General features: G+C 48.5%; 30 protein-coding genes and 1 pseudogene (2 of these 31 cut by a window edge). 11 read left to right on the forward strand and 20 right to left on the reverse strand.

Annotated elements, in window-relative coordinates:
• On the forward strand, nt 1–681 hold the 3' portion of the coding sequence (tsaB, locus tag TBC1_RS01545) for a tRNA (adenosine(37)-N6)-threonylcarbamoyltransferase complex dimerization subunit type 1 TsaB (RefSeq protein ID WP_062037506.1). The gene continues 27 nt to the left of window position 1, outside the view; only the last 681 of its 708 coding nucleotides appear in the window; its start codon lies beyond the left edge, outside the window; its stop codon occupies nt 679–681.
• A gap of 151 nt (nt 682–832) precedes the next feature.
• Here tsaB and rpmA read toward each other — a convergent pair whose 3' ends face one another.
• From rpmA to TBC1_RS01560, 3 genes are all read right to left on the reverse strand, one after another.
• Nucleotides 833–1,099 (reverse strand): 50S ribosomal protein L27, encoded by a 267-nt coding sequence (gene rpmA / locus TBC1_RS17375; RefSeq protein WP_082189441.1) that lies wholly within the window; start codon nt 1,097–1,099, stop codon nt 833–835.
• A gap of 46 nt (nt 1,100–1,145) precedes the next feature.
• Nucleotides 1,146–1,457 carry a 50S ribosomal protein L21 gene (gene rplU / locus TBC1_RS01555; RefSeq protein WP_062037512.1) on the reverse strand — a complete coding sequence of 104 codons (312 nt, stop codon included), beginning with the start codon at nt 1,455–1,457 and terminating at the stop codon, nt 1,146–1,148.
• A 79-nt stretch (nt 1,458–1,536) separates the two neighbouring features.
• Nucleotides 1,537–2,472, reverse strand: a complete 936-nt coding sequence (locus tag TBC1_RS01560; RefSeq protein WP_062037515.1) for a DMT family transporter — start codon at nt 2,470–2,472, stop codon at nt 1,537–1,539.
• 440 nt (nt 2,473–2,912) lie between these two features.
• On the opposite strand from TBC1_RS01560, the gene TBC1_RS01565 reads away from it, so the two are divergent.
• Both TBC1_RS01565 and TBC1_RS01570 read left to right on the forward strand, forming a co-directional pair.
• Nucleotides 2,913–3,257: a DUF6984 family protein gene (locus TBC1_RS01565; RefSeq protein WP_062037518.1), complete on the forward strand. Its 345-nt coding sequence runs from the start codon at nt 2,913–2,915 to the stop codon at nt 3,255–3,257.
• A gap of 69 nt (nt 3,258–3,326) precedes the next feature.
• Complete coding sequence (locus tag TBC1_RS01570; RefSeq protein WP_062042640.1) at nt 3,327–4,739, forward strand: aldehyde dehydrogenase family protein; 1,413 nt, start codon at nt 3,327–3,329, stop codon at nt 4,737–4,739.
• 168 nt (nt 4,740–4,907) lie between these two features.
• On the opposite strand, the gene TBC1_RS01575 is transcribed toward TBC1_RS01570, so the two are convergent.
• The 10 genes and pseudogenes from TBC1_RS01575 to TBC1_RS01620 all read right to left on the reverse strand — a co-directional run bounded on the left by TBC1_RS01575 (nt 4,908) and on the right by TBC1_RS01620 (nt 33,587).
• Nucleotides 4,908–6,866 carry a S8 family peptidase gene (locus tag TBC1_RS01575; RefSeq protein ID WP_062037521.1) on the reverse strand — a complete coding sequence of 653 codons (1,959 nt, stop codon included), beginning with the start codon at nt 6,864–6,866 and terminating at the stop codon, nt 4,908–4,910.
• A 172-nt stretch (nt 6,867–7,038) separates the two neighbouring features.
• The gene (locus tag TBC1_RS01580; RefSeq protein WP_062037524.1) at nt 7,039–8,532 is read right to left on the reverse strand and encodes an alginate O-acetyltransferase AlgX-related protein; all 1,494 of its coding nucleotides are present in this window, start codon (nt 8,530–8,532) and stop codon (nt 7,039–7,041) included.
• A gap of 64 nt (nt 8,533–8,596) precedes the next feature.
• Nucleotides 8,597–12,202: pseudogene (locus TBC1_RS01585) on the reverse strand (T9SS type A sorting domain-containing protein); the annotation flags it as partial.
• A gap of 160 nt (nt 12,203–12,362) precedes the next feature.
• Nucleotides 12,363–15,812, reverse strand: a complete 3,450-nt coding sequence (locus tag TBC1_RS01590) for a C25 family cysteine peptidase (protein WP_062037529.1) — start codon at nt 15,810–15,812, stop codon at nt 12,363–12,365.
• 367 nt (nt 15,813–16,179) lie between these two features.
• A complete protein-coding gene (locus TBC1_RS01595) occupies nt 16,180–17,565 on the reverse strand; it encodes a sigma-54-dependent transcriptional regulator (protein WP_201781618.1) in 1,386 nt (461 codons plus the stop codon).
• An 18-nt stretch (nt 17,566–17,583) separates the two neighbouring features.
• Nucleotides 17,584–19,659: a response regulator gene (locus TBC1_RS01600; RefSeq protein ID WP_062037532.1), complete on the reverse strand. Its 2,076-nt coding sequence runs from the start codon at nt 19,657–19,659 to the stop codon at nt 17,584–17,586.
• A 266-nt stretch (nt 19,660–19,925) separates the two neighbouring features.
• The gene (locus tag TBC1_RS01605; RefSeq protein WP_062037535.1) at nt 19,926–23,636 is read right to left on the reverse strand and encodes a C25 family cysteine peptidase; all 3,711 of its coding nucleotides are present in this window, start codon (nt 23,634–23,636) and stop codon (nt 19,926–19,928) included.
• A 209-nt stretch (nt 23,637–23,845) separates the two neighbouring features.
• Nucleotides 23,846–27,769: a T9SS type A sorting domain-containing protein gene (locus TBC1_RS01610; RefSeq protein WP_137305361.1), complete on the reverse strand. Its 3,924-nt coding sequence runs from the start codon at nt 27,767–27,769 to the stop codon at nt 23,846–23,848.
• Nucleotides 27,770–27,807: 38 nt separating this feature from the next.
• Nucleotides 27,808–31,251 carry a C25 family cysteine peptidase gene (locus TBC1_RS01615; protein ID WP_172668799.1) on the reverse strand — a complete coding sequence of 1,148 codons (3,444 nt, stop codon included), beginning with the start codon at nt 31,249–31,251 and terminating at the stop codon, nt 27,808–27,810.
• A gap of 74 nt (nt 31,252–31,325) precedes the next feature.
• The gene (locus TBC1_RS01620) at nt 31,326–33,587 is read right to left on the reverse strand and encodes a M14 family zinc carboxypeptidase (protein ID WP_062037542.1); all 2,262 of its coding nucleotides are present in this window, start codon (nt 33,585–33,587) and stop codon (nt 31,326–31,328) included.
• A gap of 168 nt (nt 33,588–33,755) precedes the next feature.
• On the opposite strand from TBC1_RS01620, the gene TBC1_RS01625 reads away from it, so the two are divergent.
• Nucleotides 33,756–34,661 (forward strand): hypothetical protein, encoded by a 906-nt coding sequence (locus TBC1_RS01625; protein WP_062037545.1) that lies wholly within the window; start codon nt 33,756–33,758, stop codon nt 34,659–34,661.
• Nucleotides 34,662–34,719: 58 nt separating this feature from the next.
• Here the strand turns inward: TBC1_RS01625 and TBC1_RS01630 are convergent, their stop codons facing one another.
• The 4 genes from TBC1_RS01630 to TBC1_RS01645 form a co-directional block, all read right to left on the reverse strand.
• The gene (locus TBC1_RS01630; RefSeq protein WP_062037548.1) at nt 34,720–35,826 is read right to left on the reverse strand and encodes an ROK family protein; all 1,107 of its coding nucleotides are present in this window, start codon (nt 35,824–35,826) and stop codon (nt 34,720–34,722) included.
• Nucleotides 35,827–35,988: 162 nt separating this feature from the next.
• Nucleotides 35,989–36,543 carry a hypothetical protein gene (locus tag TBC1_RS01635; RefSeq protein WP_137305363.1) on the reverse strand — a complete coding sequence of 185 codons (555 nt, stop codon included), beginning with the start codon at nt 36,541–36,543 and terminating at the stop codon, nt 35,989–35,991.
• Between the two features lie 217 nt (nt 36,544–36,760).
• Nucleotides 36,761–37,651: a hypothetical protein gene (locus TBC1_RS01640; RefSeq protein ID WP_137305365.1), complete on the reverse strand. Its 891-nt coding sequence runs from the start codon at nt 37,649–37,651 to the stop codon at nt 36,761–36,763.
• A gap of 320 nt (nt 37,652–37,971) precedes the next feature.
• Nucleotides 37,972–40,287, reverse strand: coding sequence for a GH92 family glycosyl hydrolase (locus TBC1_RS01645; RefSeq protein WP_062037556.1), 2,316 nt, complete (start codon nt 40,285–40,287; stop codon nt 37,972–37,974).
• Nucleotides 40,288–40,574: 287 nt separating this feature from the next.
• Between TBC1_RS01645 and TBC1_RS01650 the strand changes: the two genes are divergently transcribed.
• The gene (locus TBC1_RS01650) at nt 40,575–42,032 is read left to right on the forward strand and encodes an NAD(P)/FAD-dependent oxidoreductase (RefSeq protein ID WP_062037559.1); all 1,458 of its coding nucleotides are present in this window, start codon (nt 40,575–40,577) and stop codon (nt 42,030–42,032) included.
• 29 nt (nt 42,033–42,061) lie between these two features.
• Nucleotides 42,062–42,220, forward strand: a complete 159-nt coding sequence (locus TBC1_RS17975; RefSeq protein ID WP_172668800.1) for a hypothetical protein — start codon at nt 42,062–42,064, stop codon at nt 42,218–42,220.
• 64 nt (nt 42,221–42,284) lie between these two features.
• On the opposite strand, the gene polA is transcribed toward TBC1_RS17975, so the two are convergent.
• Complete coding sequence (gene polA / locus TBC1_RS01655) at nt 42,285–45,065, reverse strand: DNA polymerase I (RefSeq protein ID WP_062037563.1); 2,781 nt, start codon at nt 45,063–45,065, stop codon at nt 42,285–42,287.
• A 322-nt stretch (nt 45,066–45,387) separates the two neighbouring features.
• On the opposite strand from polA, the gene TBC1_RS01660 reads away from it, so the two are divergent.
• From TBC1_RS01660 to mfd, 4 genes are all read left to right on the forward strand, one after another.
• Nucleotides 45,388–46,545, forward strand: a complete 1,158-nt coding sequence (locus tag TBC1_RS01660; RefSeq protein ID WP_062037566.1) for a methionine aminotransferase — start codon at nt 45,388–45,390, stop codon at nt 46,543–46,545.
• Nucleotides 46,546–46,586: 41 nt separating this feature from the next.
• Nucleotides 46,587–47,387: an amidohydrolase gene (locus TBC1_RS01665; protein WP_062037570.1), complete on the forward strand. Its 801-nt coding sequence runs from the start codon at nt 46,587–46,589 to the stop codon at nt 47,385–47,387.
• A gap of 87 nt (nt 47,388–47,474) precedes the next feature.
• On the forward strand, nt 47,475–48,707 hold the full coding sequence (locus TBC1_RS01670) for a DEAD/DEAH box helicase (protein ID WP_062037573.1): 1,233 nt from the start codon (nt 47,475–47,477) through the stop codon (nt 48,705–48,707).
• 237 nt (nt 48,708–48,944) lie between these two features.
• Nucleotides 48,945–52,349, forward strand: a complete 3,405-nt coding sequence (gene mfd, locus TBC1_RS01675; protein WP_201781619.1) for a transcription-repair coupling factor — start codon at nt 48,945–48,947, stop codon at nt 52,347–52,349.
• 50 nt (nt 52,350–52,399) lie between these two features.
• Here the strand turns inward: mfd and TBC1_RS01680 are convergent, their stop codons facing one another.
• Entirely contained in the window at nt 52,400–54,142 is a 1,743-nt protein-coding gene (locus TBC1_RS01680; protein WP_062037579.1) for a DUF5689 domain-containing protein, read from the reverse strand.
• Between the two features lie 30 nt (nt 54,143–54,172).
• Nucleotides 54,173–56,896: a TonB-dependent receptor gene (locus TBC1_RS01685; protein ID WP_062037582.1), complete on the reverse strand. Its 2,724-nt coding sequence runs from the start codon at nt 56,894–56,896 to the stop codon at nt 54,173–54,175.
• A 209-nt stretch (nt 56,897–57,105) separates the two neighbouring features.
• Between TBC1_RS01685 and TBC1_RS01690 the strand changes: the two genes are divergently transcribed.
• Nucleotides 57,106–57,671, forward strand: partial view of an endonuclease/exonuclease/phosphatase family protein gene (locus TBC1_RS01690; protein ID WP_062037585.1) — the 5' portion only. Its footprint extends 475 nt past the window's final position; 566 of the gene's 1,041 nt are visible here — the first part of the coding sequence; its start codon is at nt 57,106–57,108; its stop codon lies beyond the right edge, outside the window.

A 57,671-nucleotide genomic window follows, 5' to 3' on the forward strand; every position in this document is an offset into this window, starting at 1 on the left:
GCGACCCCCGTCTGCAGCCTGGCATTGTCTGACGGCCCGGATGTGCTGGGCATCAGGGAAACCGCTGAAAAGAACTCGCATTCGCAGGTGGTTACGGTTTTCATCGATGAGTTGCTGAGAGAATGCGGATTACGGCCCGGTGACCTGGATGCCGTTGCGGTAAGCAGAGGTCCCGGATCATACACCGGACTCCGCATCGGGGTTTCAACCGCCAAAGGCTTGTGCTATGCCCTGGATAAACCGCTGATTGCCGTGGATACACTGGAAGCCATGGCCTATGGCATGGCCCGAATGGCTGATGAAAACACTGCATTGCCTTTGTTGTTTGCACCAATGATCGACGCCAGGCGGATGGAAGTGTACACGGCCCTTTTCGATGCACAAGGGAAAAAAGTCAGGGAGATACAGGCCGAAATCATTGAAGCCGGAAGTTTTGCCGCTTTCCGCGAACAGCATGTCATCTGTCTTGCCGGTGATGGCGCCGGAAAGTGCCGGCAGGTGCTTCTGCACCCGAATGTGCATTACCTTGAGCAATTCAGTGTTTCGGCGCGGTACGTGGCTCCGCTGGCATATGAGAAGTTCAGGAAGGGTTTGTTTGAAGATACCGCCTATTTTGAACCCTACTACCTGAAAGATTTTGTGGCCGGTGTGCCTAAGGTGAAAGGATTGAGGGAGGAGTAGATATTACAATGATGATTCTATCGACGTAGTCACAGACTATGCCGGACATTTGAATGATATAATCACAGATAAGTCTTCCGGTGACAAAACAAAAACTCCTGCCTTTCGGACAGGAGTTGTTTTTTCCGGTATGTTAAATCTGGTTTACAGATTATTCTGCATCCTTGATGGGGAGAACGGAAACGTAGGATTTGTCGTTTTTCCTGCGGCGGAATTCAACGACACCATCTACGAGGGCAAACAGGGTGTGGTCCTTGCCCATGCCTACATTCAGGCCGGGATTGTGAACCGTGCCACGCTGGCGGATAATGATGTTACCGGCCTGTGCAGCCTGTCCACCATAAATCTTAACGCCGAGGCGTTTGCTGTGTGATTCCCTACCGTTCTGCGAACTACCGGCACCTTTTTTATGAGCCATATCTTTTCGTTTTTAGCGGTTATACAATGGTTTTGATACAGCCTTCTCAGGCGGTGATGGCATCGATCTGCAGCCTGGTAAGGTACTGCCTGTGACCGTTTGACTTCTGATAACCTTTTCTCCTCTTCTTTTTGAAGACGATTACCTTGTCGCCACGTAAATGCGAAAGGATTTTAGCCGTAACGACAGCGCCGGTAACCGTCGGCTGTCCGATGGTAACAGCTCCGTCGTTGTCGACCAACATTACGTTGTTCAGTTCAACGGTCGAGCCTTCTTCACCCTCAAGACGATGCACGAAGATCACCTGGTCTTTTACCACTTTGTGTTGCTGGCCGGCGATTTCTACGATTGCGTACATTGTGAATTGTTTAATAGGTTAAGGTTCCCCTGATTATCGGGGGTGCAAAAATAGGAATAATTTTCTAATTCCAAACGATTTAATCCGAAAATTTTACAACTCCTGCAATAAACCGTACAATCCGGTTATTGGTCAGGCTGCTGGTATTTACCAGCAGCACTCCCGAGATCACAAGCATTACCCATAATAGGAACCCCGGACGGAATTTTTCACCGTCAGCTATGCCCCAAATCAGCGCAATGACGGGAATAAAATAGGTGACCGACGAGGCAAACACCGCGCTGCTCATCTGAATCAGCCTGTTGAACAGCATCAGGGCCAGACCGGTCCCGGCAATGGCCAGTATGGCAATATAACCGAGTCCTTTCCAGGATTCAGGGTTACTTTCAATTCCTGAAGCAAAAGGGGTGAATCCGAACAGATAGATTGCCGCCATGGGGCCGACGGTAAAAAAAGATAAAGCCGTGATGGCTACAGGATCAACTCCCTGAAGATAAGCCTTCACTATATTTACATTGACTGCATAACAGATGGCGGCAATGATAATCAGGATGGCAAAACCCATATTGACAGTGAAATTGCCTGAGCCGCTAACACTTACCAGCCCGATGGCCCCTGCCAGTCCGATGATTACCCCTGTCACGTTGAACCATTTAGGCCTGTTTTTAAAGAAAACAATGCTTACAATTAAAGTGAAAAGCGGTGTAAGCGAGTTGAGGATACCTGCCAGCGAACTGTCAATCCCCCGCTGGGCTGCAGCGAACAGAAAAGCAGGAATCAGGCTGCCGACCATTCCTACTGCAATTAGAACCTTCCATTGGTCCAGCGGGATGCCTCTGAGCTTTTTTGCTGCAAATGGCAGCAGGAACAGCCATGTGATAACCACCCTCAGTGCACCGACTTCACCAGGGCTGAAACTTTCGAGTCCACGCTTGATCAGAATAAAGGAACTTCCCCAGACAAGGGCAAGTATTATTAGTATTAACCAGGGAAGCCAGGGCTTTCTTTCGGGCATAAATATTAGTCAATGATTGCAGGTTGTATTGAATCTTTTCTTCAGGATGCAGTATTAACTGTGTTGAGAGCAGAAAGTTGCAAAATTAGCTGTTTGTGATGAAGTAATTGTTCATCCGTCGCAAATTAGATCTGTGAATTTATAAGTTTGTAGTATCCATTAAATCAGGAGAATATATGTTAAAATAACAGGCAGTTCATTAGCCCGGGGAAATGAACATGATAAAATCCGGGGTTTCATGAACCAATTTCCTTTCTGGCATGATAGTTTAAAGATTTCCTGCTCACAGGGGTTGAATGTTTTTGCAGGCATATTGCAGGCAGAAAGAAGAACAAACCAAAGTTTGTTAAATTTGCTTTCCGGCCGCTTACATTGCCGGGGCTTGTTAAGGTGTGGGTTATCTGATTTTGGCGGGAAGAGTTCAATACAAAACGGGGAATATGTATAAAACCAGGAAAATAAGGGAGGAAGAGAAGGCTTTCATCCTCTTTCTGCTCGCTGAGTGCGGTGTTAATGAACAAACCTATCCCGTTGCCGGAGAAGTTTATGAGTATGAAGGCGGGATTATGGGCAGCATTAACTTGGCCGGCAGCGATCCTGATCAGTATGCCGGCGACCTTATACAGGTGGAATATACCGATTCGGATCAGGTTGAAGTAATTATCACCCTTACCCGTGATAAAAACAACCGTTTACTGGATCTTGACTTCTGGAAAGCAAACTTTTCAAAACTGATCCGTTATCCTACGCCCGGACAGGTGACCATTCTGAGGAAATTTCAGTAAAGCGGAAGCATTTTTTCCTGTCATTTGTCCGGTGACCTTGAATCTAACTTAAAGAATCAATACCTGATTATGGAAATATTTTCAGCAGGCCGGTTTATTAAGACCGGCAAAGAGCTCAGGGTAATGAATCCTTATAACGGCAGCCTGGTAAACACTACATACCTTGCCGGTGAAAAGGAGCTTGAAGATGCAATTACGGCTGCCCGGTCAGCACTGCTGCCCATGCGTGAACTGCCTTCATGGAAACGTTATGAAGTGCTGATGCACATCCGCAACCGGCTGACTGAGCAACGTGAAAAATTTGCACGCATGATCTGCGCTGAATCCGGCAAACCCCTGCGTTATGCCCTGGGCGAAACGGATCGTTCCATACAGACTTTTACCGTCGCCGCCGAAGAGGCAAAGCGGTTGCCGGGCGAATATCTCAGTCTGGACTGGACAAAACCGGGAGAATGTAAAGAGGGCATTGTCAGGTATTTTCCGGTTGGGATTATCGCTGGTATTGCGCCTTTCAATTTCCCCTTAAACCTGGCCGTGCATAAGCTGGCGCCTGCCATTGCCGCGGGTTGTCCGATCATACTTAAGCCATCTTCAACCACGCCGCTCAGCACCCTGATGCTGGCGGAGATCATTCATGAAACCGGCCTTCCTGAAGGCGCCGTTTCCATTCTTCCGATGGACCGCAGCACAGGAAACAGGCTGGTCACAGATCCGCGGATTGCATTGCTGTCATTTACCGGTTCACCCGAAGTGGGCTGGAAGATGAAAGCAGAAGCAGGAAAGAAAAAAGTGGTACTTGAATTGGGCGGCAATGCCGGTGTGATTGTCGGTAAAAGTGCCGATCTGTCGCTGGCCCTGAATAAATGCCTGAGCGGTGCGTTTTCATACTCAGGACAGGTTTGTATCCACACGCAGCGCATTTTTGTACAAAAGGAACTGGTTTACGAATTCAGTTATCGTTTTGCCACAATGGTAAATCAGATCAGGTCGGGCGATCCTGCCCTGCCGGAGACCGAGTTCAGCAGTATGATTGACGAGGGCAATGCCATACGGGTGGAACAGTGGGTAAACGAAGCGCTGACCGGGGGCGCCCGCCTTGTCTGCGGAGGCCGGAGGCAGGGAAACTGGTTTGCCCCCACAGTTTTAACCGGCACGCATGATGATATGCGGGTATGCAGCCAGGAAGTGTTCGGCCCGGTGGTTACCCTTGAACCTTTCGATAGCTTTTCCGAAGCTGCAGCGCGCATCAACAATACCCGCTTCGGCCTGCAGGCCGGCGTTTTCACCAACGATCTCAGCGAAATGGATGAAGCCTTTGCAAACCTTGAAGTCGGCGGAGTCATCATCAACGACGTGCCGACTTTCCGCGTTGATCACATGCCTTACGGCGGAATTAAGGATTCAGGGCTGGGCCGTGAAGGGGTGAAATATGCAATGATGGATATGCTGGAGCCAAGAATATTGGTGAAGGGGAGGAGATAAGTATCAGATACGCGGAATCATACCTTCAGTAATTTAAAAGACAAATATGAAATGGACTGAACAGTACCTTCCATATCCGTAAAGTATTCTGAATAAATTTCTTCCTGTCCTGAAAAATCACCGGCGCATTGGCAGAGGAATCCACAACAGGCCAATGGCCATAAACTACTATTTTATCACCACTTTGATTACTTCAGCTTTTTCGCTGGTTGTTAGTTTAAGCATATAAACGCCGGGTGAAAGCAAAGGGTTCCAGGTAAATGTATGAACGCCCGGATTCATGTTTGCACCCAGAAGGGTTTCCTTTTTCCTGCCGTTCAGGTCGAAAACATCAATGGATGTATATGATGCAGATCCCAGGGTGAAAGATAGCCTTGTTTCATTGTCAACCGGGTTTGGCGAAACCGAGAGAAGTGATTTGTCAGACTTCAGGCGGCCGGTATTTACCCCGGTCCTGACCTTTGCTTCAACGGGAATGACCAGTTCATTCAGAAAATAGTCCCTGATAATGATTGATGAAAAATAATTGTCATCAGCCATACCGTTAGGATTTATTGTTATTGTGATGGTTTCGGGCTGGCTTCCGTGAAGTATTCCTTCAGTGGTATTAACTGAGAGCCAGGGAGTATTTTCCGGGGTTGAGACCGTAAAGGAATTTGTTTCACTTCCTGTTGCAGTGAGCTGTATATCAAGATTTGTAATGGTTTCCGGAGCGGTTAACAGTGAGATCATTGCCGGGTCGGTGGATATAGCAGGTGGATTTTGAACCATCTGCAGTGCATTAAGCAGGTTAAGCCGCCCTCCGCTCACAGTGCTGCCCACAAGAGAGGGTATGGTATCAACTGAAGCAATCAGGTATCTTTTGAATTTTGAGGAAATCAGTACAGGGTCATTTTTGTATTGCAGCAGGGTGGCCTCACCGGCAGCAGCATACATCAGTGCGATGGCTCCGGAAACATGGGGTGACGACATGGATGTGCCTGATTTGTAACCATACTGATCTCCCGTCCGGGTTGAGTATATGTTGGTGCCCGGGGCTGCCAGGTCGATGCTGTTGGCCCCCCATGCGGCCTGTGAGTTCAGGACATCGGTATTGGTGCTGTTGGTCACTGCTACAATGGACTCGTTGGTCATGGCTGTTGGAATATCGCCGTTGATGTCAACATCCCAGCCGCGGTTGGCGGTAGAGGCCACATTCAGAATGCCGGCAGAACCCAGGGAGTCATAAATCGCCCCCCAGAGCGGATAATTGGTCGGATTGCCGCCATCGATGCCAAAGGAGGAATTGGTGACTACCACAAAAGCACCTGCAGCGCCGTTTGTTTCATCATATATCTTCCGCATGGTGAATATGTAATCATAGGATGCAACGGCAACCGCTTCATTTGATCCGGAACCTGAAACGGGCATCAGATAGGTATTGAATGCCACCCCGGTTACCCCGAGACTGTTGTTCCCTTTTGCGGCCGATATTCCGGCAACATGTGTTCCATGGTCGCTTTGCGACACGTTGCCATTGCTGCCATAGGCATTCCAGCCGTTATAATCGTCAATATAACCATTCCCGTCATCATCAATGCCATTGTAAGGGATTTCAAGCCTGTTTTTCCACAAATGCAGATCACTGTGGCCAAGATCAACACCGCCATCAACCATAGCGATAACAATGGTATCCCCTTCAACAGTCAACCCACTGGTGGTAATATCCCAGGCATAGCTGGCCCTGATATCGGCCCCGGGGGTTCCGCTCATCTGACCGGTATTTTTCAATGCCCACAGGGCCGAAAATGATGGATCGTTGGGAATCAGTTCACGTTCGGTAAGTTTATGGTTGAATTGCGCAAGGTTTACCGACGGATGCCGGCGGATATCGTCAAGCAGCTTACTGGCATCAACAACTGTCTCGTTAAAACCAAGCAGCCAGATATTCATTCTGCGTGAAACCTGTTTCTCGATGGTTAATCCGGCCGGGCTGAAAGTGTTCATTAATCCGGAGAGCAGTTGCTGATCGCTCCCCTGCTTCAGCTGTATCAGGAGTTGTCCGGGTTCGCGTTCTGCTTCAGCGGTCTGAGCATTAATGTGGTATGCAATGGTTGCAAAAATCAAAATGGAATAGAGAAATTTCATGGGCGGTTAATCTGCTGGATTTATTCATTAACAAGTTACCGTCTGCAATGTTTTAAGTTCTGTGGGCTGGCTTCAGACGCAGGCTGATACCTGGATGATCCGTTGATTTTCTGTCGTGCGCTTTCATTGCTTTAATGATCAGACTTTCCCGCTCCGGGGAATGTACGGATATTTATTTTTTCCCGTACTTATCCTCATACATCCAGGCAGCATCCCTGCTGATCTGTTCATCTTCACTGATGCCGTTTTCCCTTGCTTTCCGCTTGATTTCCTCCATCCAGTCAGGGGTTCCGCGTATTCCCATTTCAAGGAGCCGGATCAGGTCGCGTTTGTCTGAATACTTTTCCGGAGCGCTGAGATGGTCTTCATAAAAAAGATAGTTTGCCTCTTTTGTAATCCTTTTCTCCAGGCTTATATTCAATGCAAGGCTTTCTTCATACATCCGTTTAAAACCATCCCCGTAAGTTCTGATCTGGTTACTGAAGACCTCTACGGGATCGCGGTAACCGGGATAAAACAGGTCGTAAAGCTGTTCATCAAAATTCCAGGCAAAGGCATGGTGAAATCTTTCGGTAATCATAATCAGGATGAAATCGCGCTGCATAATCTCATCCCTGAAATTCCGGTCAGCAGCCACCCCATCCTGCACATAATCACACCGGGTAATATTTTTGTTGTAGTACCAGAAATCGCAATTGCTGAAGACGTTGGGTGTAATCTGGTCATTCAGCCAGTTGAAGTAAAAACTGTCTCCGATAATCAGGGCATTGGGTTTGGTTTCGCTGCCGGTACCGGCAAATTCCAGCACGGGATAGACCAGTCCGGGCTGTGGAATCCTGAACAGGAGGTTCATTGCCAGGCCGATATCATAATCAGGGTGGCGTATGGTGTCCAGCTCAACAGTTTCCCGGATAATAAGTTCAGGGACCGGTTTTCCGCTGATTTTTCGCAGGTATTTCAATGTTGTATCAGCGGCCAGCGCTGCACCGTAATAACTCCAGTGAGTACCGCATTTCGGAAATAACGGATTGGCTGTTTTTTCTTTGATGTCGATGAAATACCTGTTAAGATCCAGAACGTTAACCCCGGATGCTTCAAGTTGGGTAAGCAGCATGCTGTAGTTTGATGTTTTCTCAGGCAGATTTCTGTATTTTCGGGGCCAAAGGTCGGTATGAAAACTTCCTTTCCCCGGCTCAAAGATTACAACCAGGGTTTTACCCAGCCTGGCAAGGGTATCCTGAACGGCCCTGAGCTGCCGCGCTTTTTTTATCCACACACTGTCGCCAACATAATAGAGGCCGGTTACTTCCCTAAGGTAATCTTCTTCGAAAAGTTCGTTATTTCGGCCTATGATCACTCCTTCGGCATTGGCCTGACGGAAAAACAGGAAATCCGCCTGGTTATTAAGTCTTACAAGATCGTTTCTGAAGCCGATATGATGTTCAAGGCGTGCATTAAACGTTTCCTGAAAAGAGCCGTTCAGCCAGCCGGCCCGGGAAAAATCATTGAATGACGGTTTTCCGGCATCCATAAAGGCGCCTGAAAGCGGTTTTTCGGGAAACAGCCCGAATCTTGCCTGAATTGCCGGTGCTGCAATAAGCAGCATCAACAAGAAAAACATGAAACTTTTAAGGCTGTTGCCGTCAGATCTTTTGGTTTTACTCATCTGATGAATAATATCAGGCAAATTTAATGGTTTCTCCGGTTGTCAATCCTGAAATCATCTATGGACCTGTTCTGATCAGCTTTTTCACCAGTGTTCCTTTGTTTGTTTTAAGCACGATCAGGTAACTGCCGGGCCCGGAGCCGTCAAATGCAGGTTCTAACTGGTATGTGCCTGGATTCAAAGGAACGGTGTAATCATAATGGTAACAGATCCTTCCCGGCAAATCGGTAATCATCAACGTAACCGGGCTGGTTTCTGTCAGTGTCCAGGTTATTTTCAGGTCGTGCTGCGCGGGGTTGGGGTAAACCGAGAATGCGGAAACGGGAATGACCTGACCGGGGACACCGGTGGGTACCGCATAAACGGGCAGCATTATGTAGTCAATCCTGGCGCAGTCTTCTCCGTTGGAGACACTGTAATCTTTGGTATATCGCCACGAAAACACCTGCTCACCTGCAGGTACGTACTTTCTCGCGTAAGTCCAGTCCCAGTTCCCGGCCCACTTGCCGAGTTCTTCCGAATCGCTGAAAAATCTCAGAAAATCATAATTGGCTTCTGATGAAACCTTAAACCAAAAGGAAACGGAATCGGCAAAGGCCACGTTCCAGTTTAACCACAGGCTGGAGGTCTGGTTATCGGTAATCGGGCCTGAACGGGCGTTGTGGTTTCCTTCATAGGCATTGCCATCTTCGATAAACCAGTTGGCACTTCCGCCGGTTTCCCAATCGAAGCTTTCAAAATTCCCGCTCTCAAAATCTTCGGCAATAAATCCGGTAAGCAGGGGAATGGTCTGAAGGAAGTCAAACTGATGGTAACCAGTTACATTAAGGTTCACCTGTACCACATAGTTCAGGGGTGTGGCAGCATCCAGTGCAGCCATAAAAGTTGTCTGCCACTCCTCCTGTGGTAGCAGGGTGTCTGTGGTCTGGGCCGTCCCGCTGATGATAATGTATGGATCCCAGGAAGAAAGGCTGGCTGAGGCATTCACAAGTTTTGCTCCTCCCGTGTTGGAAAGGTTGATCCTGAGCAGGGCGTTTTCACCGGGTTCAAGAATCCCGTTGTTCCCGTCAAAAACTTCAAGCCCGCTGATACTGATAACCGGTCGGAATGCCTGAACCCTTACCGTGCGCGACCAGCTGCCTTCAGCCGAGGAGGCACTGATGATCATGGATGCCTGGTGGGCATCGGGTACCTGGTTACTGGTGATGAATGTAAAAGCGTTTTCAATCATGTAGGTCTGGCCGGGTTGTAGCCCGGGAATGACGGATGTTCCTGCAGTAATGTTCAGGTAAGGATCAATGGAGGAGAGGTTAAATGTAAGCGGTCCGGTAGCATTGCTGTTCAGGTTTGTAACTTCAAGTGTCATCATGCAGGTTTCCCCGAATTCTATAATGTCATCGTCACCCCCGGTGACCGAGTATTCCATCTGCAGACCTTCCGTGTTCAGCATGAAGGTTTTGAAAGTCCGGATATTATTTTTATCCGTAGCGCAGATTTTTATCGGTTGATCATCATAAAGCCGGTTGGTGGATCCTGAGAGGATTCCGGTTTCGCTGAGCTGTAAGCCCTGATGTAAGCGCATGGGGTTAAATCTGATAAACTGGTCTGTAACGGGAATGAAATCCGGACTGTTGGAAAGAATTACATAGTTTTCACCGTCTCCGGCTGATATACCGGCAAAACGGTTTGTAAATGAAGGAATCAGGCACTCTCCGTAATTGAATTCTATGGTGCCGTCGGGATAAAGCCGGGCAGTGGCATTCAGCAACCCTCCCGAAACCTGATAAACCGATAATTTCCATCGGAATGTGACATAATCTTCTGTTACCTCATACCATATCCCGTCACCCAGACCCGGGTCAATTACAAAAGGATGCGACATGCAGGGCGCGATCATGGCTGTCTGCATGAAATAGGTTCTTCCTTCGATATAGAAGGGCCAGGGCAGCAGGGTGTTTTCGAACATCAGGTATCCGTCGGTAGTGACATAAACTTTTGTGATTTCATTCCCAAAGAAGGGGAATGTAAAGGGTAGGTTAATTTCGGCTTTCCCGCTGCTGTTATTGTTGGGGGTAAGTTTTGTCTGCGTGATTACCGGCATTACAGCGGAAGAGTCGGTGCGTGTGTAATCTTCGGCAATGTGCCAGCGGTAAGGCGGAGTGCCACCTTCGGCCGTAAGTTGGGTGGAGTAACTGCTATAGATTTGCAGCGGAGGCAGATCCATGGTTGTAATCAATACAGGGTCATAATTTATGGAAGCATTGACACTCACCATGGTAATGCCATTGTCAACCAGCGGGATCTCATTTACCGGGCAGTTAATCTGATTTACACCTGAAGTGTAGTCAATCAGCGAAAAACTGATCAGGGAACCGCCAGATCCGCTTAAAGGATCATTTTCCTGGATTATCAGAAAGTATTTTGCTTCCTCGCCGGGTTCCACATAGGCGAGCAAAGGATTCAGATCGAGGCCGAATTCGATGGTTTCGGGGAACCCGCTGCCCTGCATAGGATTACATCCCCCCTGGAAGTCGAAGATCGGGAAATGCAGGATATGTTCGGGCTGTGAAGCCTGTGGGTCGGATGATACCCCGACGGTGACTTTCAGGCTGTTGCGGCAACTGTGCGACATATTGACTTTGGCAGTTAGCTGCGGGAGGTGGTTGTCCCTGACATCCGTCACCACAACGGTATTGTTCCATATGCCACCCTGGGTAAAGAGATCGGCGACTGATTTGTACATCATATAAGAAAATCCCTGATCGCCCCATCCGCTGATGGATCCGTAAGTATTGGCCATTTTAAACCCGCCGATCTCCCAGTCACGGATATCCACAATCCCGTCACCGGTGATGTCGATATGGTTGGTATATTGTCCGTCTTCATTATAATCCCAGCGGATGGAATCATTATAACCGCATATTGTCATCGCATGGTTTGCCGAGCTGCCCCATGCTGTGATCACATGTTTGCCGGCCTCCGGAGTTCCGGCCGGGAGGGTGGCAGGCGGATTGGAGTATTGGGCGTAGAAACAGCCGACGCCGCCGGCCGAGGATCCGTTACCGTGGTCATAGATCCAGTTTTTCAGGGTTTGTAAACCATCAGGCGTGTTGACTTTTATGGAATAAACCTCCGTTACACGGTTATGCATGGCATTGTAATACTCGTTGTATCCGCTCATCCAGCGCGAAGGGCCGCCGGGAGCCATTCCGCCATAATCTGCAACGGTTGGATTTCCTGCCTTCTTCAGGATTTCATAGGTCTCATAAAAACTGATCCCTGTATTGGTTCCACCGTTGATAAAGTTATAGGTAAAGTGAGTAGTATATTGGTTTTGCGGCAAATTGGCCGGCGCCTGGCGCAGATAATCAATTTCGTAGGTGAATGCCACACCAATACTGCTCGCCTGGCCGCATTCCAAACCAACCTGGGCTACCAGGGGCCTGAACCATGGAAGTTGCGAATTGTCAACCGCTGCCGGTATAAGCCGGCGGACCGTTGATTCGGATAACCTTAACTCAGGGAGCTGCGAAAGCATGAGAGAGTCGTAACTGCTCATGGGAATCAGCTCAGGATAGGCATCATTGTCAGCCGGTTTGTACTGTCCGAAAGTGAGAACTGAAAACAATATTGCTGATACAGCAAGGCTAAAGCGCAGGAGGTTCCTCATAGATGTTCCGGGATTATAAGGATGTGAAATTAGGAAAAATGAAGATATATTGTGCAATTAATGCCCGGGCTTTTACAAAAGAAAGTAAAGGCCTGCCGACAAAGGCAGGCCCTGGAAGTTACCCCTAAGTATCCGGCAGTAAATATGCAGATTCACTGTCCTACATTGTTTTAATAAACTTCCCGTTTTTAATGGTTTCTCCGTTTTCTACCCTCACCATGTAAACACCACTGGTTAGCATGCCAAGGTCAAGGTCATTTTGAAATGACGCCATTTCCTCCTGTTGCAACACCAGCTGCCCGGCCAGATTGAATATTTTGATACTGACTTTTTCATTGTTGAATTCCGTCAGGTTAAGTGAAATGAATTCGCTGGCAGGGTTAGGATACAGGTGGAGCTGTGCGGTGATTTCCGGCCTTTTCGAATCGATCAGGGTAACCGTGAAACTGATCTCATCGCTGCACCCTGATTCATTTTCAGCAGAAATGGTCAGTGCATTGGGGCCAGGCTGCAATTCATCTGAGTTAATGATAATGGTATTGCCCTGTGCACCGATCGGCAATAATTTATAGCCTGCATTGCTGTTGGCTGGCATAGCGATCTCAAGCGATTCCCCCGAATAGAGAATAGTATCCCTTACGACAGGCATTTCAGGTCTTTTATTCAGCGTTAATCTGACGGCTTCTGATACCGGGGTGCAAAAGTTATTTGTAAATACCCGGAGTGACAGCAGCACTTCTCCCGATGCAATATCAGCATTGGAGGGGTGGTAAATTGCATCAGGTGTTGTTGAATCAGAGAAATATCCTGTTCCGTTGCTTTCCCATAAAATTCTGGCATAGCCCGTAACCTGTGCACTTAACCCGATTTCCTGTTCAGGACAGGAAGTAACATCTTCAGCGATGATTACCGGGAGCTCATTTTCAGGAAGATAAATATTGTCAATCCATGCTGCATCAGTTCCGGCCGATCCGGTTTCGTTTTTTGTATAGATCCATTCAATCAGGTGTTCTCCCGGTTCAATGGGAAACAGCTCTTCCGACCAGTCGTGATTACCGCTCCATGCTGCGATAAGTTCTCCGTCGATTCGCAACTGAAGTTTATCAGCCCCGGCCTCAGAAGAAACCCTGATGTTGAATCCCAGGACATCGCAGGTGATGGTATTGCAGGTATAGGCAAGGGTACTGCTTTCATTGTCGGCGATCAGGCCTGATCTTAATGAGTACCTTCCTTCAAAGGATGTATTGCCGTCGATGAACCATGCTTTTTCGCTGACATTCTGCCAGTTGCTGCGGGGAAAGCCCTGGTTTTCAAAATCCTCGTCCGGCGGGGCGATGGTGCTGAAAGTAAAGGTGCTGCTTTCGGAAGATCCGTTAAGGTTGTGTGAAATAACCTTCCAGGTATAGGTTGTATTATAACGCAGGGGAGAAGGAAGAACCAGGCTCTTTTCAAATGTGATCATGGCCGGGTTGTTCCATTCAGGGTCTGAGCCTTCCGCCAGAAGCACTTCATAAAATTCAGGCTGCATTCCACCGGCTGTTTCCCATGAAAGCTTTGTGTAAGCTGAATTCTTTCGTGAATGGCTGACCGGGTCAGGATTTATGGCAACCGCGGGCAGATCGCTTATTTCAATTTCCGCGATATAGGGTTTATGGTTGTAGGCCGTAACAGTTAGGGTCAGTGATGCAGCTTCGGGCAATTGCGGCAGGCTGATAATGGCAAACCCTTCTTCGGCCCTGGCTGCACCAAGCAGTTTTCCCTCATGCGTGATGCAGGCCAGGGCTTCAGAATCCGGCAATTTAACCACAAACTCCCGCGCATCACGGCCGGTTACCGGCGCATGATGTGCACGAATCTCCTCCGGACTGGCAGTACGAACCACCACCGAAGGATCCCCAAATACAGTCCAGGTATCGGTTACGCGATACCCCCCCAGTCCATATTTATCATTCATTTTCATGCAACCACTCATCGAAATGCCGCCAAATGTGCGGGTGGTTACACTGTTCTTTTTAAGTGCCAGAATCAGAGCGATCTCATCCTGCGCCTCCATGGGCGGATACCAGCTCTGTCTGCTGGTCGACATCATCACGGCCACCGCACCGGTGGGCCGGCCGTTTTTTTCAGCCCTGAGGAAGGATTCGGCAAGGCAGGTGGTGGAAACAAAATCTCCGCTGCTGCAACCTGCCGACCAGATAAACGGATGGGTCTCTGTATTTCCCAGGCTTGATGCCTCTGTGGTTGAGAATCCTGAACTTGTCCACGACCTGGAAGTACCATGCCCGATATACATCACGGCACCCTGGCCTTGTTGCAGCGCTTCGGTTACCCCGGATGCCACAGGATTGCCTTCAGCGTCATTTTCTCCCTGGCTGCCGTCGTACATTTCATTAATCCGGCTGTAGTTATAATCCAGCAATTGTCTGCCAATATTGCGGATATGCTGAAAATCTGATTCCCCGTCATCTCCGGGGCCCAGTTCGCTGGCAATGCCCAGAAAACTGCTGTAGGCTGAATTTCCCCTGCCCTCTTTCTCATATGCGATGCTGCGGTCGATCATGATGCTGAGCTGTGCCTGGTTTTCAGCCGGAAAACGGCCCGTAAGTATTTCCGGATAATGATCATCTCCGGCGATGTAGCCATACATATTGTCGCTGGCTCCCGTTTCGGCCTGCAGCGTGGGAACCTGATGCGCATCTCCTGCCAGCAACAGGTAGGTCAGTCCTTTTGAGTAATAATACCCGGAAACAAATTGCCTGATGGCTTCTGCATTATTGAAGGCAGCGACATCCACCACTTCGCACGAAATTCCTGCCTGGGCTTTCCAAGTAGTAAAGGATTTCAAAGATTCAAAATAGGATGCCGGAGCAATAATCAGCATATTGCCTGCTTCTTCCACCGGGGTGTAGCGGCTGTTGTCTGTTCTGTTTGTGAAGTGCCGGGCAATTGCAGTGCGCATTCCGCTCAGAGAATTAAATTGCGGACTGTATCTGGTCAGTTCGTTGATGCGGGGCTCATTCGTAAACGAAAGTTCAAATTCAATGTAATGATAGACCCTTAATGTGTTGGTTACAGGATTGTACTGCAGGGGATATATCTGCACCGCCACTCCACGGGTATCGCACCAGATATAGGGGCGGCCGGCCGAAGCCAGGGTGCCGGGGTAAAATTCGTCCTTGCCGTAGATGCCTGCATTTGCCCTGCTGTTGCGCCTGTTCTCTTTGTTTTTGATTCCGGGATCACCTTTTACAGGATGAATGATATAGTTTTTGTATTCTGTAAATTCACTGTGAACAATATTCAGAACCGGATGGCCACGTTCGGGCAGCCTCAGGCTGATGGTCAGGTGCTGTAAATCCGGTTTTCCGGCTTCAATTTCATTAACGCCTTCCTGCATCAATACCTTCCCACTGAAACCTTCCGGTGTGTTGTTTCCTGTCCTGTGGAAGCCAGTGAGACTGATCTGTACATTGCTTCCGTTAAATGCAAGCGGGCTTACAGTAATGGCAGCGGCTTCAGGATCGCCGGAGAATATGGGGATCCACTCCTGTGAAACGGCATGGAAAGAGAGCAGCAGCATACTCAACAGCAGGGTAAGGCTTTTCTTCATGGTGCGGATATTTGTTTTTGCATCCGTAACCGGTGCGCACCACCATAGGCAAGGCCTGTTCCATATCAGGAGGTTAATTTGGTTAGTGTAAAGGGATCTATTAGAAGGTTTCTGTAAAACACAGAAATACAATAATATATAAAAACAATACTAATGCATAGTGTAATTATGATTTTTTAATTTTTCTGAAACACCAATTAGGGAGCCGGAAAATCACACACAAAACCGCACAATTGTGCGGTTTTAAAATGCATAAATAAGATGGTACGGAGATCAGCATCAGGAGAAACTGCCCTGACAAAAGTGACAGAACAGGAACGATGGCCTGACGGCATAAAATCAGGCAGGTGTTCTGATGAATAATCCTTTAATCCTGTTCTTTCATGATCCGGATATTGAATTTTTTCATTCTCCTGATCAGTGAGTCCCTTGATATGCCGAGCATCTTGGCTGCAAGCATCTGGTTGTAGCCGCATTCATTCAGTGCCTGGAGAATCAGGTTCTGCTCCTGTTCATCGAGGTTAAGCACCACACTTCTGGCGGATTTGCCATTTTTGGAATTTGACAACTGAAAGTCTACAGGGCTGAGCGTCTGCGTATTGCAAAAGATCATGGCACGTTCTATCATATTGCGTAGTTCGCGGACGTTGCCAGGGAAGTCATATTCTTTCAGCGATTCCACCAGCTGGGCGTTGATTTTCGGGAGCGGCTTGTTGAGCTTGGCCGAAAAATAGTTGACAAAATACCGGAGCAGTGGTTCAATATCCTCGGGTCGCTCACGTAATGGCGGGATATTGATGGTAAGGGTATTGAGCCGGTGAAACAGGTCGAGCCGGAATTGACGGCTTTCGATCAGGTTTTCGACATTGTGGTTGGTGGCCGCGATAATCCTGAAATCAACCTGTATCTCTTCGTTTCCGCCGACCCTTTTGATCTTTTTTTCTTCGATGGCGCGCAGCAGTTTGGCCTGAAGGGCAAATGGCATATCGGCAATCTCATCCAGAAACAACGTGCCTCCGTTTGCCACTTCAAAATAACCTTTCTTATCATTAATGGCACCTGTAAAGGAACCCTTGACATGGCCGAAAAACTCGCTTTCGAGCAATGAATCTGTAACCGCACTGCTGTTGACTGCGCAGAAAGGCTGGTTGCGTTGCTCGCTGGCATAATGGATGATGCGGGCCACAATCTCTTTTCCGGTTCCGCTTTCGCCCGTAATCAATACATTGGTATTCGGATATTTTGCCGCGGTGCTCGCAAGTTCCAGCACTTGCCTGATCGGACGGCTTTCACCGATAAAAGTCCGGTCAATCATCCGCTCAAGTTCTGAAGAGATGAGCGAGTGCTGATCCTGCATTTCGAGGTAACGGCGGTAAAGTTTCAGGTATTTTTCAGTCCGTTCTATAGAAAGCTGTATATCAATATGCCTGAATGGTTTACGCAGATAATCGATGGCTCCGTCGCGCATTGCCTGGATAACCGTGTCCATATCGCCATGACCGGATATCATAATCACTTCCATCGACGGATATAGTTTTTTAACCTGCTGCAGAATGTCGAGGCCGCTCATCCCCGGAAGCTTTATGTCCAGTATCATCAGGTCATAAGGTCTTCGCCTGAGGCTTTCGAACCCTTCGCCCGGGGTGTTTGCGGTATAAACTTCAAAATCGCGCAACTGAAGGAACTCTTTCAGCTCTTCTGCAAAATCGGTTTCATCATCCAGTATAAGTACCCTTAGTTTCATTTTGCTCATAATCGTTAGGTTATCCAATCATGATTTATTTTTAGTCTGATCTGGTATAGCAGGCAGCTTCAGCGTTACTGTTGTGCCTGTTCCGGGCGTACTGCTGAAAATCATTTCACCTTTGTGTTCTTTCATGATACCGTATGAAATGGCGAGTCCAAGGCCGGTACCTTTGCCGGGTTCCTTGGTGGTAAAGAAAGGTGCGGTGATGTGCTCCATGTGTTCAGCTTCAATCCCGCTTCCGTTATCCGTAACATGAATACAGATTTTCTGTCCTTCCCTGCCGGATGATATTTTTATCCGGGGGAGATAGCCGGCATCGCCCGGTTTTTGCATTTCCTCAATTGCATCACGGGCATTCGACAACAGATTTAAGATAACCTGCTCAATTTTATAAGTATTGCCCATGGCCGAAACCTCCTCTTCACCGGCCAGTTCCGTGACGATTTCGAATCCGCGGCTCTTCAGTTGCTCGCTGATGAGTGAGAGTGCATTAAGGATGGCTTCATTCGCGCTGAATTTTGAATGAATAAAGTCATCGTTGTTTCTTGAGAAAGTGCGGACATGGTCGATGATGGTTCGCATGCGGTGGATGCCTTCGAATATTTTTCTGGATTTTTCCCTGATATATTCTTCGCTGGCCTGATGGTTGCTTATGGCATGCATGAGGTTATCAATACCAAAAGAGATGGTATTAAGAGGCTGGTTAATTTCATGTGCAATTCCGGTGGCCATTTCTCCAATACCAACCATGCGTTCCGTATGAATAAGGTGTTTCTCCATTTCACGGGCAGTGGTGATGTCGGTGCAGAAAATCAGGTAATTCTTATCGGGCAGCCTGGAACTTTCCGCTTTGATGATCCGGGAAGTTTTGCCAGCTGTTATAAAAAATTCAGCCCTGCTGCCTTCTCCCGAGGTCAGCCCCTGAAAATCAGGAAAGTTTCCGGCAAGGGTTTCAGGATTCAATATCTTATTGATATCCTGTTGGATAAAGTTTTCCCGGTTGGTATTAAAAATCTTCCGGGCCGCCGGGTTCACTTCCGTGATCAACCCTTTTTTGTCGGCAACCAGTATTCCTTCAGGGGCGCTTTCAATATAACTCCTGTATTTTGATTCACTGGCCTCAAGTGCTGCCCTTGTTTTCGAACGTTCAAGCGCATTGCCTGTTATTGTTCCGAACACCCCGAGGGCGCAGATATCCTGTTTCTCCCATTGATGCAGGTCAGTGCAATCGTTCAGTAAAATAACCCCTGTAAGTGTTTCGGCAACGTTAACCGGAATAGCTACACTGACTGCAGATGGTCCGGATGCCGAAATGGCGGCCGGACTGATCCATGGACCTGTAAGTCCGTTTTGACTGACCATTACGCGGCATACTTCTTCATTTCCGGCAAGGGCCTGGTAGATCGTATCTCTCTCGGGTTTACCGGGAGTTGTCCGGGTTATTCCGGATCCGGTATTTCCGGTATGGCCTGTCAGATGCTCTTTCCGGTCAAAATAAGTGAATCCGGCAGAGGCTGCGCCGCAAAGTCTTTCCATATCGAGCAGCATGAAATCAATGGAGCTGTCCGGGTCAAAATTGCCGGAGAAGCGCGCTGAAGCAAGGGAAACGGCCCGCTCGAACTGATACTTGAAAACAATGGTCTGTTCAGCTTTCTGATACCTGTGCAGGCTTTCATTCAGTGCTTTGCTCTGCGCCTGCAATTCACGGTTTTGCTGATATAGTTTAAGGAATATCCTGACCTTGCTGATCAGAATCTCATTTTGAAAGGGTTTGGTCAGGTAATCAACTGCACCTGACTGATATCCCCTTGCGATGCTCTGCTGGTCATACATGATCGCAGAGATAAAAATAATAGGTGTAAGCCGGTTTTTTTCCTGATCCCGCAGTCTTTCGGCAACCTCAAAGCCGTTCATCCCGGGCATTGACACATCCAGTATGATCAGCGCAAAATCAAGGTCAGTGGCCATGTTGAGCGCGGTTTCTCCATTGGTGGCCTTGTGTATTTCTGCCTGCTCCTTCCTTAAAACAGTCTCCAGCAATATAAGGTTGACCTCAACATCGTCAACGATCAGTATTTTAGGCTTATCTGAGAATGCCATTTATTGTCAGGAATTAAATCTGGTTATGTTGACAATTGCATTTTCCTGCAAAGAGTCATTTTTTTTCATCCATTGGTAAATCGCAAACTGAGATAGACCCGGAACATGTCTGACGTTTCCTGAATGAACGCGATTTAACAGGAAAAACATTCAATTTTTGCTTTATTTACTTGTTTTATCGCCAATCTGAGTAATTGTAACCCATGAAAAGCCAATAAAAAAGCCTGCTTCAGGGGCAGGCTTTTTTATTCAATCAGTTCTTCAGATTACCTGATAACAAGTTTCTGAATGGTTGTTCCGTTTGTTGTTTCAACTTTCAGGAAATATACGCCACTACCGGCATTCAGGCCGATATTCTGCCTGTATGACTGCTGACCGATAACAACCTGGTTTGAGTAAATAATTTCACCGGTTGTGGTAACGATGCTGATGGTTGATTTTCCGGGTTCGGCATTGCTGATCTCCAGGGTAAATTCACCCATATTGGGGTTCGGGAAAATACTGACCCTTGTGGCCGATGCATTCTCCTCAATACCTGCGCAGGCATCAACGGTTACCATGATTGAAGCGGTTCCTGTACAGTTGTTTGCATCAGTTACTGTTACAGTATAGGTGGTTGCATTCAGGCCCTGGGCTTCTCCGTTAATCTGGATACTGCGTGTTTCCTGTCCGCTTGACCATGCATAGGCGGCAAACCCTTCTTCAGCTTCGATATTCAGCACATGCGTAATGCAGATGGTGGTATCATTGCCGAGTGTGGGCTCGGGTGAATGAATCAACACATTGTACCCGGTGGTGGCCGAGCAGGTCGTTAGCGTATTGGTCTCAACGAGGCTCAGGGTTCCCTGTCCATTGCCGCCCCAGTTAACAACGACTTCGTTGGCATCGGCACCTGAAACGATTTCACCGCCGGTAACTGTCCATTCGTAAGCGTTTCCTTCATTCAGCGGAGTGATATAGGCAACCTGTTCGCTGTTGGCGCATACCAGGGCGTTTCCGTCAATTGCAGGTGCGGGAGCGGGATTGATGGTAACAGCAAATTCGGTGGTATTTGAGCATCCGAATTCGTTTGTTTCAACCATGTGGAGGCTTCCGGTTCCCGGCTCATCCCAGGTAACGGTGACTGATCCGGTGTTCTGTCCTTCGGTGATGGTGCCACCCGAAATTTCCCATAAATACTGGTTGCCTTCGCCTTCAGCAGTATATACAAGCTCCGATTGATTCTGGCAGGCTGCATCCGGTCCGTTAACAACCGGGACGGGCAGTGCATGAATCATTACCTGGAGGTCCATGGTAACCGGTTCGCAGAGTTCATTCCAGGCTGAGAGTGTCAGCATGGCATTGCCTGCTTCGATATCTTCGGCGCCGGGGATATACCGCGGATTCAATGATGAAGGATCATCGAAGGTGCCGGTACCCGTTGTTGTCCATTCAAGTTGTGTGTAATTTGCGGCAGTAGCATCCAGCGCAGAATAACCTTCTCCGGCGCAGATGTCAGCGGTATTACCGGCAAATACTACCGGAGCGAGGCTGAATGAAAGGGTAAGGTAGTCGGTTGAATCATTGGCAGCAGGATTTGAGGCTGTAAGCGAAAGGAGCACAGCACCCTGTGCGATGTCTTCAGCACTTGGAGAATAAATGGGGTCAAGAATGGTAGCATCGCTGAAAGTTCCGGTGCCGCTGGTTGCCCAAAGAAGGGAAGTGTAATTTACGGCAGCTCCGTTCAGCTGGGGCTCGGTACCTTCACAAATTGCCATGTCTTCACCGGCAATTGCTGAAGTAACCATGGGAATAACATCCACCCATCCTTCATAACGGTTGCAATTGGGACGGGTAATGGTGACCTTGATACGGTCTCCGGCTGTCATAGGAGGTATTGTAATGGTGATGGTATTTACAAAACCGGTAACACCGGTTCCCAGGATCACACCGTCTGATGTAAGGCATACATTAGAGTTTGGTGAGGCTGTAATGGTGAATTCGGTTTCATTTTCAAAGATCGTAGGTTCGTAGGTAGCTGCAATCGTCTGGGGTACTTCAGTACAAACCCTGAGGAAAGCATCCCCGTGATGATGGAAAAGGTTGTAGGTTACTTCCTTGTTACCGGTATTGTAAGGCCAGTTGGACTGACGTAGGAAATATTTTCCGGCTGCGTTTCCGAATGCCGGTAAAACACCCCTTGATTCAGGGGTTGCACCATACTGAGGCATAAAGTTGGGCCACATATTGTCCATCATGCCCCACACATAGGTATCATTCACGAATGAATAAGAAACTTCGGAAGCCGCGATGAGTCCGAGTGCTCCGGCGGGCTGTCCCATGTAAGTGTAACGGTGGAATTTTTCCGTAAAACTTTCGCTGCTCCAGTTATACTTTCCGGTAAGGCAGTTGATTGACAGGATAAAACACAGGTCGGTATTGGTGAGGTTGGAGATATTGCTGTTTGTATAGGAAGGTTCTCCCCAGCCGGTTTCCATACCGTGGTCGCGGTGCATCAGCATAAACGATCCTGAATTCAGGGCATTGTTGATCATGGTGGCGTTACCGCCGCTCCACCCGCCCATACTGGACGGAGATGCAGGGATATAACCCAGTCCGTTGGGTCCGAAAACGCCAACAACGGTGCTGGTGTTTTGTGCCGATGACCATGAGTTGCCGGGTGTTCCCTGGTAGATCTCATTGATACGGACAGGCGTTTTGCCCAGCACATTTTTCCAGAAGCCGCCGACGGTTTCTGAGCAGATCTGGAACCAGCGCTCTGTTTGCCATCCTAATGCTGTAATGGGGTTGGCATAAAAAGAAGGATTGACCGGAGGTCTGCGCTCATAATTCAGGCCTCGTCCAATCATTGATTCAAGCTGTTCGGCATTCTGGGCTGTAATGCGGGCGAAAATAATGTCAGGCATATGATTTCCGGAAACATCGGCCAGGATATTGTCGGAAACACAATAGTTATCGTAAATGGGGGAGGTAATCGAATTGTTGTTGGCGGTTGCCTGACCATAGTCGCCAAGCAACAGAATGGCTGCCGGAGGGGTATCCCATGTGTTGTAAGCATTGTTGACATAAGTCTCAAGCATGGCGGCATTTACATTGGTGCCGATTTCGGAAAGTTTCACGATGCCGGTATAAATACCTTCTTCGGTGCGGAATTTCTTGATTGAATCAGCCCACTGATAGAAAATATCATCGTTCGGAACAATGATCAGGTATTCATAACCAGTACCGCGGGTTGATGCGGATGTCCGCTGATCGTAATCAATGACCGGCAGAGAACTGAAATTTATAATGGCATCTTCCATAATGGGATCCCACCAGCGGTTGCGGTATTTATCCTCTCCGAACTGACGGCTGCCGCCCTCAAAACGGACACTGATCTCCATATCGCGGTATACGATCAGTTCTTTGGTAACCGGATTGTACTGGAAGGGGGTTACCCCAAGCATTGCCACATCCACGCCCCTAATCTGACTGTAATCACCCAGGGTGACAGGCTGAGCCGGATAGAAAGCATTGTTGTTATAAATGGCCGGATTTTTTTCAAATTGCAGCGGACCCTGATCTGTATCAAGCGGGATGCGTGGAGCCGGAGCCATTTCAATATTCACAAAGCGTTCGGTGCGCATGTTGGTAATTTCAACAATGGCCGTTGCGCCTTCGGGGATGGCGATATAACGTCCGAAACCCGGAAGATCCGGTGAACCTTCTTCATTCTGGAGGAAAGATTCTGAAAACTCAATTCCGGTCATCACCTGACCGTTGATCTCACGGTCGGTGAGACCAAATTCCCGGATAGAGAAATTGAGGCTGATCCCATCCGTGCCCTGACGGTTAAGGGTTAAACCTTGTTTGCCCCAACTGTCCGGGTACCGGTGATTACCTGCATCTGCACTAATGAAGGAAATGCTCAACACAACGGCCATCAGTAACGTGGTGATGCCATTGCCCGAAAAAAACCTGCGTAAAGTTGTTTTCATGTGTTTGATTTGAAAAGTGTGTGTGAGTAAAAAATTTTACATCCCGGGCAGAATAATACCCTGAGAATGAATAAAATTATTAGCATCGCAAAAATAAATAAAATTCAATAGGAAGTACAAACCCGGTAAATTTTATGACTATTTGTAATCATTAAAAATAAAAAGGGGGGCGTCAACTGCCCCCCTGTCAATGGAATTGGTATAATCCTTTATCTTTTTACGATCAGTTTCGCCGATAATGTTTTCTCTCTGTTTGAAAGTTTTACCAGATAGATACCGTTGTTAAGAATGCCGGAATCAAATACCTGTTTTTCATGACTTCCTATCAGTACGTCCGGTTTGCTGAAGACAGTTTTGTTTGATGCATCGGTTATTTCCAGATGATAAATCCCCGCATTTTCCTGACTGACTTGAATGCTGAAACGGCCGTCCGAAGGATTCGGAAAGACTGAAAAACTGCTGAATTCAACTTCAACCAGGCCCGTACATTCATTAAAAGTCAGGTTAACAGAAGCTTCGTTTACACAGCCATTTTCATCGGTTATCCTGGCTGTCCATGTACCGGTTCCGGCTCCGATACCCGTTGTATCAACGATAATGCTCTGGGTAATGTAGCCGCCCGGCGTCCACAGGTATTGTACATTGCCGGAAGTAACAGCTGTCAGTGTTACCAGGTGGTTGACACATGCCATGGTATCAGCCGGAAGATACAGGTAAGGCAATTCATTTACTGTAATGTTGTATGTTCCCGATCCCGTTCCCTGACACTGGTTGGCATCAGTTACCGCGATAACCTGAACGATTTGGGTAGTATCGGGGGCAATGGTAATGTAGGCCGGAGATTGTTCAGCTGTAAATGTGCCATAATCCCCGATTTCTAATTGCCAGGGTGCTGTTCCGGTCAGCTGAACCTCAATCTGTAATTCCGAACCTGCGCAAATGGTTGTATCTCCGCTGATGACGGCTTCGGGAGCAGGCAGAATACTGAGTGTAATGACACCTGTTGCATCTGCACATGGTGCTGCAGAGAAAGCTGTAAGCGTAATGGTTGCAGATCCGGCACTGATATCAAGTGATCCCGGAACATAGGTCGTGTTCAATGATGCGGGATCGCTGAAAGTGCCATCACCGGTCGTACTCCACATAATCGATGTATAGTTCTCTGCCAGAGCTTCAATGTCAACACCGGTGCCTGCACATGCCGAAAGGGTTTCTGCTGTCTGAACCGAGGCAGGTGTGGAGATGTTCAGTAACATGTCATCTGTTCTCACTTCTCCTTCCGGACCGTTAACCGTCAGGGTAAGGACCACGTTCCCGTTAATAAGATCCTGGGTTCCGGGGGTATAGAATGTGTTGAGCTGATTTGCATCCTCAAAAGTACCGTCTCCCGCAGTAGTCCATAATACTGACGTGTAATTGGTGGCGGTACCGTCAAGCATAACCGGACCCTGTTCGCAGGTGGATGCATCCTGCCCGGCATAGGCAGTAGTTTGCATTGGAGCAGGAAAAACAATGTAGTCAACCCATGCACAATCGCTTCCGCCGGTAACATAAACATCTTTACTGTAGACCCAACGGAAAGTCTGCTGCCCCGGATTCACGGCAAATTTTACCTGCTGCCAGGGTACTTCTCCTGCCCACTGGCCCCTGAGTGTGTTGTTGACATAAAATTTCAGGTAGTCATAATCAGCTTCGGATGATACTTTCAGGTAGAATGAAATGGTGTCGGGGTTCATTACATTATAGCCGATTTTCATTTCGCTGCTGGCATTGTCGTTGATTGCGCCTGATTTCGCACTGGTTTCACCTTCATAAACCTGGTCGGTAGCTATAGTCCATGGGGCGCTGCCGGCAAACTCCCAGTCGAAGCTTTCAAAACCGCCGGTCTCCCAGTCTTCGAGGATTAAACCTACCGGTGTAAAGAAATTCTTCAGCGTTGAATGGTACAGGGAGTTTGCCGTGTAATTGAGTGCTACCTGGTGCCCGACCGGGGCTTCAGGTGAAACGGAGATCTCAAATTCAGCGGCTACTGCGTTCATCATGCCCGGATTAATGTTGCCAAGTTCAACCTGTGTATTGGTAATGGTTGCATAGGCACTGGCAGTGGTAAGCTGTGCCATTACCTCTTCAGCAGGATAATCACCCGGGTTGAAGGTGATGATGCTGAGTGTGGCGGTTTCACCGGGATCAAGGCGGCCGTTGATATTGCCGGACGCGTCGTTAATGCTCAGGTTGCCCGCCTGAATACCGGGTGCGTGCGCTTCGATGTTGAAGTTTGAAACAAATGTGCTGTCATTGGCATCAGTAACCGAGAGGGTGAAAGTGATCTTTTCACCGTCGGGAACGGCAGGTAAAACGGTGAAAGCAAAGGCGTCGGAAATGGTTTTTACTTCGCCCACAGCAAAGTCTCCGAAATTTTCAGTATTGTCGGTAAATGTTATAAAAGCAGATTCTGTTGAAATCACTGCATTTACTGCTGCAGCAGGCTGATCGCCGATATTTTCAAGGGTAACGTTCAGCAGGGCATTTTCAGCATAATCGAGCAGGCCGTTGTTGTTACCGGCAGCATCATTCAGCAGGTGAGTCTGGTAAATCACCCAGGGTTGGTTGGGCGGCGGGCCGGACTGGAATGCTGAAACATAGGTCATTGCATAGCCGGTGCGGTTGTCGGTCCAAACCGGATATACCCAGCGGCTTTGGGCGTGAATACCCAGATAATCGCCGAAATATCCGGAAGCCAGGCCTGAAATGGGCTGAGGGGTAAAGGAGACATCGCTCACTTTCAGGTCTTCCCAGGAATTGCCTCCGTCGATTGAGTTTGATACATATACCTCGGCCTGCGACCCTGATACGTTGCGGTCATCATAGTAAATAACACTCAGGTTGCCATTGGCCGGGTCGCAGGTAATCCAGGGAAAGTAATGCTGTTTTCCCAGTCCGGAAGGATCCTGGTTTACCCTGACAGGCGTTGACCAGGAGTTTCCCTGATCTGCCGAACGGATCATGTAGACATCCATATCGCTGCCGGTATTGGTTCCCGGTACCCCGATGTTGGGCCAAACCACATAGATCATGCCCCGGTTCGGACCGTTACTGATATCAACGGCCATCGATGGGAAAGCATTCACACGCATGTTCTTTGAAGTTGCAGTGTTCCGGATTCCCCTGATATTACTGATTATCCGGGTTGCTGGTTGCCAGGTGGCGCCTCCGTCAAATGATCTGGCCATTCCGATTGAATTTTCATCGATCGGCCATGAATCATATATCGCCCAGATCGCATATACCTCCCCGTTGGGCCCTGTATGAATATTCACACCCTGGTTGTGGCTGCCGGCATTAATGGCAGAACTGATGTTGACCGGTGATGACCAGCTTAGCCCCTGGTCAGTTGAGCGGCTTAATTCTATTTCCGAATCATTGCTGCCGCCGAAATTTGTCCAGGCATCGTAGAGTTGCCCCTCATAGGGGCTGGTGGTGCTGTTGTCAATCCACATGTGATTTTTGTCCAGAAGGGAGCTAAAACCTGAAGGGGCAGGAGCCACCAGCACCGGTGTCCATGTATTGCCCTGGTCGGTGGAGTATGAGACGCCCTGGCCTCCTGATGAGTGGATATAACCCACATAATACCATCCGTTTAACCCGATGGCTGTGGTGGGATCACCGCTGTTTTCACCCCCGGCCCCCTGAACGTGTCCGCCCCAGGTACTCCCTGCATCGCTTGACCAGAAATCATTGGCTCCGTATACGGTGCTGGCTGGTCTGGGCGTGGAATTGTTCGAATTCAGCACAGACTGGGGATTATTGGGATCCGCAAAAATTGAGTTTTCACTTTGGGTAGAGTTAACGGTTGTTACGGGTACATCCGGAGAATCATCAGTCATCACGCTTCTGCCGGATAGCCGGCTTCCGGTATATTTTCCGAACGGGGCGGCATGATCAGGTTCAACAGGCACCAGTCCGAGCGAAGCCATCCGCCTCCAGTAGGCCATATTGTCAATGCGGGTATCGACTTTGTATTTGACCGGAACAGGATCGTCGGGCATATACATTTGTTTCTTTGGTTTCTGCGCATAAAGGGATGAAACAACCATCAAAATGGTTGCCAGCAGAAAGAGGGGTAGATTTTTCACTGTGTTGATTTTCTGATGGATAATGATTGGATATTTGATTATTTTACAATCAGTTTCTTAACCTGAAGTGATTGATTATTTTGTAACCTGACAAGATACAGTCCGGCTTTTAGTCCGCTGAGGTCAAGTTTATAGTCACTTGCAGGCCGTAAGTTTGTTAAGTGCCTGACTTCCCTGCCGGCCAGATCGGTAAGGGTAAGCGTGGCGAAACCCGGGAATGCATTGCCGGTATTCAGAAAGGCACTGCCTGTGGCAGGATTCGGAAAGACAGACATCCCTGCATTAGTGTACAGTTGCTCATCAATCCCGACACTGGTATCTACAGGTGGGAAGATAATGTAATCGAGCCAGGCGGCATCCGCACCGGATGAAACATAAGCGTCTTTTATATATGACCATCTGAAAGCCTTACTTCCGGCGGTAACAGGGAAGGATACCCTGGTCCAGTCCTGTTCCCCTGACCACTCACCCAGCTTGATGTCATCCAGGTAAAATCGCAGGTAGTCGTATCCTGCCTCAGAAGATATCCTGAAATAGAATGATATATCACCATCGGCCAATACTTCATAACTTACTGACAGGTCAGAATTCTGATTATGGCTGATCTGGCCGGAGCGGGCACTGAATGTTTCCTGATAGGCATTAGACTGCGTAATTGTCCAGTTGCTGCTGCCTCCGTGCTGCCATGGATGCATCAGGAAGTTGCCGGATTCGAAATCTTCAATAACCTGCCCTACCGTGTAGGAATATTCGCGTTGCAGGATAATCTCAGGAGGCGTATTTTTGGTAAGGGTCAGCAGGAAAGTTACCGGAGTGCCAACCGGTGTAGAAGTTGAAGCGGTGATATTTTCAAAGACAATATCCAGATCAGATAACGCTTCAATAACAATAGGTCCGGCATTTCCCTGGGGAATGTCAATATAATTGCTGTTGCATGTAAGACTTGCCGAAACAGCCTGGCTCTGACTGTGTCCTGTGTTACTGACGGGGATTTCCAGATGAAAGGTTTCTCCCGGATCCGGATTGCCATTGTTGCCGTCGCTAACCGTTGCATTGCCGGCTTCTATCACGGGAGCAAGGGCAGTAATCCGGAAGGTAGAAAGCCAGGTTTCACCCGACTGGACTGTAAGGGTGAATTCAATCTCATAGTTATCAGGGACATTCTCACTTAGAGTAACCGTGAAAGCGTTCTCTGAACCGGCCTGTCCGCCGGCGGGAATATCGCCGTAATCTTCCGAATTATCCGAAATGGTGATATAGGGATCATAGGAGCTCAAAAGAGCTGTGACGTTCTGGGCATTCGCCTGTCCGACATTCTGCAGGGTAACATTCAGCCCCAGTGTTTCGCCGTAATCAGCCATACCGTTGTTGTTTCCCTGACTGTCATTGATGCTGTGCGAAGCATAAATCACATAAGGAGCGTTGCCCGGTGCGATGGTGACCGGGTAATATACCGGCAGGCAGTTATATCCTGAAACCACCAGCTGTGCTTCTCCGGGAGAGGTTACCGGAGGGTCAATCACAACTGTGGCATTTCCATCGGTGCCGGTGGTTCCTTTGCCGATCAACATACCGTTCACCAGGAAAGCCGCAGTTAATCCCTTAACCGGTTGGCCTCCCGAGGTAACGGTAATATCAAACTGGGGCGTACCTGTAATAATGGAGGCCGGGTATTGGGTGGCTATGGGAAGTACTTCGTCGGTCCAGATGCCCATTACTGGATCTCCGAGTACATTGCAGTCGTAGAAACACCAGCGCAGTGCCCCTTCTTCCCATTGCCCCGGGGCATTTACCCACGGAGCCGTGGCTATCTTCGATTCCGTGTGGGCCCTTCCGATCCTGTGCAGGCTGTCGGAAAACAGCGCATCGGTAAATTCACGGTGAAGATGTGCCGACGGACCTTCGGTTTGTCCTTCGTTGAACCAGCCATAGCGGGAGTTCCCTACAAATGCGGCGGCAAAGTTCTCAATCCCTGTCATCTTTTCGGCAATACAATCGTTCACATCAAAAGCACCGCATATACAACCATGGGTATATACTACCGGAAAGTTGTGAAGAATCCCGTTGACCCCGGAGAAATTGGCATTCGTGATATCCCATGAGTTCAGTTTCATAACATAGGAATCATTGGCATGTCCCGAATGGTGCACAAAATTACGCCCGCTGTTGATGGCGTTAATCAGGGTGTTTTTATCCCAGACGGCATCTTCGTCATACAATGTCTGGATATTTTGCGCTACAGGAATACCCGTTGTGGTGTATCCGTTTTCGCTGTGGGTGCCCACCAGGAGGTTCAGGTAGTCGGATCCCCAGGTATCGGGGTTGTAATAAAGATTCTCTCCTGCCAGCAAGGGATTGCGCAACTCGCCCTGTACGGGCTGGTTTTGATACATTATGGTTTTATTGAGCATGGCTGCCAGTTCGGTGGTGTTGCTGAACGACATCCGGCCTACGGATAATTCCGGCAGCAGGTCGTCTTCGCCGATTTCACCCCAACGGCTGTTGCCATTGGTATTCCAGTTGCCGTCCAGTGCGGCATAGTATAGGTCCGCGGGGATATTATCATCCTCATAGGCGCTGGATGATTGTACGTGGCAGTAAAACCCACGGTGCGGTACGTGCTCCACATCGCCGGCCAGCACTACATGTTCAATGCTGTGCTGCTGGTACTCCTGAATGATGTAGTTTCTGATTTTTTCGGGCAGGTCAGTTCCCATAGTGCCTGACTGAATCGATTCAACGGTGGCTATCTGGGTTTTCATTCCGCGGGGAAGATAAAGCTGGGCCAGAGGCTCCAGGTTAGCTGAAAAGGCGGCCGGGGTAATGATCAGGATCTGATAATCAGCAGTGCTTTTGCTGCGTGTGGAATATTCTGCTGCAACAGATGGATTCTGAGCATGTTTCAGGATAGTGTTTTTGATGACGGGCGAAGCAGAGAGGTTGTTCAACGCATTCCGGCCACGCGCCGTTTCCCGCGTTTCGATTCGTACCACAGCCCTGCGGTAGTAACTTATTTCGCCTGTTGCCGGAGTGTATTTTAAAGGGGTTATCACTGTTTGGGCAAAACCAAAACCATTCATGTAGTGTGTGCTGAGGTTGCCGTTTGCTTTTACAGGATAAGGTTCTGCTGATTGATAAACAGATTCGTTTTTTTCAAAAAGTGATATTCCGGGAATGGAAAGCGGTCGGGAAAATTGTGCAGGGGCGAGCCGGAACGAGCCCTCCAGGGGTATTTCATCGAAAAACTCAACACGCACACGGGTTGCCTCATGGCCTGGAGGCAACAGCAGGCTGACAGCCTTGTAAGGAAGCAGGGGCTCCCCGGGATTGCCGTGTAATTGGGTGTTGCTGAATGAGATTACCTGATGCTGCCCGAAAATCTCTATCACCGGTTCCGTGAATGAGTAGGTGTGTACAATGGTTTGCGAATGCAGGAATCCAACTGAGAGAAAGCAAAGAAGGATAATCAGATGTTTTTTCATGGTGTTAAAGAATGTGACTCGGCTGAAAAGATTTAGGGATATTTTGTTTTTATCTGGAAATGGAACAAAGTTCATCAGAGAACCAACAGTTTCTGACTTTTCCGGGTTCCGTCACGAAAATCAACATTCAGAAAGTAAAGTCCTGAATTAAAACCGGTTAAATCGAGCATATAAACGTTTCCGGCTGGGATATGATCCTGCAAAAGCACGCGACCGGACAGATCAGAGATGATGAGTTCTGCACTCTTTACAGCTTCTCCGAAGCTTATCAGCATGTTTTCACGGGCAGGATTCGGTGACAGTTTAAAGTAATTTTCTGCTTTCCGCAGGGACGTATTTTCCATCAGTTGCAGGTAAATATCGTGGATGGTCGTATCTCCGGGATTCACGATAACACTGTCGCAATCAAACAGAAATTGTGCAGGGTATTCAGCACATATTATCACCAGTTGTCCTGTGTCGGCAAGAACGGTAAATCCGCCCTCAGGGCCGGTAAGGGTGGATTGTGAACCTGTATATACCGTGGCTCCCTGCAATGGTTCACCATCAAGAGGGGAAAAAACAGTGCCGCTGATCCATCCTGTTGAATCGGGCAGTGGCATTCTGATGATTCCTTCGATGGCATCAAGGTCGAATCCCGCGTTGTTTACCTGGGATTGTCCGTCCCCGTCATCAGTGATTTTGAAATACCTGGCTTCGGATAAAGCGGCATTTGCCAGGTTGAAGCCGGTGGTTCCGTTGCCGGTTCCCAGTGGCACCCAGGGTCCGTCCATTGAAACACCTGCATAGAACTGGAAGCCTTCGGGAGTAGCATCATTTTCATGAACGATCACATCGTTGCCTTCCCCGTCGACTACCGGAGTTCCCATATCATAAACTGCCCAGCCAAACCTGCCGGTGGAATATTGTATGCTGTCAGGCGGACCCACCGCGGCATGGGTGAAACCCTCGTCCAGAGGATTATTATTGGGAATCTGGCTGCTGATGATCCGGGTAGCAAATTGTTTTGCAAGGGGCTGAAGCGTGATGCTGATTTCAGTCGCTTCCTGCTCATTCACAACCACCCCGCTGATCATTTGTGGTTCATAGCCGTTGGCGGTAACTTTTACCTGATACACACCGGGAACCAGGAATTTATGAAAGTCGCCCGTAGAAGGATCGTTTGAAACCGGGAAGAAATCATTTATAAATATGGTTGCAGCTACCGGTTGACCACTGTCAGCATCCGTTACCATACCCCTGATTCCATAACCTGCATATTCCGTCATGGCAAGCATTGCTGGTTTGTTTTTGAGGTAATAGGGCACAATCTGTGCGGCCGGTGGTTGTTTGCTGAGCGAAATTTCAACCGACCAGCTGATGGCTCCCATCGCACCATATCCAAAATCCTTGGTACTTCCGTTGATGGCATACATTCCTGAAAAGCCCGGGCCAAAAGGGATATTTGTGTATCCCGAAGTGCTTGCATATAAGCCGGCCAGAAAATTATGCTGGGCATGATCAGGGGTGAGGTCCTCACGGTAACTCCATGGAAAACTGATAAATTCGGTGCCGCTGTGATAACTGCAATGAATCGCAAACTGGTTCTCGGAAAGCACTTTGCGCAGGGCTTTTGTTTCAGGCTGCGAAAAAGCTGCAGGACTGTTGCCTTCTCCGTTCCACATGTATCCGCAATCGCGGTTGATGTCGATCCCGGCCTGGTTGTACCGGGTCATATTATTTCTGCCATAGGGGTTCAGGCAATAGATAATCCATATTTCCCGGTTGTTGACAAGGTCTGTAATGTAGGGATCGTAGTTATATTGCAGGCACAGGTCCCTGGCAAACCGGATCATATTCTCCGGGCCTCCGACTTCATCGCCATGGATGCCCCCGTCGAAGAGGATTTCCGGTTCATCTTCGTCTTCCGCTGAATTATCGCTGATTTTCAGTGCGTAAATTACATTGAATCCTGATCCGATTCCAATGGAATGCATGGTGCAGATATCCGGAAAATTATCGGATAGACTATCTGCGATTTGATCAAGCTGCGCAACGGTGTAGTAACCGTTGGGTACACCGGCTGGACCGAAAGAGGCCGACCATTCGTTGAGATTGCCGATTTCCGTTTCTGTGCGAATTCCGGAAGCGTTCAGTTTTGCCAGCTCCTCCGGGATTAGATATGCCCGGATAAACCCGTCGCAAAAATCCACATTCAGGCTGGCCTGCCTGATATATTCAAGTTCAGTCCTGTCAGTGGCATAAATCCTTACCTGCATTTCGCCCTCACGCCAGGGCTTTTGGGCATTGCTTATGGTATTCAGAATAAGAAGAACAGTCAGTAATAACCATTTCATGGTTTTCTGGAATTAAAATGGAAGACTTGCATTAGCGGACGTAAACGTATAAAAAATATTAATCAGATATTGAGATCAGCCCGATTTTTAAAAGTTATTTTAAGGAAAGGAAGCGCTGCTTTCCCATGAAAATTTAATTTTGCTGAACAACAGATATAGAGCAGAAGTATGTTTATCAGATCAGGGTTAAAACTACTGGTGATTTTTTCAATGCTGTTCTGTATTTCGTGGCAGTTGACGGCGCAGGAGACAAAGTATGTTGATTCAACTGCAAAGGTACAGTCGCGGAAGGCCCTGAAACAAAGAGAGAAAAATAAAGTAAAGGTGGTTCCTGCCCCAGATCTTTCAGATCCGGCCTTTATCGATTATCTTCCTGCCACCCTGTATATGACTTCTGACGACAGCATCAATTCAAATGCTTTTATACGGCAAAACTTCACGGATCAGTTTGTTTCGTTATGGGAACACCCCGGCAGGGTTTATCCGGCAAGCAGGGTATTTGCCTTCAGACAGAACGGAAAATATTACCGGGCTTGCAGGATGGATGCGCGGAATTCTGTTTTCGGTGAGCTTGCGGTGAAAGGCAAAATGAACCTGTATTACACCCGCAGGCTGCCTCAGGAAGCGGGATTGGTTGAATTTGTTACCTCCGACCCGAATAGCGGCGGCTACAGAAATTTCATGATTGTTCAGTATCAGGACCGGAAAAGATTTGAGGCTGATTATTACTATTTCGTAACCTTTGAGGATGACAGTCTTCAATGTATTCCGGTAAATGATTATGCTGAATTTGCCGGACGCTACCTTAAGGATACTCCGGATGCTTATAGGATGATGATGGAATTCGCAGTCAGAAGGGGCGGTGTGGCAAAGGTGGTTGCGCCGCTGATTGCAGCGGGCGTGGTCGCTGCTAGCATGCTTACCACTTCCCTTCAGGCCGGATTATTGGTATCCGCCCCTTTTATTGCCGGAGGGATGGGTTATTCTATATGGCGGAAGAAAAAGGGTTATGCAAAACCTGGTCCTGAAGAGATGGCCGGCGTGATCAGGGCGTATAATTCGGGGTATGAATAATTGGGAAAAAATCCCGGCAGGACGACTGCCGGGATGTAACTTTTTGGGTTTACCCGAATCAGGGGTTGCCCAGTTTGGATAAAGCGAAGGCATAAGCGCCGATGCTTACAGCCCTTGAGGTTCCCAGCCGGCTGACCCCGACTCCGATTCTTTTCATGGGATCGTATTTGATCCGGTTTGTACTGAAAGGAATCTTGATTTCGCGTGTATCGCCTTCATAGAACCGCTGAAATTCTCCTTCATCCTCAAGGTTAAAAGCTTTGATTTCCATGCGGTCGAGTGCAGTACCAACCATGGTTGTCAGGTTAGTGTTCATTTCATCCACCAGGCGCTGCATGAAGAGGGGATAGGCACCTGCCAGTCCGCCACCAATTACAACCAGTCCGTCGATCAGCGTAATCGCATTGGCAATGGCATCGCCGGCCACTTCAGCCATGCGGTGGAAAGCCAGTATGGCAGCCTCCTTATTTCCTTCGCGCAGGCCCATACCGATTTCAAAAATAGTGCGGGGCTCCGGGCAGGTGTCATAGGTCAGGCCGGTTTCACGGCAATAAATGCGTTTTACGCCACGGATACTGACATTTTCTTCAACGCTGGCGTTGGTATGCAGTTTGTTCCGCATACGGTTAATCTCGCCCTGGGCCGAGTTGTCGCCAAGGAAGAGCTGGCCGCGACTGACAATCCCCCCGCCAAATCCGGTTCCGAACGTCACCCCGAGCAGGTTCTGGTATGTTTTCGGACTGTTGCTGCTGCCGATGCGTTGATTGATTTCTGGCAGTAATCCCGCAATGGCTTCGCCAAAAGCGAAAAGGTCACCGTCGTTGTTGATAAATACAGGTATGCCGAATTTCTCCTCAAGCATAGGCCCCAAAGCAACTCCACCCCTGAAGGTAGGCAGGTTCTCAAGGTCTCCGATAATCCCGAGCTCATATTCGGCAGGGCCAGGAAAACAAAAGCTGATGGCTACCGGCTGAACATTCAGTTTGGCTTTTACCTCGCTGAAGCCCTGAATAATCTTATTCAGCACAATTTCGAGTGTATTCCCGTCGGCGGGAATACTGATGGGGTCGATGATCTCCTGCTCGGCCTGAACGGCGCTGAAGACAAAATTGGTACCCCCGGCATCCAGGGTCATTACCACACGTTTATCGTTGTTATACCGCATATTGTTGAAAATGTTTTGATTTCCGGTTCTCCAGAATGAGATGATTGTAAGTGTATTTCTTACACAAACTTTTACTGCTGCGAATGTACAATAAGGAGTGTTATTTTCAAAATTTAAAATTGCCTCCCGGACATCCGCAGGCAGGATTTTTACAGTTTTACTTCAGCTAATACAAATGGTGCCGCTTTTTTGGCTTCGGCAGGCTTTTTCCAGTTGGTTTTTGTATGTTTTGACCAATGAGTCGCTGATTTTTTGAAGGGTTGCGATACATTGATCAAATTTGCCAAGGTTACGGTAAAGTTCGGCTTTTCTGATCAGGCTTTCACTGTCCGGGCCGTTGAGCAGGGCAATCAGAGCTTCGGCATTTTTATGGTATCCGGGATCATCCGGAGCCGGCACAGGTTCTTCATTTTTCCACGGATGTCTGTTCATTTTCTGCCAGAGGCTGATGCGGAGGAGTTTTTCATCGCCAGCATCCTCAAACACTCCGCTGTCGAGCGCTTCTTCAATGTCTTCACGCGAAAGATGCTCCACTTCAGGCAGGTCCTGCGCCTCATCAAAACCTGCGGCTTCTTCACTTTCAGCTTTGAGGCTATTGAAGATCTGACTACATTGAGCGCAGCGGGTAAATACGGGCAGATCGGGCAGCATTGGGGCAATGTAACTCCCGTCGCTCCAGAAAATACCCCCGAAGGTATTGCCGGAAGCCAGATTCATTTTTTGGTGTTTTTGACCGCATTTAGGACAATGAACAATCATGGGATTGCTGATAATCATGGGCAGGTAATTTTGAGTTTACGGGGTAAATTTAGGGAATTGAGGTGAGGGATCTTCAGTTTTCCTGGTTTTTCCGGCAGGTTAAACAGAAAATGCCCGGCCTTAATCCCGGCCGGGCATATTTCTTAATGTTTTTAACTAAATGATTATGAGTTAATTAATATCCCTGTATGGTCCTGACTTTATTCTGATACTGAGAAACAATCATTTTCTGTTCGTTAATCCTTACACTCATCTGATCCTGTGAACCCAGGTTAAGGTCAATGGTATTTTTGGTATCCCTGATCCTGTCTTTGGCTTTAGCAATCTTATTTTCCGAACTGTTGATGGCTTTCAGCTGGCTCTTTTTCTTTTTCTGAGCAGTTTTCATTTCCGACTGCCACGATTTTTTGGCTTCTGCATCCTGTGTTTCGCTCAGCCTGGAAGAGATATGGTCAATCTGTTCATCCGAAACGGTCAATTGCTTGCGGAGTGAAGAGATTTTATCATTCTCTGCGGCAATGGTATTGTTCGATGACTGAACAGTTTTTTCCATCTTTGCTTTGCCTTTGCGGGTTTTTGAAAGCTCTTTTTCCATTTCCTTCAGCTTTTTTTCCTCAGCAGCAAGTTGATCTTCAGCCACTTTCAGGTATTCTGATTTGGCAAAGTCTTTAAGATAGGCTTTGAGCCTGTCGTATTCATGGGTGCCTTTTTCCGCAAACTCTCCCCGGCGGAGTTCGACTCCGGCAAAAAGCAACACCAGGCTGTCCTGGTTCTTTATCCGGCTTTCAATGTTTACCGGGCCCTCGTAAACATCTTTAATCAGGGCGCCAAAAAGGGAAGCATCCATTCCATTTACCGAGACTTTTGACTTAGTCCCTTTTTGAATGGCTTTTTGCCAGTTTTTCATTACAGTTTCAGCATTGGCTTCAGGAATGCTGACCCAGATGCCGGGGAAATCAACATTTCCGAATACCTGGCTGTCATCATTAAAGGTGATAGGTTTCTGGGCATTGGCAAATGACATCAGCAGACTTAAAATAATCAGCGGGTAGAATAGCTTTTTCATGGTATAAGATTTTAAAAAGATTTTCATGGGTGAATCCGTAATCAGACAACCGGGAGGGTGAAATTCAGGCATCCTGGGTCAAAGGTGCTCTTCCGGGACTTAACGCCTGATTACAAATATAATGCTAAATTTTGATCCGGCAAAGGTTCAGTCCGGTATTTCTGATAAATGGAACATGTCAGCCGCCCGGTATTAGCCGGGTTCACGCTGCGCAATTATTGCTCAGCATAAAGTCTCAAAGGAGAAAGGGAACAGCGCTGCTGCATGCACATACAGCATTGCCTGCGAAAGGTTTAAATACGCTGTCAGCTATTTAAAAGTCAGAAACTTCTGCCGGGCAAATCGCTTTCCGGAACTTTTATTTTTGCAGGTTTGCTGCTCATTTCGAACACCATCTCTCCCCCTGCCATGATGTCTTCGTGTCTGATAAAGAGCCCGGACCAGGGTTTGCCGTTCAGGGTGATTTTTTTAACGAAGATATTTTTTTCGCTCAACCCTTTCGCTTGAATGGCGAAGGTTTTGCCGTTTTCAAGACGGATCTCGGCACGGCTTACCGAGGGGCTTCCCAGCACGTATTCATTGCTGCCGGGACACACAGGGTAAAAGCCCAGGGCGCTGAAAATATACCAGGCCGACATCTGCCCGCAGTCGTCGTTGCCGGGCAGTCCTCCGGGCGTGGGCTGATACAGCGCATCCATAATCTGGTGCACCCGCTCCTGTGTTTTGGCCGGGGCGCCGGCAAAGCTGTAAAGATAGGGTACATGATGGCTGGGCTCGTTGCCGTGCACATAATTGCCGATGATGCCACGTTTGTCAATATCTTCCGAATCTTCTATGTGTTTTTCATCCAGTTTCATGGTAAACAGACTGTCGAGATGACGGACAAAGGGCATACTGCCACCCGCCCAGGCGATCAGTTGTGCCGGGTCATGAGGAACGTATAATGAATAATTCCAGGCATTGCCTTCGATAAAGCCCTGTCCTTCGGTTTTCAACGGATCAAATTCTTTCTGCCAGGATCCGTCCGACAGGCGGGGCCGCATAAAGCCGGTGGAGCGGTCATAAATATTCTCAAACGAGCGGGCCCTGCGGTGGTAAATCCCTGTAAGCCCCCTTTGCCCTGCTTTTTCGGCTGTACGGGCAATGCACCAGTCGTCATAAGCATACTCCAGGGTTTTGGTTGCGGAGTTGCCGGTAAGATCAGCCGGCGCATAGCCATATTGCATATATTCCCCGATTCCGTCGTATCCGGCATACGTGGCGCTGGCATCCATGGCTTCCAGCGCTTCTGCAGCATCAAAACCGCCGATCCCTTTCAAATAGGCATCAGCAATGACCGGTATGGCATGATAGCCCGTCATACACCAGTTTTCATTCGCGTGGTGCGACCACACCGGAAGGATGCCGTGCACACTTTGCTTCCGGTGTGCCAGCATGGAACGGATCATGGAAGATGTCCTCTCCTGTTGCACGAGTGTAAAAAGCGGATGCAGCGCCCTGTAGGTATCCCACAATGAGAAGGTAGAGTAATTGGTAAAACCTTCCGCCTGATGGATGTTCTGGTCAAGTCCGCGGTACTTGCCGTCAACATCCATGTAGATGGTTGGTGATAGAAATGTGTGGTAAAGGCTGGTGTAGAAATTTTGTTTTACTTTAAGTGATCCCTCTACCTGAATCCGGCTTAATTCTTCATTCCACCGTTCATGTGCCTGAAGCCTTACCAGATCGAAATCGGGACGGGGCGCTTCTGTTTGCAGGTTATTCAGTGCGCCCGCGGTGCTGACCGGAGATAACGCTACCCTTACGGTAAGCTGCTCGCCGGCCTGCATCCGGAATCTGAACCACGCTGTAATGTCTTTCCCTGCCATTTCCGGAAAATCCTCTTTTTCATTGAATTTCCTGTAAAATCCCCGGTAAATGATCTCTTCCCCGTTTTCATGGCCGTAATGTACCAGCGGTTTGGAAAATGCCATGGCAAAGTACATGGTCCGGGTGCGCGCCCAGCCGCGTGTCTGCCGGTATCCGGTAACGAGGGTGTCGTTTTCAACACGGATAAACTGCCAGGTATTTTTGCCCGGATAGTTGTAGATACCGGCCGACATATCAAGGATAAGATTTATATCGTCCTGGTTATGGGAAGTATAACGGTGAACCCCAACCCTTTCGGTAGTCGTGAGTTCTGCCAGGATTCCATAATCATCCAGCATCACCGAATAATATCCCGGTGAAGCGGATTCCCGTTCATGCGAAAAGCGGCTGCGGTATCCTGAATCCGGGTTGTCTTTTGTTCCCGGATTAAGTTTGAGCGGCCCGGTAGTCGGGATCAACAGAAAATCGCCCAGGTCGCTGTGCCCGGTTCCGCTGAAATGGGTATGGCTGAACCCGCAGATGGTATTATCGCTGTACTGGTATCCGGCGCAATAGGCATATACTTCCTTCTTGTATCCCGCCCCAGTTGAGTAGGGAACCGTATCCGTATCGGGGCTGAGCTGAACCATGCCAAATGGAACGGTGGCGCCGGGATAGGTATGGCCCATATGATCAGTTCCCGTAAAGGGATTTACATAGTCTGCGACAGATTGTGAAAATGCCGTTAAACAGAGGGAAAACATAATTGCCGGAAGAAGTTTTTTCATGACTGCATTTTTGAACAGGCAAACTTACCGATTTTGTCAGTGCTATAAGCCAATGATGTGATGAGTCAAAATACGGTTGACAGTGCCATGATTATTTTAATGATTGCAGACACGCTGTTGTCTAATTGTTGTCGAATACTAATTACGGGTTTCATGATATTTTCCGGATAAAATCAATAAATTTATTGAGCAGGCTCAACCGGATAAAATTTTACGTAAATTTAAACCGTATACATTTGTGTGTCAGAAGTAATGATTTGTTACTTTTCAAACCCTAATTTCTAACTATGGCCAGAGTTGTTGTATTGGGCGCCGGTATCGCAGGGCATACCGCGGCTGCTTTTCTGCGCAAAAAGCTCAGTAAAAATCATCAGGTTATTGTTGTTGCCCCTTCCGCTTATTACCAGTGGATTCCTTCCAATATCTGGGTAGGAGTCGGGAGGATGACCATTGATCAGGTTCGTTTCAGGCTCGCACCTTTGTATAAAAGGTGGGGGATTGATTTCAGACAAGCGAAAGCGGTGAGTATTCATCCGGAAGGTGAAGGCCAGGATGCCGGCCCTTTTGTTTCAATTGAGTATACTTCAGATGAGAAAAGAGGGATCAATGAGCGTGTGGCTTACGATTATCTTGTAAATGCAACGGGGCCAAGGCTGAATTTTGAAGCAACGCCAGGCTTAGGCCCCGGAAAAAATACGGTTTCGGTATGTTCTTATGATCACGCCAGTCACGCGTGGAAGGAACTTCATGAGTCTCTTGCCAAAATGGAGAAGGGGGAGAAACAGCGGTTTGTAATCGGCACCGGACATCCTACCGCTACCTGTCAGGGCGCAGCTTTTGAATATATTCTGAATGTAGCTTTTGAGATCAGAAAAAGGAAACTGGAGCACCTGGCGGAAATCACCTGGCTGACCAATGAATACGAACTTGGTGATTTCGGAATGGGTGGGGCTTATATCAAACGTGGAGGTTATATCACCTCCACCCGCGTTTTTGCCGAGTCTTTTCTTGGAGAGAATAACATCAAATGGATCAAACGGGCCGGTGTTACAAAAGTAGAGCCTGGATTGATTCATTATGAAACACTTGATGGAGAGGAATTGCAGATTGGTTTTGATTTTTCCATGCTGATTCCTGGTTTTGCCGGTGCAGGTTTGCAGGCTTTCGACAAAAATGGCGGAAATATAACCAGTGAGCTTTTTGCTCCGAATGGTTTCATGAAAGTAGATGCTGATTATTCCCCGAAGCCATATGAGGAATGGAAAGCTTCTGACTGGCCCGAAACCTATCAAAGTCCGGCTTTTCCGAATATTTATGCTCCCGGTATTGCATTTGCCCCGCCTCATGCTATTTCAAAACCCATGACCAGCAAAAAGGGATTAGCAATTTATCCCGCTCCACCCCGAACAGGGATGCCGTCAGGTGTAATGGGGAAAGTTGTTGCCCTGAACCTGATCAATGAGATTACTTCAGGCAGGCAGGAATTTAAGCACAAAGCCAGCATGGGCCGGATGGGAGCAGCCTGCATTGTATCGGCCGGATACGGAATGCGCCGGGGCGCAGCGGCGACCATGACGGTTTTTCCTATCGTACCCGACTGGGAAAAATATCCCGAATTCGGAAGAAGCATTGGTTATACAATGGGGGAAGCCGGTCTGGCAGGTCATTGGATGAAATGGTTTATGCACTACATGTTCCTGCATAAAGCCAAAGGTTATCCCTTTTGGTGGTTGTTGCCCGAGTAAAAAAGTTCAATTCTTAAATCTCTAATAAAATGAAAAACAAGAATATAGAAGCCTACACAGATGAATCCTATCCTCCGTTTCCGACCAAAGGTACCTTGTTCTGGAGACGCTTTATCCCCTGGCAAATCATCAGGTTTTTTGTGCTGAACCTGAAGATCATGAAGATCGTGGTCGGAGGGCATTCCTGATTAATTGCGCGGTTCATAGCATAAAGAGAATCAGGATTCAAAAGCAAATATCCGGTTTTACTTTTTAGTGCGCTTCCAGCCAGTTGCTGCCGGTGCTCATCTCCACTTCGACCGGTATGCTGAGTTCTATGGCCGATTTCATCAGGCGTTCAATCACCGGTTTTACCGTTTCCACTTCATCCTGATGCACATCGAATACCAGTTCGTCGTGCACCTGCATAATCATGCGCGATTTCAGTTTCAGGCGCTCAAATTCCCGCTGTATGCTGATCATGGCAATTTTGATCATGTCTGCCGACGATCCCTGAATAGGTGCATTGATGGCATTCCGCTCGGCGAATCCCCTTACGATTGCATTGCCTGAATTAATGTCGCGCAGGTAGCGCCGCCGTTTTTTAATGGTTTCCACATAACCATGCTCCCGTGCAAAGGTGATGATTTCATCCATATAACGCTTGATCCCCGCGAAACGCTCAAAGTATTGACTGATGATTTCGGCAGCTTCCCTGCGGGGGATGTTGAGGCGTTCCGACAAACCGAAAGCTGAAATGCCGTAAATAATGCCGAAGTTTACCGTTTTTGCATTTCGGCGCATCTCTTTGGTCACTTCACTGATATCAATATTATATATCCTGGCCGCTGTAGCTGTATGGATGTCAATACCATGGCGGAATGCTTCCTGCATGGCTTCATCGCCGCTGATGTGGGCGATCAGGCGTAACTCAATCTGCGAATAGTCGGCCGAAAGCAGCACAAATTTATCATTCCTGGGAACAAATGCCTTTCTGATCTCACGGCCCCGTTCTGTACGAATCGGAATATTCTGCAGGTTGGGATTGTTGGAACTCAGCCGGCCTGTGGAAGCCACTGCCTGATTGTATGAGGTGTGTATCCTGCCGGTTCTGGGATTAACAAGCAGAGGAAGGGTGTCAACGTAAGTAGATTTAAGCTTTGTCAGCGAACGGTAATCAAGAATCTGTTGCACAATGGGATGCTTGTTTATCAGCTTCTGAAGCACATCTTCGCTGGTGGAATGCTGCTTGGTTTTGGTCTGTTTGGGATTGTCCGACAGTTGCATCTTGTCGAAAATGATCTCACCGAGTTGTTTGGGAGACGCGATGTTAAATTCTTCTCCGGCAAGGAGGTAAATCTCTTTTTCCACTTCGGCAATTTCCTTCTCAAGTTGTTCCGAAAACTGGTTCAGGTTTCCGGAGTCAATTTTCACCCCCTCGGCTTCCATGGCAGCCAGCACCTTCACCAGCGGCATTTCTATTTCGTCGAACAGCGCTCTCGTATCAGTTTCAGCTAACTGAGGTTCAAGGGCAATCCGCAGTTGAAGAGTAATATCGGCGTCCTCACAGGCATACTCTTTCAGTTTTTCGGGATCCACCGAGCGCATACTTAACTGATTTTTGCCCTTTTTTCCGATCAGTGATTCAATCGAAACAGGCTCATAATTCAGATAGGTGCGTGCCAGAAAGTCCATATTGTGCCGCATGTCCGGCTCAATCAGGTAGTGGGCGATCATGGTATCGAAAAGCGACCCGTTCACATTGATCTCATACCATTTCAGCACGGAAATGTCGTATTTCATGTTTTGCCCTGTTTTGCCGATGGTTTCATCGGCAAATACCCCTGCAAACTCCTTTACTATCTCAACGGCTTCAGAATAGCGGTCGGGTACCGGAACAAACCAGGCTTCTCCTGGTCTGGTGGCAAACGACATGCCGACAAGCTCCACATTGTTGGCATCCAGCCCTGTTGTTTCCGTATCAAAGCAAAACATGCCTGATTTTCCGAGGTGAGTTACCAGCACTTTCCTTTTTTCAGGAGTATCAGCCAGGTGATATACATGAGGCACCTGATCGATGTTGCTCAGGGTTGCTATGGTTTCGAGGGGTTCTCCGGCAGCAGCGAAAAGATCGGCGGCTTGCTTGCCGGCGGGCGGACTTCCCTTTTCCAGATCGGTAAATACCCGTTTGGCGAAGGTCCTGAACTCAATCTCCTCGAAAAGGGTTTGTAGTTTATTGATATCCGGAGGCGTCAGTTTCAGCGCATCCTCCTCAAAAGTTAAGGGAACATCCAGGATGATGGTAGCCAGCTGCTTCGACATCAGCGCCTGTTGTCCGAATGTCTTTACCTTTTCGCGAAGCCCGGCTTTATCAATTTTCTCAGCGTTCTCAATCAGGTTTTCCACATTGTCAAAGTCTTTCAGCAGGTTTCTGGCGGTTACTTCTCCTACGCCCGGAATACCGGGGATGTTGTCGGAAGCATCGCCCCAGAGGCCCAGCATATCTATTACCTGATCAGGGCGTTTAACCCCGAATTTTTCGCAAACCTCTTTCACCCCCATAATTACAGGATCTTCGCCTGGTTTTCCGGGCTTATACTGTAGGATATTGTCACTCACAAGCTGGCCAAAATCCTTGTCGGGCGTCATCATGTAAACGGTAAATCCCTTGTTTTCGGCCTGTTTGGCCAGGGTGCCAATCACGTCGTCGGCTTCATACCCGTCAACAGCGAGGATGGGAATATTGAAGCCCCTGATGAGTTGCATGATGTAGGGGATGGCTGTGGAGATATCTTCAGGCATGGCTTCGCGGTTAGCCTTGTATGCTGAAAAGTCTTCGTGCCTGACGGTGGGGGCGTGGGTGTCGAAGGCAACCCCGATGTGGGTGGGCTTTTCATTTCTGATTACATCATACAGCGCGTTGGCAAAGCCCAGAATGGCCGAGGTGTTTAATCCTTTTGAGGTGATGCGCGGGTTTTTGTTCAGGGCGTAATAAGCCCTGTAGATCAGCGCCATGGCATCCAGTAGAAAAAGTTTCCTGCCTTCCTGTGACATATTCGGGAGATTTTGGTTGTGATGCAATCGTCCGGGATTCAATTACCCCGTCAGGCAAAGATAAGAAACCAACAGCAATCCCCTGAGCCATCTTTTGGGTTAAACCCTATTTTATAAATTGGTAGCCCTGAAGGGCTGAACTATTGATTCTATGAGGGTAATCCCGGTTTAGTGCTTGTTCAGCGCAAAACTGATTGTACTGATTACAAACACTTAATCGTTTATACTATGTCAAATGCCCAATCCGGGCTAAATGAATTTTACAGTTTCGCGCACGGCGTTCATATTTTATTATATTTGCCTGTGATCAATTTTATGAATTATGGAAAATTATACCGGCAGCCTGATCTCCAAGCTGCCGTTTACCGGCACCAGCATTTTTGCTGTGATGTCGGCATTGGCAAAAGAGCACAACGCCATTAACCTTTCGCAGGGGTTCCCCGATTTCCCTGTTTCGGAAGAGCTGATCAAGCTCGTGAACAGCTATATGAAGAAGGGATTGAACCAGTATGCACCCATGCCCGGCATACTTCCGCTGCGCGAAGGGATATCGGAAATGTTTGAAACCAGATACGGCGTCAAATACCATCCTGAAACGGAGGTGACCATCACCGCGGGAGCAACCCAGGGTCTGTTCTCCATTATATCGGCATTTATCCGGCCGGGTGATGAAGTGGTTGTACTCGAACCAGCCTACGACAGTTATGCCCCGGCCGTAATGCTGCAGGGAGGCATGGTGAAATACGCCCGGCTTCAGGCGCCGGATTATTCCATCAACTGGGATACTTTCCCGGCACTGATCAGCGGCCGGACCCGCATGATCATCATCAATTCTCCGCACAACCCCACCGGCACCATTATCAAAGCCAAAGACCTGAAAAAACTTGACACGCTGCTGAAGAACAGGGATATCCTTGTACTCAGTGACGAGGTTTATGAACACCTGATTTTCGACGGGCACACCCATGAAAGCATTTGCCGGTATCCCGGGCTTGCTTCGAGAAGTCTGTTGGTAGGCTCCTTTGGAAAAACATTTCATGCAACCGGCTGGAAGTGCGGGTTTGTATTGGCTCCGCCTCAGCTTACCGCCGAATTCCGTAAAGTGCACCAGTTTGTGGTTTTTGCAGTGAATACACCGGTGCAGCATGCCATTGCAGAGTATCTGCGCAATCCTGAACATTATAAGCACCTGGGCCGTTTTTACCAGGAAAAGCGCGATTTATTCCTCAACCTCATAAAAGGGTCGAGGTTTAAAGCGGTGCCGGCTTCAGGGACTTATTTTCAGCTGCTCAACTACAGCAAAATAAGTGATGAAAAGGAAACTGCCTTTGCCGAACGGCTGACCCGGGAGTTTAAGATCGCTTCCGTTCCGGTATCACCCTTCTACCACAACCAGGAAGATAACAAAGTGCTCAGGTTCTGCTTTGCCAAAACCACGGAAACACTTGAAAAGGCCGCTGAAATTCTCTGCAGGATATAATTCCTGCATTAAAAGATGGATGTTCACTAATCTTTAAATATATGAAACCAACAGGATATTTGCGCGTTTCAATCATTCAGGCTTCGCTGGTCTGGGCAGATAAGTTGAAAAATCTGGAGTATTTTGACAGGGAGATTGCTCAACTGGGCGGGCAAACAGATCTGATCGTGCTTCCGGAAATGTTTGCCACAGGCTTTGTGATGGATGCAAGCAAGGTGGCCGAGCCGATGAATGGGGTTATTATGCAGTGGATGGCCAATCACGCCTCAAAACTTGATTGTGTGATTACCGGCAGCGTTGCCATTAAAGAGAAGGGAAAATTCTACAACCGGCTGATCTGGATGCGCCCCGACGGCAGTTTCGAATATACCGATAAACGGCATCTTTTCAGGATGGGGAATGAGCAGGAATACTTTACGGCCGGCGAAAAGCCCCTGGTGGTTACCCTGAAAGGCTGGAAGGTACGCCCGTTGATCTGCTACGATCTCCGTTTTCCCGTTTGGAGCAAAAACCGCCTGATCGACGGCCAATACGAATACGATCTGTTGATTTATGTGGCCAACTGGCCGGCCAGCCGCAGCTATGTGTGGAAATCGCTGCTCACCGCACGCGCCATCGAAAACCAGGCATATTGCATCGGGGTGAACCGCATCGGCAAAGACGGGAAAGGCATTCCCCACAGCGGTAACTCAATGGTGCTTGATTTTAAAGGCCGTTTTCAGGTGAACGCACCGGCAAATAAAAGCTATACGGAAACCGCACTGCTCGATTATACAGAACTGACTTCCTTCAGGCAACGGTTTGCCGTAGGCCTTGACTGGGACAGTTTCACGATACACTAAAGTTGACGGTTGCGCCTTACCTGCTCCGCGATTTTAAAACCCTGAGCGGCATGTGATCGTCAGTGCCACTTCACTATAGTTGATTTTATGAAATTTGAAGATTCAAATTTTGAACCGGTTATAAAGAAAAACCTGGCTACGGCAGGTTTTACCCGCCCTACCGATATACAGTTCAGGGCTATTCCTCCTGTGCTGCGCGGTGAGGATGTGCTGGCCATTGCCCAGACCGGAACGGGTAAAACCGCAGCCTTCGTCATCCCGGTTCTGAACATACTGTTGCGCAACAAGCGACATGAAGCGGGGATCCGGTGCCTGGTAATGGTTCCCACCCGCGAACTGGCCCGGCAGATTACCTCGGTGTTCAATACCCTGGGCAAGGGCAGTGGAATCAAAACACTCTCTGTTTTCGGAGGAGTGGAGCAGGAACCACAGATTGAAAGGCTCAACCAGGGGGTTGATATTCTGGTTGCCACACCCGGCCGCATGTTTGACCTGGCCAGCCAGGGATACCTCTCTGTGGACCATGTGCAGATACTGGTGCTGGATGAAGCCGATCATATGCTCGATCTGGGATTCATCAACGACATCCGGCAATTGGTAACTAAACTTCCTGCCCGGAGGCAAACCCTCTTCTTCTCGGCTACCATCAATCCTGAAATTAAAAAACTGGCCTATTCCCTGGTGAAAAATGCCATCCGCATTCAGATTTCACCCAAAGATCCGGTATCCAGGAATGTTGACCACAGCGTGGCCTTTATCGGCATGGACGACAAGCGCTTCTTTCTCGAACGCATGATCAATGATCATCCTGAAAGTAAAATTCTGGTTTTTGTGCGTACAAAGGTCAGGGCAGAGAGGGTCTGTGCCGCCCTTGAAAGGGTGGGTATCCAAAGCCGGGTTATGCATGGTGATGTGGAACAGAAAAAACGGTTTGCCACCCTGAGCCAGTTCAGGGAAGGATTATTCAAAGTGTTGATTGCTACGGATGTAACAGCCAGAGGCATTGATATTCCGGATGTGGAATACGTGGTGAATTACGACCTGCCAGAAAAGGCTGAGAACTACGTGCACCGTGTGGGCCGCACCGGTCGCGGCAACCGGCGGGGTACGGCGGTTTCTTTCTGCAGTAATGAAGAAAAGCCCCTCCTTGAGGCCATCGAAGCCTTTATGGAGAAGGAGATACAGGTACTCAGTATCGACTGTACGGATTATGAAGCCATCGTTGACCTGGCCGTCGAAAGCCCCAAAGACTGGCGCTCACTGATTGAACAGGCGGAGAAGGACGAAGAAAAACACCGCAAGGGGAAACGGAAGAAATAGGTTTCCGGGAAACCCGGGCAGTTGGAAATTGACCCATCAGACCTTAACACTCCTGCTTTCCTCTTTTTCTATATCGCTGAGCCTGATCAACCGGTATATTCCGTATTAATGCAACAAGCATTGCAGCATATGGAAACGGTATTCCGGAATTCCGGCGCTCTGCCGGGCGTTTCAGTAATATCCTGATATAACGCACATTTTAACTAACTTTGCAGCCTTCATTTAATCCGGCAAGCCGTGAAAGCTTCCCAACTGACTGAACACTACCGCAACAACGAGGCTGTTGCGGCTTTGGGTGTTTTATGCAATTCAAAAGAAACTTTCAGGATGCACCTGAAAGGAATGGCAGGCTCTGCCGCTGCCGTGGTGGCTTCCGCGGTGTTTGCCAATTCAGGCCCGCTTCATCTGATTATTCTTCCCGAAAAGGAAGAAGCCGCTTATTTTTTCAACGATCTTGAAAATCTGATGGGAGAACAGGAGGTGCCTTTCCACAAAAAGAAGGTGCTTTTCTTCCCCACCACCTACCGCCGGCCCTACGAAATTGATAAGACCGACAACATCAATGTTTTGTCACGCACCGAAGTGATGAAACGCATCGGTACACGCGAGGGAGGCAGCCTGGTGGTTACCTATCCCGAAGCGCTGGCCGAAAAGGTGGTCAGTAAAGCATATCTGAAGAAAAATACCCTCAGAATGGGACTGGGCGAAAGCCTCTCCATTGATTTTGTCATTGACCTTCTGGCTGAATACGGTTTTGAGCGGGTCGATTTTGTTGTTGAACCGGGGGAGTATGCGCTGCGCGGCGGGATCATCGACGTGTTTTCCTATACCAACGACCGGCCTTACCGGATCGAGTTTTTCGGAGATGACGTGGAGTCCATCCGTACCTTCGATCCAGCAACGCAATTATCCATTGACCGGCTCGATCACATCACCATTACGCCCAACGTGCAGGACAGGGCCCTGCGGGAAAAACGGGAGCCTTTCCTTTCCTATATCGGCCGGAATGCCGTGGTTTGGGTGCGCGACCTTGCGTTTGCCACCGACCGTATTGCAAAAGAGTTTGAGAAAGCTGAAAAAGCTTTCGCAGAGCTCTCTCCCGATATCCGGCACCTGGAGCCCGGTGAGCTTTTCGTAAATGCAGAAAGTTTTAAGAGTGACATTCTTTCCCACCCATTGATCGAGATTGGCAGTCATTTCCTGATTAAAGAAAGCGGGCAGATTGAGTTCAGCATGCAGCCACAGCCTTCCTTCAACAAGAATTTTGACCTGCTGCTGCAGAACCTTGATGAAAACAGCCGGGATGGGATCACTAACCTTATTCTGGCTGACAACCCAAAGCAGACTGAGCGGATTCAGACCATCTTCAGTGACCTGAAAGCCAACCGGGGAATGGCCGAAGTCGGACTTAACTATGACCTGGTCAATCTTTCACTGCATGAAGGCTTTATCGACCGGGGGAATAAGCTGGCCTGTTACACCGACCACCAGATTTTCGACAGATATCATAAATACCGCATTCGCGATGGATATGCCGGCAAGCAGGCCATCACCATGAAAGAGATTTATGACCTGCAGCCCGGTGATTATGTGACGCATATCGACCATGGGGTGGGGAGGTTCGATGGTCTGGAGAAGATAGAAAACAATGGCAGGCAACAGGAGGCCATCCGGCTGATTTATCAGAACAACGATATTCTTTATGTGAGCATTCATTCGCTGCACCGCATCTCGAAATATGTCGGCAAGGAAGGTACGGTACCATCGCTCAACAAACTGGGATCCAATGCCTGGAACAAACTGAAAAGCAAAACCAAGCAAAGGGTAAAAGATATCGCCAAAGATCTGATCAAACTCTACGCCGAACGGAAGGCTGCGGATGGCTTTAACTTCAATCCGGATACCTACATGCAGCATGAGTTGGAGGCATCATTTATCTACGAGGATACCCCCGATCAGGTAAAGTCGACGGCGGATGTCAAGCGCGATATGGAGAAGTCTTATCCCATGGACCGCCTGGTATGCGGGGATGTGGGTTTCGGGAAAACCGAAATTGCGGTGCGCGCGGCATTCAAGGCGGTAGCCGACAGCAAGCAGGTGGCAGTGCTGGTGCCAACAACCATTCTGGCTTTGCAGCATTTCCGTACCTTCAGCGAACGCCTGAAAGAGTTTCCGTGCAGGGTGGATTACATCAACCGGTTCAAGAGCACCAAACAGCAAAACAGCACATTGAAAGATCTGGAAGCAGGGAAAATTGATATCCTGATCGGGACGCACCGGCTGGTAAGCCAGGATGTGAAGTTCAAAGACCTCGGCCTGATGATCATTGACGAAGAGCAGAAATTTGGCGTGGCAACGAAAGAAAAGCTGAAAAAACTAAAGGTGAATGTCGATACCCTGACCCTGACGGCTACGCCCATTCCGAGGACACTGCAGTTTTCACTGATGGGGGCGCGCGACCTGAGCGTGATCAATACACCTCCTCCCAACCGCTATCCGGTTCAGACCGAATTGCATGCCTTTAATGAGGAAATCATCAGGGATGCCATTCATTTTGAGCTTTCACGGAGCGGACAGGTGTTCTTTGTGCACAACAGGGTAAATAACATCATCGAGGTGGCGGGCATGATTCAGCGGCTGGTGCCGGATGCCAAAATCGCCATCGGGCACGGGCAGATGGAAGGTCATAAGCTGGAAAAGATCATGCTCGATTTTGTGGAAGGATATTATGATATCCTGATAGCGACAACCATCATCGAATCGGGGCTTGATATCCCCAATGTAAATACCATTATCATCAATGAAGCCCAGAATTACGGGCTGAGCGACCTCCATCAGCTCAGGGGAAGAGTGGGGCGGACCAATAAAAAGGCATTCTGTTATCTGCTGGCCCCACCGCTTTCGGCACTCACCGATGAAGCCCGTAAAAGGCTGAAAGCCATTGAGGAATTCTCTGAGTTGGGCAGCGGGTTCAACATCGCCATGCGCGACCTCGACATTCGCGGCGCCGGGAATATCCTCGGAGCGGAACAAAGTGGTTTTATCTCCGAAATCGGGTTCGAAATGTATCAGCGCATTCTCGACGAAGCAATTCTCGAGCTTAAAGAAACCGACTTTAAGGAGCTTTACCACGATGAAATTCCTGTGCAAAAAGAGTTTGTCAGGGAATGCCTGATCGAAACCGATCTCGAAATCATGCTCCCTGACAGTTATGTTACCAACATCACCGAAAGGCTGAGCCTGTATAAAGAGCTTGACGGTCTTGAAGCAGAGGAAGACCTGATGAAATTCCAGGAAAAACTGATTGACAGGTTTGGGCCGGTGCCCGCGCAAACCCAGGAACTGCTCAATACCATCAGGCTGCGCCGCATGGCCCGCAAACTGGGATTTGAGAAAATCAGCCTTCGCAATGGATTCCTGTCGGCCACTTTTATCTCAAATCAGGAATCTCCTTTTTACCAGAGCAATATTTTCTCCACGGTATTGCAGTTTATACAGTCCGATCACCGCAAGGTACGCATGAAGGAGAACAACAATAAACTCAGCCTGAGCTTCAGGGAGGTACAGTCGGTTTCGCAGGCGATTCTTGCTCTGGAGCCCCTGGCAGAAATGGTCGAAAGCAACCGTTTTGCTGCTACATAAAAAATAAGCTGCCATTGCTGACAGCTTATTTTATAGTATTGAACCTGATATCAGTCGTTAGCTACTTTTACCTTTTTGATTTCCCAGGTTGCCGATTCGTTGTCGGAACACAGGTATTTGAAAGCAATCCTAACATTTTGCTGACCGAGGTAAGATGCAGGTACTGTAGCTTTTCCGGAATTCACAAAGACCCAGTTATTTCCTGCCGGGTATACGGGAATGGTTAGTTGCTCCCAGGTAGCGGTGGAAGGTGTATCACCGTTGTAGTTTGTTGATATCCAGAGGGTGTGATTCGACTGCAGATTGGCCATTTCGCCCTTGTTGATGGTGTGGTCGAAAGTGATGTAGGCGGCTGTCGCTCCGGTAAGATCAATTGAAGGAGAAATAAGCCAGTCTTCATTCTGGTGACTTGAGCCGTCCTGATATCCCGACATCTTCATATATTTATAGGAAGCATCGTGATTCCACTGCTGGGTTCCCAAAACATTGTAGGCTGAAAAGTTGCCAATACCTGTTTCGAATGGTTCGTCCAGGTAAACAGTTCCCGGAGGAGGCGTTACACCGCCTTCAAGTTCGAAGTCGCCTTCCTGACCGGGGCAATCGCGCAGTCCGGCTATGCCGAAATAGGTGCGAAGTGTTCCAAGAACTTTCAGCTCTTTCTTCAGGTTTTCGGGATTATCCAAAAGATTGACAGCCGTGCGCAGGGGACTACCGGCGGGAAGATTTACAATGATGCAGTTGTTGTAATCGGTTTCATCCTTGCTTGAAGCAAGAAGAACGTTGGTAGCAGAGCTGAAGGGCGCAGCAAAGTCGAAATCGGATGCAGAGGTAACCGAAGTTACGCCTGATTTGACCGAGCCGATGATAAAGCCCTTAACCCAACCGGAAATGTCCTGACCCTGAAGGTTACGGGCTTTGGGAACATCGTACGGATCTTCTTTTGTGCCGGTTCCGCTTCCCGGAGGAGGCGGGGCTACACCACCAAATTCTTTTAAGTCGTCGATGCTGCGGAGGGTGAACTGCCATGTTGATCCGAAGGCAGTCAGGATTCCAACGGCTGTTCCGTAACCGCCCGGTAAAGTATCACCGGCAAAGTTACAGTACTTGCTGGTCCTTACGGTGATGCTTTTTCCTCCCTGGTCGATCAGGGTACGGTTGGTATTGTCAACATCCTGAGGGGCAAACAGTTCACCAACTTCAACAAAGCGTACATTTTCAATTTTAACCAGGGTGCTCATGCGGGCATCTTTGATAATCTCAGCCGACTGGGTGGGCAGAGATGCCAGGTTCAGCGTTGCCGGTTCAGGCACGGCTCCTGGCAAACCATCCCGGTAAAGGTGGGCGCCTATATAAATTTCGGGTAAACGGCCTATGCTTCCGTTGTAGATATACCCCAGCTGGATCAGGTTGTTGTAATCGCCGACATACATGCCTTTACATTTGATGAAAATCCGCTGTCCAAGCTTGTACTCGTTGTAGAGTGAAGTTTTGTCAAGTGAAAGTTCAATGGCGGCGGTCTCATCCTGGATTACCATTTTCTTGTAGAGGTTGCCGCTTTCGTCATTGGCTACCACAATTCCGCTGATGATTATGTCTTCTTCGATCAGGGTAAGTGTACGGCTGAGGGTATCGAGATAATAACTCTTGAGTTGCTGGATGCTGCGGTTTGCTTCAAATTCAACGGTGGGAACGATAATAGGCGGTTCTTCAAAATCTCCGTCCACACAGGAGGTAAGGTTAACAGAAGCCAGGATAATGAATAATCCTGCGAAAATTTGCCAGATTCTTTTCATATGATTTTTTTGTTTTTGCTTGTTGGGAAATTAGAAACGGAAGCCGATATTCAGGAAGAATGTCCTGCCATAATAGTAGTAATATCTTGACGGAAACTTGTTGATGTTTTTGTTTTCAAAATCGAAACGCATCTGCTCATATCCGCCGGTAGCAATTTCCTGATTGTCGAGAATATTGCTTACGCTGAAATTCAGGTTAAGGTAGTACTGGCTCCGGATGCGGAACGATTTGCCGATTGAGGCGTCCAGGGTCATGCCGCTGGGTAGCTTCTCCTGGCTGATAATCCCTGAAATCCTTTCATCGCCCGGTTCCATACCGGCGAGCGCAGTGGAAGTACGGCGTTCCGGGTTGAAATCCAGGTAGATATTGTCGTAATAGTTTACATTCACATCAATATACAGGAATCCGGGCCCGGCATATTTCAGTCCCAAAGAACCGGCAGTCTGGGGTGTCCCGGATACATAGAAGTACTTGCTGTAAATAGATTTTGTGATGTCGGGACGCGAACCGTTTTCAACGGTAATCATTGCGTCCGGCCTGTTGGTGTATCGGTAATTGCCCAGGTTTACTGCACCGACTGCAGAAAAAGCAGAGGTAATTTTAACTTCGGCGCCAGCCTCTATTCCCTGGTGGACCTTGTTGATATTGTACATTGCATGATTTACAAATGTACGCAGGGAGTCGTGATAGAAACTGTTGATCTCGTTCTGGTTTTTGAAAAGCGTGTGATAAACGGTAATCCTTGCCTTCACCAAAGGCGCGCGCAGGTGATAGCTGAGTTCACCGCTGGCAATATTTTCGCTGCTCAGGTCAGGCACTACCGCATCACGCACCCTGGAAGAGATAAACGAATTCCTGATATATGGAGCGCGGGTCATTACTGTGGCATTCCCTTCAATAAAGTGACGGCCCGTAACTTTATAAGTTGCCCCGGCTTTGACCGCATAGTCGAAGAAATTGTATTTTTCTCCGTCCCCGAACGAATTGTCAGGGTAACGGCCATTGCGCATAAGCCCTTCGCGCCAGAAAGTAGTGCTTGTCAATTGAAGCCCGGCATAATAATCCACCTTTTGGGATGAAAAGTTTGCAACACCCCAAATATTGGCACTACGCTGGTGGAGTTTAAAATCATATCCGAATTTGTCCCCTACCTTGATAACACGGTCCGGGTTATTCAGGTCGTTTTGCAAAATGGTATCATTACCCGAAAAATCGCGCTCGGCGAACTGGTCCACATCAATCCAGAATTCTCCGCCGAGCAGGTCGTGGAGGGTTTTATAGAAAGAGCCGGTATTGCGGTTGTATTCTACTCCTCCGTCAATCCTGATTTTATCATTTACCTCATGGTTGATAAAGGAGGTGAAGTTAACCTGTTTTTGATCGTTGTGGCGGTTTTCGATTATGTAACGGGCCTGCTTTCCTTCCAGGTTGGCGAGGTAGTTGGTCTGGTAGAGTTTATCCCAGTTTACCTGGCGGACATTAACATCATTTTTCCATCGGTCGGCGTACGCAGCAGCAATAGCAGGGTCGTATGGTTCGGGGCCTGTCGACGGATAATAACTGGGCAGATAACGGTAATAATCGGGCCTGGGGTCGGACGAGTTGTACCAGTTAAGCGCTGTGGTGCCGGTTTCTCCGAAAAGATAGGAAACGGAACTGGTAATCTGTGTTTTTTCCGAAGGTTTCCAGTAGTGGTTGAGAAGAAAAACCGGCTGATTCATAATGCGTTCGCGTGCATTGCGTACCTTGCCGTCCTGATAACCCCAGTTGGGATTGTAGTAATTGGTCCCGCTCAGGTCATAGGCTTCCTGGGTGGAGCCGCCCTGCATTCCGCGGCGTACAGGGGCAACAAATGCTGTAAAGGCCAGGCTGTGCTGCTCGTTCAATCTGCGCTCCACGCCGATAAATCCGGCCCAGGCGTCGTAATAAGTGCCTTCAATATAACCGCCGTTTCCCCAGCGCCTGGATCCGCTTACGGTAACGGCCCAGTTGTTGTCCATCATCCCTGTAGAGTGGGTAAACATCAGGCGGTTGGTATAGGTGCGGTTGGTTAGGCTGTAGGTAAGTTTGGTCTGCGCCCGGTGCTGCGAAGCGCGGGTAATGATATTGGTAACTCCGCCCAGATTCCCGAAGGAAAAATCAGACGGCGCCAGCCCGTTAACGGAAACCTTATTCCGGGTGGCATCGTTTAAACCGCCCCACAATGCCCAGGTGGTACGGCCGGTTTCCACATCGCTGATGGGTGTGTTGCCGATATAAGTGCTGCCAAGATCGTTGTCATAACCACGCATCCTGAAATAAGCCGGGCCGAATGTATAGGCAGCTGTAGACACGAATACATCATTTGAAGAACTGAGCAGCCCTGAAATGTTCTGACCTTTTGAATCGTCGTCTGAATCGGAGGAAGAAATGCTGATCTCTGCCAACCCTCCGCTTAAAATGTCGGCGATAAACGTTGGGGTCATTTTTATGGTACCCAGGTTTGTTGTCTCACCCACAGTGACCCGTTGGATAATATCCTCGTAGCCCTGCAATGAAAATTCAACAATGGCCTCACCGGCAGCGATGCCGCCCAGGCTGAAAATTCCATCAGCATCGGTAAAGGCTTGCTGGGTGCCTGTCTTGACGGTAACCGAAGGCAGCGGTTTGCCGCTTTCCTTATCGGCTACCCTCCCCGTCACCAGGCCGGTTTGGGCATATAAACCCGGCAACAGGCTGAGGGCCAGCAGTAAAGTCAATAATTTTTTGGTCATTGGAATCTGTTTAAGAAAATGTTTTGATGTAGTTTGCTCTTTTTTAGGGACAACAATCCCAAATTATTAATTTTCTGCAAATGAACAAAAATTTATGTTAGCTTAGCCCGGTTGAACGGATTTTGTATTTCTTTTTGGTTTCTGCATTGTGCTTATTTAGCATCAACCGGATATTCAATATCTTTGCCGCAGTTTAAACTGCATTTATAATGAATCTACAGCCCCTTCGTGTCAGTCTGGCTCTGGGAATCCTGATGTCCGGACTCCTTTTTGTCATTCAGGCTTGTGCCCAGGATAAAAAGTTTCTGGCTACATCCATCGCATTTTATAATGTTGAGAATCTTTTTGATACCATAGATGATCCTAACACAAATGATGCGGAGTTTCTTCCAGCCGGTATCAACCGTTGGACCAGCCAACGCTATCAGGCAAAACTTTCGAATATGGCCAGGGTAATAGCCGGCATCGGAAGTGAACTGGTGGCAGGAGGCCCGGCTATCATAGGCCTTTCCGAAATTGAGAATCGGCTCGTAATGGAAGACCTGATCAAAACACCTCCCTTAAAGGAGCTGGGATATGAAATTGTGCATTTTGATTCTCCTGACAGGCGGGGAATAGATGTAGGACTTCTTTACAAGCCTTCTGTATTCAAGGTTATTCATGCCACCTCCAACCGTCTTTTTATGCCGGGTCGTCCCGATTTTTTCAGCCGCGACCAGCTGGTGGTAACAGGTGAACTTCATGGCGATCTGATCAGTGTAATTGTCAATCACTG

The organism is Lentimicrobium saccharophilum (genome assembly GCF_001192835.1).
Taxonomy (GTDB): Bacteria; Bacteroidota; Bacteroidia; order Bacteroidales; family Lentimicrobiaceae; genus Lentimicrobium; species Lentimicrobium saccharophilum.

Excerpts from the sequence above, each read along its gene's own strand:
- TBC1_RS01635 (WP_137305363.1), bottom strand. The coding sequence starts at position 36,543 with ATGAATCTGGCTTCCGGCAATACCTTCGGGGGTATTTTCTGGAGCGAC.
- TBC1_RS01590 (WP_062037529.1), bottom strand. The coding sequence starts at position 15,812 with ATGAAGAAAAGCCTTACCCTGCTGTTGAGTATGCTGCTGCTCTCTTTC.
- TBC1_RS01665 (WP_062037570.1), top strand. The coding sequence starts at position 46,587 with ATGAAACCAACAGGATATTTGCGCGTTTCAATCATTCAGGCTTCGCTG.
- TBC1_RS01570 (WP_062042640.1), top strand. The coding sequence starts at position 3,327 with ATGGAAATATTTTCAGCAGGCCGGTTTATTAAGACCGGCAAAGAGCTC.
- TBC1_RS01565 (WP_062037518.1), top strand. The coding sequence starts at position 2,913 with ATGTATAAAACCAGGAAAATAAGGGAGGAAGAGAAGGCTTTCATCCTC.
- TBC1_RS01605 (WP_062037535.1), bottom strand. The coding sequence starts at position 23,636 with ATGAAAACAACTTTACGCAGGTTTTTTTCGGGCAATGGCATCACCACG.
- TBC1_RS01620 (WP_062037542.1), bottom strand. The coding sequence starts at position 33,587 with ATGAAATGGTTATTACTGACTGTTCTTCTTATTCTGAATACCATAAGC.
- rplU (WP_062037512.1), bottom strand. The coding sequence starts at position 1,457 with ATGTACGCAATCGTAGAAATCGCCGGCCAGCAACACAAAGTGGTAAAA.
- polA (WP_062037563.1), bottom strand. The coding sequence starts at position 45,065 with ATGTCACAGGAAGGCAGGAAACTTTTTCTACTGGATGCCATGGCGCTG.
- TBC1_RS01680 (WP_062037579.1), bottom strand. The coding sequence starts at position 54,142 with ATGAAAAGAATCTGGCAAATTTTCGCAGGATTATTCATTATCCTGGCT.
- TBC1_RS01670 (WP_062037573.1), top strand. The coding sequence starts at position 47,475 with ATGAAATTTGAAGATTCAAATTTTGAACCGGTTATAAAGAAAAACCTG.
- TBC1_RS01595 (WP_201781618.1), bottom strand. The coding sequence starts at position 17,565 with ATGAGCAAAATGAAACTAAGGGTACTTATACTGGATGATGAAACCGAT.
- TBC1_RS01615 (WP_172668799.1), bottom strand. The coding sequence starts at position 31,251 with ATGAAAAAACATCTGATTATCCTTCTTTGCTTTCTCTCAGTTGGATTC.
- TBC1_RS01630 (WP_062037548.1), bottom strand. The coding sequence starts at position 35,826 with ATGCGGTATAACAACGATAAACGTGTGGTAATGACCCTGGATGCCGGG.
- rpmA (WP_082189441.1), bottom strand. The coding sequence starts at position 1,099 with ATGGCTCATAAAAAAGGTGCCGGTAGTTCGCAGAACGGTAGGGAATCA.
- TBC1_RS01625 (WP_062037545.1), top strand. The coding sequence starts at position 33,756 with ATGTTTATCAGATCAGGGTTAAAACTACTGGTGATTTTTTCAATGCTG.
- TBC1_RS01580 (WP_062037524.1), bottom strand. The coding sequence starts at position 8,532 with ATGAGTAAAACCAAAAGATCTGACGGCAACAGCCTTAAAAGTTTCATG.
- TBC1_RS01600 (WP_062037532.1), bottom strand. The coding sequence starts at position 19,659 with ATGGCATTCTCAGATAAGCCTAAAATACTGATCGTTGACGATGTTGAG.
- TBC1_RS01560 (WP_062037515.1), bottom strand. The coding sequence starts at position 2,472 with ATGCCCGAAAGAAAGCCCTGGCTTCCCTGGTTAATACTAATAATACTT.
- TBC1_RS17975 (WP_172668800.1), top strand. The coding sequence starts at position 42,062 with ATGAAAAACAAGAATATAGAAGCCTACACAGATGAATCCTATCCTCCG.
- TBC1_RS01640 (WP_137305365.1), bottom strand. The coding sequence starts at position 37,651 with ATGAAAAAGCTATTCTACCCGCTGATTATTTTAAGTCTGCTGATGTCA.
- TBC1_RS01575 (WP_062037521.1), bottom strand. The coding sequence starts at position 6,866 with ATGAAATTTCTCTATTCCATTTTGATTTTTGCAACCATTGCATACCAC.
- TBC1_RS01650 (WP_062037559.1), top strand. The coding sequence starts at position 40,575 with ATGGCCAGAGTTGTTGTATTGGGCGCCGGTATCGCAGGGCATACCGCG.
- TBC1_RS01685 (WP_062037582.1), bottom strand. The coding sequence starts at position 56,896 with ATGACCAAAAAATTATTGACTTTACTGCTGGCCCTCAGCCTGTTGCCG.
- TBC1_RS01660 (WP_062037566.1), top strand. The coding sequence starts at position 45,388 with ATGGAAAATTATACCGGCAGCCTGATCTCCAAGCTGCCGTTTACCGGC.
- TBC1_RS01645 (WP_062037556.1), bottom strand. The coding sequence starts at position 40,287 with ATGAAAAAACTTCTTCCGGCAATTATGTTTTCCCTCTGTTTAACGGCA.